This is a genomic window from Amycolatopsis sp. cmx-11-51 (genome assembly GCF_047608665.1).
Lineage (GTDB): Bacteria > Actinomycetota > Actinomycetes > Mycobacteriales > Pseudonocardiaceae > Amycolatopsis.
In genome coordinates, this window is record NZ_JADNQO010000004.1 from 286,417 (window position 1) to 340,327 (window position 53,911).

Here is a 53,911-nt window from a genome sequence, read left to right on the forward strand (position 1 = left end):
CTGAGGCCTTCATCGGGAGAATCGCCTCGAGGAGGATCATGGCAGTCCTGCCAGCACGGACGAGGTACCGCTACTCGCTCGGCTCGTTCGTCACCGGCCCGTTCGGCACGGTTCCCGGCCTGCTCCTCCTGAAGTACCTCACCGACACGATGGGCGTCGCGGCGGGCGTGGCAGGCCTGATCGTGTTCGTGCCCAAGGCCTGGGACGTGCTTTTCAACCCGATCGCGGGCAGGCTCTCGGACGCGGACCTGGTCCGGACCGGCAGCCGCCGCCGATTCCTGCTCTTCGGCGGCATTGGCGTCTCGGTCTTCTTCGCGGCGCTGTTCGCACACCCGGGCTTCGGCGGCCCGGTGCCCGACGCGATCTACGTAGTCGTCATGTTCCTGTTGGGTGCCACCGCGTACGCGTTCTTCCAGGTGCCGTTCAACGCGCTGCCCGCCGAGCTGACCGATTCGGCCGAAGAGCGCACGAAGCTGACCAGCGTCCGGATCGGCTTCCTCGCCGTCACCATCCTGATCGCCGGTGGCGGCGCGCCCGCGATCACCGAACTCGTCGGCGGCGTCTCGGGTTACCGCGTCATGGGCTTGTTCATCGCCGTAATCATCCTGCTCGCGACACTCGGTGTGTACTTCGGACTGAAGGACGCTCCCGTCGGCGCGCTGCGGCCGAACACGGTGAGCCCGCGCGAATTGTTCCGGACGCTCGCGCGGTGGCGGCCGTTCCGCTGGCTGCTCGGCATCTACTTCGTCCAGGCACTCGGCATCGGCACGGTGCTGGCCGCGATCCCGTTCTTCGCCGAGCGGATCCTCGGCAACTCCGCCTACTCGACAGTCCTGTTCGTCGGGTTCGTCGGCCCGGCGCTGCTGACCATGCCGCTGTGGCCGAAACTCGGGGCGAGCCTGGGGAAGCTGGCCGGTTTCCGCATCGCCACCGCCGCGTTCGGCGTCGGCCTGCTGGGACTTCTCGGTGCCCAGGTGTTCCCGTTCGCGATCACGATGGTGTTCGTCGCCTTCTGCGGTGTCGGGTACGCGGGGATCTCGGTGTTCCCGCTGGCGATCCTGCCCGACCTGATCAGCGACGAGGAGGAGCGGACCGGTGAGACCAGGGCCGGGGTCGCCGCCGGGGTCTGGACCGCGTCGGAGACGCTGGGACTCGCGCTCGGACCGGGGCTGTGGGGCCTCGTGCTGCAGTTCGGTGGTTACCAGTCCAGTCTCGGCGCCAACGCCGAGCAGCCCGACAGTGCGCTCACGGCGATCCTGCTTGGCACGTCCATCCTTCCGGCCGTACTGATCGTGCTGGGTATCCCGCTGCTGCGGAAGTCCGTGCTGGAGCGCCGGTCATGACCGCCGAAGACGTCCTCCGGGAGTTGCGCGAACTACGCGCGGGGGACCTGCCGACGCACGGGGGCCGGACACTCGCCTACGTCTACGACAGCGGTCTGTCCGAAGTGGACGAACTCGGCGCGGCGGCGCACGCGCTGGCGTCGTCGGCCAACGGCCTCGACCCGACCGCGTTCCCCAGCCTGCTGCGGATGGAGAACGACCTCGTCGGCACCGCCGCGCGGTTGCTCGGCGGCACGGCGGAGACGGTCGGTTCGGTGACCTCGGGCGGCACGGAGTCGTGCATGCTCGCCGTTCTGGCCGCCCGCGACGCGCATCCCGAAGTGACGTCGCCGAGCATCGTGCTGCCCACGACAGCGCACGCCGCGTTCCACAAGGCGGCGCATTTCTTCGGTGTCCGCGTAATTTCGGTACCGGTCGATCCGGTGACCTTCCGCGCGGTTCCCGAAGCGATGGCCGCGGCGGTCGATGACACCACGGTGCTCGTCGTCGCGAGCGCGCCGTCGTACGCGCACGGCGTCCTCGACCCGATCCCGGAGATCGCGGCGCTGCTGGACGGCGTCCGGTTCCATGTGGACGCCTGCATCGGCGGCTGGGTCCTGCCGTACCTGGATTTCGGTCCTTTCGGTTTCGACGTCCCCGGGGTCACCAGCGTTTCGGTGGACCTGCACAAGTACGCCTACTGCCCGAAAGGCGTGTCGGTTCTCTTGCACGCCAACGCAGGACTACGCCGCACGCACTACTTCGCCAGCGCCGACTGGCCCGGCTACACGATGCTGAACACCACGTTGCAGAGCACGCGGTCGGGTGGCCCGCTGGCGGCGGCGTGGGCGGTGGTGCGTCACGTCGGCGACGAGGGTTACGCGAAACTGGCTTCGGCCGCGCGTGAGGCGGCCGTGCAAATCCGCGCGGGAGTCGAGGCGCTGGACGGACTGCGTGTCCTCGGCGACCCGATCTCGACGCTGCTCGCCTTCACCGTGGACACCGGTGCGGGATTCGACCTGTTCACCGTCGCGGACGAGATGCGTGAGCGCGGCTGGTACGTCCAGCCCCAGTTCGCCCACGAGTCCTCGCCCGCGAACCTGCACCTGACCGTGACGGCCGCGAACCGGGGCAGTGAAACCGAATTTCTCGACAGCCTCGCCGCTTCGGTCGACGCCGCCCGTGAGTCCGGGCCGGTCGTCGTCGATCCGCAGGTGGCGGAGTTCGTGGCCGCGCTCGATCCCGCGACGCTGACCTCGGAGCAGTTCGCCGGGCTGCTGGCGGCCGCGGGTCTCGGCGGCGGCGCGGGCCTGCCGACCCGGATGGCCGAGATCAACGCACTGCTGGCCACCGCACCCGGCCCGCTGCGTGAACGTCTGCTGCTGGAGTTCCTCGGCGCGCTGTACTCGGCTTCCTGAGCCACCCTTGACGCAATCGTCTGGTTGCCATACAAAGATATGGCAACCGATTGATTGCTACTTGAGGAGGTCGTCGTGGGATTCCCCGACCGCATCGAACGCACCGTCGAGATCGCCCATCCGCCCGCGAAGGTCTGGGCCGCGTTGACCACGGCCGAGGGGCTGGGCACCTGGTTCGGGAACCAGGCGAGCATCGACCTGAGGCCCGGTGGTGACGCCGAGATGAAATGGGACGAGGGGCACAGGGCGAACATGCGCGTCGAGCGCGTCGAGGAGCCGGAGATCTTCGGCTTCACCTGGAACATCTACGGCCTGCCCGACGACGACCCGCGCCGCACCTATGTCGAGTTCACCCTCGAACCGGTCGGCGCGGGCACGCGGCTCACCGTCGTCGAGTCCGGCTTCTCCCAGCTTCCGGACGACACCCACAGCGTCGCGTTCGAAGGGAACACGAAGGGGTGGGCGGCCGAGTTGGGCGAACTGATCGAATACCTCGATGCCGTCTGACATCGAAGCGATCGCCGAACAGGTCTTCGTCGCACTGGCCGACCCGAGCAGGCGGAGCATCCTCGCCACCCTCGCCTCGGCAGGCCCCGCCACGGCGACCGATCTGGCCGAGCGGCTGCCCATCACCCGGCAGGCCATCGCCAAGCACCTCGCCGTGCTCACCGATGCCGGCCTGGTGACCCCGGAACAGGGGGAGCGGCGCCGCGTGCGCTATCGGCTGCACTCGGCCCCGATGCAGGTCGCCCAGCAGTTCCTCGCCGCGCTCGCCCGCGATTGGGACGGGCCGCTCGCGGCTCTGAAAGACCATCTGGAGGGATCATGAAGATCAACACGGTGTCCCCGGCCGAATGGGAAGAAGCGCGGCTCCGCCTGCTGGTCAAGGAAAAGGAGCTGACCCGCGCCCGTGACGCGCTCGCGGCCGAGCGGCGGCGGATGCCGTGGGCCGCGGTCGAGAAGCCGTACGAGTTCGAGGGACCGAACGGGGCGGTGAGCCTGCTGGATCTGTTCGAGGGGCGCCGTCAGCTGATCGTCTACCGGGCTTTCTTCGAACCCGGCGTGGAAGGCTTCCCCGACCATGCCTGCCAAGGCTGCTCGCTGGTCGCCGATCAGGTCGCGCACGTCGCCCATCTGAACGCCCGCGACACCACGCTGGCCTTCGCCTCACGCGGACCGCAGCCGGATCTCGCGCGGATGAAGGCGCGGATGGGCTGGACGATGCCCTGGTACACGATCACCGGTGACTTCGACGTCGACTTCGGGGTCGGCGAATGGCATGGCACCAACGCCTTCATCCGCGAAGGCGACCAGGTCTTCCGGACGTACTTCGTCCACGATCGCGGTGACGAGGCGATGGGGAGCACGTGGAGCTACCTCGACATCACCGCGTTGGGGCGGCAGGAGGAGTGGGAGGATTCGCCGGAGGGGTATCCGCAGACGCCGCCGTACGAATGGTGGAACTGGCATGACGCCTACGAGGGCGCCGCGCCCGCCGGTGGCTGCTGCTCTGGCTGACTACTGATCGACTTGCGACGACAGGAGATTCGGATGGGTTCGTTCGCTGTGCCGCTGGACGACGAACGCACACAGTTCGACGCGTTCATCGAGGAACATCGCGGCGCCATCGAGACGACTCTCGACGGTCTTACCGAGGAGCAGGCCCGCCGCCGGCTCGTCACGTCGGCGACGACGTTGCTCGGGCTGCTCAAGCACGTGACGTGGATGCAGCGGGTCTGGTTCGAGGAGTGCGTCGGCGGCGCGTCCCGCCGGGAGCTCGGCCTGGCCCGGGATCCGGACGAATCCTTCCGGCTCGCCGACGACGACACCGTCGCCTCGATCACGGCGGCCCATCGGGAAGCTTGCGCCACGGCCAGGGCGGCGGTCGCGGACCTGCCGCTGGACACGGTCGTGACCGGGCACCGGATGGGGCCGCGGACGCTTCGCTGGGTGTACCTGCAAGTGCTGCGGGAGCTGGCTCAGCACTGCGGACACGCCGACATCCTGCGTGAACAAGTACTCGCCGACTGACCGCAAGCAGTCCTCTAGTTGCGGTAGTTGCACACGCAACGACCGCAACTAGAGGACTACTTGCGGTGGGGTAGCGACCAGATTAGTGGACGTGCACGGCTTCCCACGCAGGAAAAGGATCCGCCCCACCGAACTCCACAGTGGACAAACAGCCCTCGAGCGAGTCCAGCAAAGCGTTCTTCGCCAGCCCCACCCCGATGAACACGAGTTCCTGTCGCGGCGTGTCCTCGACACCCTGCGGCTCGAACCGGGCGACCGACCCGGCCTGCGACCACAGCCCGGTCACCCCGGGCCGTGAAGCCAGCGAGAAGAACCCCTTCGAGCGCAGGACCGTCCCGAACTCGCCGGAATCGAGCCTGCCGACGAAGTCCCACAACCGTTCGGCGTCGAACGCCCGCCCGGCGCGGAAGACCACGCTGGAGATCCCGTACTCCTCGGTCTCGGGGACGTGATCGCCGTTGAGTTCCGCCACCCAGCCGGGTGCTTCCTGCGCCCGCTCGACGTCGTAGCGCCCGGTGCCGAGCAGCCGATCGAGTGGGACTCGGCCGTGCGTCGAGATGATCACCTCGGCGGCCGGGTTCAGCCGCCGCAGCACCGCCGTCAACCGTTCGAGCGAAGCGGACGGCACGAGATCCGCCTTGTTGAGCAGGAGGACGTCCGCGAATTCGATCTGGTCCATCAGCAGATCGCTGACCGTCCGCTCATCCCCGTCGTACTGGGCTAGCCCGCGTTCGGTCAGTGCGTCCCCGGTCGACAGTTCTCGCTCGAAGTTCACCGCGTCGACCACGGTCACCATGGTGTCCAGGCACGCGGAGTCCAGCAGAGTGGCGCCGTCTTCACGGGCGAAGGAGAACGTCGCCGCCACGGGCATCGGTTCGGAGATCCCGCTGGATTCGATGAGCAGGTAGTCGAACCGCCCGTCCGCGCACAGCCGCGACACCTCTTCCAGCAGGTCGTCGCGCAGGGTGCAGCAAATGCACCCGTTGGTCATCTCGACGAGCCGTTCCTCGGTGCGGGAGAGGCTGTTCCCGTCCCGCACCAGCGCGGCGTCGATGTTGACCTCGCTCATGTCGTTGACGATCACCGCCACCCGAAGCCCCTCGCGATTGGCGAGGACGTGGTTGAGCACGGTCGTCTTGCCCGCACCGAGGAAGCCGGACAGCACCGTGACCGGCGTCGTCACTCTCCACCCCGATAGAAGTGCTTCATGAGTTTGCGCGGCACCAGTTTCGTCTCACCGTTCACCTTGATCGGCACCAGATCGGGCACGGCCGCCTTCCACTGCGAGCGCCGGGACCGGGTGTTGCTGCGCGACATCTTCCGCTTCGGGACGGCCATTACTTCGCACCCCCGCGGCGCCCGTATCGGCGATGGAACTTCTCGACCTGTCCCGCACTGTCCATGATCCGCTGGGTGCCGGTCCAGAACGGATGCGACCACGAGCTGATCTCGACGTTCACCACCGGATAGGTGTTGCCGTCGCTCCACTCGATGGTCTGCTCGGACGTGGCGGTGGACCGCGTCAGGAAGGCGTCCCCGGTGGAGAGGTCCTTGAACACCACGGGGTGGTAGTCGGGGTGGATGCCGGGTTTCACTGCGTTTCGTCCTTTCGGTTCGACACATTCGCGTCGTGTTTCGCCGGATCGATTTCCGTGTCCTCACACGGCTCTTCGTGCCACTCGCCGAACGGATCCGGGTAGCGGAGCCATTCCCGCTCCCCGGCGGCGAGTTCCTCGTCGGTCAGCAGCGCCCCGTTCAGGGCGGCTTCGACCTCGTCGGGGGTGGCCTGATCGGTGACGACGACCAGTTCCTGCGCGCGGTCGCCGTACAGCGGGTCCCAGCGCAGGGACGCGAGCGTGCGGCGTTCGGGGGAGACGTCGGCCCAGTCCGGCCCGCCGGGGGCGGCGAGCCACGGCCCGGCGTGCCCGATACCGAGCCCGCCGCCCGCCGACTCGATCCACAGCGCCATGTCCGGCTGGCTCGCCACCCAGAGCCGCCCCCGGCTCCGGACGACGCCGTCGAGCAGGACGTCGATCGCGTCGTGGAGGCGCTCCGGATGGAACGGGCGCTGCGAGGTGAAGGTGAGCAGCCCGATCCCGCAGTCGGTGTGCAACGGCGGTTCACCGCGCAGCAGCGGTCCGTGCATGTCGGTGACCTCGCCGCGCCGGGCTCCGGCGGGGACGGCGTCGAGCACGGTCTTTCCGTCCACGGCGGACAGTTCGACGCGGGGGATCGACGGCGCGACCCGATCGAGCACCGCCGACGCCTTCGCCGCCGACCAGGCGTCGGTCGCGGCGCCGGCGAGGACGACCAGGTCGGCGAATTCGACCTGTGCCAGCGCGACCTGGGCGACGGTGCGCTCGTCCTCCGGGCTGGCCTGCAGGTTCCGCTCGGCGAGAATGTCGTCGCCGGTGGTGTCGGCCAGCCAGCCGGCGCACTCGACGACGGCGAGTACGGCCTCGAGATCGACGTCCTCGATCACCGGTCGCTCGCCGACGAGGACGTTGTGCAGCGCCCAGCTGACCGGTTCGGGTTCCATGGCTTCGTCGAGCCGGACCACTATCCGCCGGACCTGTGGCTGCTGCGAGAGCTTGCGCAGCAGCGGCAACAGGTCTTCGCGCAGGGTGCACGAGACGCAGCCGTGCGCCAGTTCGAGGACGGTCAGCTGGTCGCGGTCGCCGAGCTGGATCCGCCGTTCTACCACTCCGGAGTGAATCTGCCTCAGGTCGTGGTGCACGACGGCGGTACCGAGCTTGGCCAGGCGCAGCCGCTCGGCGAGGTCGGCGTTCGGTCCCGGTGCGAGGCCACTGATCAGGACGAGGGGCACGCGCGGGTTTTCGGTCACTGAAGCTCCGGGGCGTCGATTGCGGGCTGGTTCGACTGTGTACAGTAAATGAAAACGACAACCGATATCAACTTAGGAGGGTGTATGTCAGCCGTGTGCCAGGTCACCGGCCGCAAACCGGGCTACGGGAAGCAGGTGTCGCATTCGCATCGGCGCACGTCCCGGCGCTGGGAGCCGAACCTGCAAGCCAAGCGTTACTTCGTGCCGAGCGAAGGGCGCTGGGTCCGGCTGCGGGTCTCGGTGAAGGGCATGAAAACCATCGACAAGCGGGGAATCGAGGCCGTCGTGGCCGAACTCCGCGCGAAAGGGGTGAAGCTCTGATGGCCAAGAGCACCGACATCCGGCCGATCATCAAGCTCCGTTCGACCGCCGGCACCGGCTACACCTACGTCACGAAGAAGAACCGCCGGAACGACCCGGACCGCATGGTGCTGCGCAAGTACGACCCGGTCGCGCGCAAGCACGTCGAGTTCAAGGAGGAACGCTGATGGCCAAGAAGTCCAAGATCGCCAAGAACGAGCAGCGCAAGGTCATCGCCGCGCGCCACGTCCAGCGCCGTCGTGAGCTGAAGGCCACCATCGCTTCGCCGTCCGCGTCGCCAGAAGAGAAGGCGGTCGCGGTGTCGGCCCTGCAGGCGATGCCCCGGGACGCCAGCGCGACCCGGATCCGCAATCGCGACACCGCAGACGGCCGCCCGCGCGGCTACCTGCGGAAATTCGGGCTCTCACGGGTCCGGATGCGGCAGCTGGCGCACAACGGCGAACTGCCCGGCGTCACGAAGTCGAGCTGGTGAAGCCGAGCCGGGACCGCCCCGTCAAGCGGAAGACGAACCTGTTGCACGCCAACAAGATCACCGAGGTCGACTGGAAGGACGCCGACCTGCTGCGGAAGTTCGTCTCCGACCGCGGCAAGATCCGCGCCCGCCGGGTCACCGGCCTGACGCCGCGGCAGCAGAAACAGGTCGCCACGGCGATCAAGAACGCCCGTGAGATGGCCTTGCTGCCCTATCCGAACGCGTGAACCCGCCCGGCCGAAGGCCCCGCTATCGCGGTGGCAGGGCGCCCTATTCGCCCACCGTGACGTGATCTGCCAGGCAGCGCCCTGCCACCGCGATAGCGGTCGAGGGTTCACCGACAGACACTGAGCCCGCCGGTCCGGGCGGTGTGACACGCCGTCCGGACCGCGGTTCCTGTGGGAGAATCGGCCGCATGACGGAGAACTCCGGACAGGCCGAGGAATTCGATCCCGAACTGCTGGCGCTGTGGGCGAAGGTGTTCGCCTTCGCCAGGGCGGGCGCGACGGCCGATCTCGCCGCGTACGTCGACGCGGGCGTTTCGGCGAATCTGACCAACGACCGGGGCGACACGCTGGTCATGCTCGCCGCCTATCACGGCCACGCGGAGACGGTCGCGGCGTTGCTCCAGCGCGGAGCCGACCCGAACCGCGAGAACGACCGCGGTCAGAGCCCGCTCGCCGGCGCGGTCTTCAAGAACGAGCCCGCCGTCGTGAAGGCGCTCCTCGAAGGCGGCGCGGACCCGGCGGCGGGGGAGCCGTCGGCGATCGACGCGGCCAAGATGTTCGGCAACACCGAACTCCTGGCCCTGCTGGAGCGCTGAGGCGGTTCTCACTCGGATCGCGGTCCGGGCCGATGGATCCTTACACTGCCCCGCATGGATGACCCGCATTACCTCTCCGGCCTCGACCTGGCAGGCCGTCGTGTCGTGATGATCGGCGGCGGGACGGTCGCCCAGCGCCGTCTGCCCCGGTTGATCGGTGCCGGCGCGCGGGTCGAGCTGGTCTCGCCGCACACGACGCCGTCGGTGAGCGCCATGGCCGACGCCGGGGAGATCGTCTGGCACGAACGCCGCTACGCCGAGGGTGACCTCACCGACGCCTGGTACGCGTTGGCGTGCACCAACGACCCCGAGGTCAACGCCGCCGTGTGCGCCGAGGCCGAACGCGTACGGGTCTTCTGCGTTCGCGCCGACGACGGTGACCTCGGCAGCGCGGTCACCCCGGCCTCGGGCAGGCACGGCGGACTGCTGGTCGGGGTCCTCTCCGGTGGCGAGCCGCTGCGGTCGGCCACGGTCCGGGACAGCATCCTCGACGGCCTGCGTGCCGGTACCGTCGCCGACGGCCGCGTGCCGGACGCTCACGACGACCTTCCCGGCGTCGCACTGGTGGGCGGTGGCCCCGGCGATCCGGAACTGATCACCGTCCGCGGCCGCCGTCTCCTCGCCAGGGCCGACGTCGTCGTCGCCGACCGGCTGGCCCCGCGCGAACTGCTCGACGAACTTTCTCCCCACGTCGAGATCGTCGACGCCGCGAAAATCCCTTACGGTCGTGCCGCCAGCCAGGAAGTGATCAACTCCACCCTGATCGACCGGGCCAAGGCGGGCAAATTCGTCGTGCGGCTCAAGGGCGGCGATCCGTATCTGTTCGGCCGCGGCTTCGAGGAAGTCCTGGCCTGCGCCGAAGCGGGCATCCCGGTGACGATGGTTCCGGGCATCACCAGCGCGTTCTCCGTACCCGCCGCCGCGGACGTCCCGGTGACCCATCGCGGCGTCGCCCACGAGGTCGTGGTGGTGACCGGCCATGTCGCGCCGGACGACGAGAAGTCGCTGGTGGACTGGGATCTGCTGGCGAAGATGCGCGGGACGATCGTGCTGATGATGGGCGTCGAGCGCCTTCCGCTGTTCACGAAGGCGCTCCTGGAGGGGCGGCCGGGGGACACGCCGGTGGCGATCGTCGAGGACGGCACGATGCGTACGCAGCGGGTTCTTCGCTCCACTTTGGACAGTGTGGTCGAGGACGCGGCGGCGGCCGGGGTGCGGCCGCCAGCGGTGATCGTCTTCGGCCCGGTGGCGGGGCTGGCTCAGTCTTCCTGATCGTCTTGGGAGCAGTAAAACCAGTCGGCCCCGTCATCGCCGGGGGTGTCGAATTCGTCTGCCCGGAGCAGACCGGCCCGGAGCGCCACCCGCTGTGACGCGACGTTCTCCGGCCGGACGCGGGCGATCACGACGTCGTCCGGCCGGTGGGTGCGCGCCCAGTCCACTGCCGCGGTGGCTGCCTCACTCGCGTACCCGGCGCCCCAGGAGAACGGAAAGAACCGGTAGAAGAGGTTCAATACCGCGTGCCGCCGGAAGCCGACGATCTTCACCCCGCAGAACCCGAGCGGCTCCGGTGAGTCCTGCCGTCGGACCGTCCAGTACCCGAATCCGTACCGGTCCCACTGGTGCGACCAGCGGAGCAGCAGCAGTTCCGCTTCCTTGCGGGTCTCGATCAGGTCCGAAGGGTTGTGCTCGCAGGCCACCGGATCGGTGTGGAGAGCGAAGATCGCGTCGAGGTCTTCGGGCGCGGGACGGCACAGCAGCAGCCGTTCCGTCCGCAGTTCCTCCGCGCCCGAGTTCCGGGTCGGCGCCGGCTCAACGGTCATGACAGCGCGCGGAGAAGTCGACGATGGCTTCGGTCAGGCGGCTCGGGTCGAAGCGTAGTTCGACCGGGCTGCGGGCCTGGACGAACTCGGCGGCAGGCATGTCCGCGGCCAGTGTGTCCGCGTCACCGAAAGGATGGATCGGGTCGCGCTCGTGCCCGATGACCAGTGCTGGGGTCTCGATCTTCCGCCGGATCGACTTCGGCGGCGCGATCCGGCCGAAGAGCACGCCGTGCAGGAGCGCGGCCATCGGCGCGGGCTGCTGGGAAAGCGTGTCGGTGACCACGTCGACCCACTGGTTGCCGTGCGGGACGAGTTTCGCCGCCAGCGCCACCCCCTGCACGGTCACCGGCAGGAACCGGGCGGCCATCAGCAGTGGCGTGAACGTGATCAGCCCGGAGACGATCGCGTTGTCCAGCACGGGCATCTCGACGATCAGCCCGAGCGCGCGGTCCGGAGCGGCGACGCCCACCTCGAGGGCGACATTGGCGCCCAGCGACGTCCCGCCGATGACGGCGGCGTCGATGTCCAGGTGGTCGAGAAGCGCGACGGTCTGCTCCGCGAACGCGGGCATCGAGTACAGCCACGACTCGGTGGGCCGGTCCGAGTCACCGTGACCGAGCAGGTCGAGCGTCACGGCCCGGAAACCCGCTCGCGCCAGCTTGCGGGCGAGCGGGGCGTGCATCCGCCGGGTCAGCATGATGCCGTGGGTGAGGATGACGACCCGGTCGCCGGAGCCGAACTCGGTGTAGGTGAGCCGGTGACCCTCATGGGTGAAGGACCCCGACAGTTCGATCGGCCGGGAGGATCGTTCCCGTCGTCGTCCGGGGGTCGGTATGGGCAGGTCGGCGACCGCGGTGGCGCTGCTGGCCGGGCTCATATCTCACCGTCCTTCGTCGATCGTCGGTACTCGCCGGTATTTCCAGGAAAGCATCTCAGAGCGGCCGGGCACAGTGGCCATTGGCAGCCTGTCGATCACATGAGTCAAGATGACCTCATGACCGCTACAGCTGACAGTCTTCCCGATCTCGTTTCGCTCAAGGTGGACATCGACGGGCACGTCGCCGAAGTAACGCTGCTCGGTCCGTCCAAAGGCAACGCGATGGGCCCGGATTTCTGGCGTGAGCTGCCGATCGTCTTCGGCGCGCTCGACGCGGACCCGCAGGTCAGGGCGATCGTGCTGACCGGCGGCGGCAAGCACTTCTCCTACGGGCTCGACCTTCCCGCGATGATGCCCGGCTGGGGCGAAATGCTCGGCGGAGACGCGCTCGCGGGCCCGCGGTCGAAGTTCCTCGACGAGGTCAAGACCCTCCAGGCGAGCGTGTCCTCGGTCGCCGAATGTCGTAAACCGGTCATCGCGGCCATTTCCGGCTGGTGCATCGGCGGTGGTGTCGATGTGATCGCGGCCGCCGACATCCGCCTGGCGAGCGCGGACGCGAAGTTCAGCGTGCGCGAGGTCAAGGTCGCGATCGTGGCCGACCTCGGCAGTCTGCAGCGGCTCGCGCCGATCATCGGCGAGGGGCACCTGCGAGAGCTGGCCTACACCGGCAAGGACGTCGACGCCGCCCGCGCGGAGAAGATCGGCCTGGTCAACGACGTCTTCGCGGACCAGGAGACGCTGCTGGCCGAGGCCCGCAAGCTGGCCGGGGAGATCGCCACCAATCCGCCGCTGGTCGTGCAGGGCACCAAGAACGTCCTCTCGGTCAACACCGAACGCCAGGTCGCCGAAGGCCTGCGCTACGTGTCGGCCTGGAACGCCGCGTTCCTGCCAAGCAAGGACCTCGCCGAGGCCGTGCAGGCCTTCCTCGAGCGGCGCGCGCCCGAGTTCAAGGGAGAGTAGAAAGAACCGGCGGCCATCCAGCGGACCAGGGAGGACGATCGTGAGCGCTTCGGAGGCACATCGCACGTTCCGCGAGGCGCGGGACTATCTGCAGACCCATCGCGAGGACTACGAAACCGCGTATCGCGACTTCACCTGGCCCCGGCCCGCCGAGTTCAACTGGGCGCTGGACTGGTTCGACGTCGTCGCGGCCGATCCGGCCAATCAGGACCGGTACGCGCTGTGGATCGTCGAAGAGACCGGCATCGAGAACCGCTGGACCTACCCGGAGATGGCGCGCCGGTCCGATCAGGTCGCGAACTGGCTGCGCTCGCTCGGTGTGGCCAGGGGCGACCGGCTGATCCTGATGCTGGGCAACCAGGGCGAGCTGTGGCAGACCATCCTCGCGGCGATCAAACTGGGCGCGGTCATCATCCCGGCCTCGACCCTGCTCGGCCCGGCGGACCTCACCGACCGGGTCGAGCGGGGCGCGGCGAAACACGTCGTGATCCGCTCCGCCGACGCGCACAAGTTCGAGAACGTCGGCGGCGACTACACCCGGATCGCCGTCGGTGAACCGGTCGAGGGTTGGCAGTCCTTCGTGGACGCCTACGAGCAACCGGAGGACTTCACCCCTGACGGCCCGACGGCGGCGGACGACCCGCTCCTGTTGTACTTCACCTCCGGCACGACCGCGAAACCGAAACTGGTGCGGCACACCCAGGTCTCGTATCCGGTCGGCCATCTGTCCACAATGTACTGGATCGGTCTCGAACCTGGCGACGTCCACCTCAACATCTCCTCGCCAGGCTGGGCGAAACACGCGTGGAGCAACGTTTTCGCGCCATGGAACGCCGAGGCGACGGTGTTCCTCTACAACTACGCGCGCTTCGACGCGGTATCCCTGATGGCACAGATGGAACGCTGCGGCATCACCAGCTTCTGCGCCCCGCCGACGGTGTGGCGGATGCTCATCCAGGCGGACCTGACCGTGCTGAAGACCCCGCCGGGCAAGGTGGTCGGCGCGGGCGAACCGCTCAATCCCGAAGTGATCGACCAGGTCGAGAAGGCTTGGGGCGTCACGATTCGCGACGGCTTCGGGCAGACCGAGAGCAGCGTCCAGATCGCCAACACCCCCGGACAGGACGTCGTACCGGGATCGATGGGCCGCCCGCTGCCCGGCTTCACCGTCGCGCTCGTGGATCCCGTCACCGGCGAGCGTGCGCGGGAGGGCGAGATCTGCCTCGACCTCGCCAAGCGGCCGGTCGGGCTGATGACCGGATACGCGGACGACGACGAGCGCTCCGCCGCGGCCTTCGCGAACGGCTTCTACCACACCGGGGACGTCGGCTCGGTCGACGAACGCGGCTACATCACCTACGTGGGCCGGACGGACGACGTCTTCAAGGCGTCGGACTACCGGATCTCGCCGTTCGAACTGGAAAGCGTGCTGCTGGAACACGACGCGGTCGCCGAGGCGGCCGTGGTCCCCGCACCCGACCCGATCCGGCTCGCCGTGCCGAAGGCGTACGTCGTCCTCGCGAACGGGCACGAACCCACAGCCGAGACCGCGGTGTCCATCCTGGCCTTCTGCCGCGAGCATCTCGCGCCGTACAAGCGGATCCGGCGGCTGGAATTCGCGGAGCTGCCGAAGACGATCTCCGGCAAGATCCGGCGGGTCGAACTGCGAGGACGCGAGAACGACGCGGGTGAGCGGCCGGCGGGGGAGTTTCGCGAGGAGGACTTTCCGCAGCTGAAGGGCTGAGTGTCCGGCGGGTCTTGAGTGGTAAGGACGGTTCTAGCCGTTTTTGCCACTCACGAGACCCGTCCCGACGTCCATCGGCCCCTCTATGCGTGCGTGGGGTATGGGGATACTTCCGTGCGGTGGGTGAGGGGCTGGGTGGATTTTGGGACGTCAGATGCCCAAATCCACCCAGTCAGGAGCGAGGGTGCCGGTGATCGTTCGGGCGCTCCAGGCAGCGAAGGCTCCTTCCCCACTTTGAGAGTCAGGGACACCGGTTGCGAAGCTCGATCAGCAGAGTTTCAGAGACATGCCTCCCCGGCACACGCCCGAGCGGGGAAGATTTCGGACGTTCACCGTCCCAAATCCTCCCCACTCGACCCTTGCCGGCACCAGAAATGTCAAGCCCGGACTACCACCAGCAGCTCTGCGACTTGCCGGGACCCTGACCTCGACAGTAGGCAAGGAGGCCTACACGTACTGGGGAAGGGAGCCTTCCCGCGCCGCCGTTGTGGCTGGTATTGCAGCCGGGGCCAGGGTGGCGTTCCGGCGTGAATGAAGGGAACTTTGAGAGACCCAGGGTCCCTCGAGGAGTCCTTCACGGACCGAAGCCTCCGGGACCCGCCCAGCCGCTCCTGTGGGTCGAATGACCCACAGGACGCCACCCGGAACCGCGTTAGCATCCAAGCCAGTGAATCGTTGACAACCCGTGGGGGTCACGGGTCTCACCTTCCCTGCCCTGAAAGGTGTTCCTGTCATGCGCATTCGTCTTTTACTGCCGATGCTCGCCCTCGTGGCCGGGCTCGGTACCGCGGTGGCCGCTCCGGCCGGCGCCGACCCGGGCCCGGTGACGGCGGGAGATGTGGCCGCCGCCGACGCCTGCTATTCCTGGGGACGCACGCTGTCCGAGGGCGCGTCCGGTGAGGACGTCCGTCAGTTGCAGATCCGCGTGGCCGGTTATCCCGGTTTCGGCGGCGTGCTGGCGATCGACGGCCAGTTCGGCGCGGGCACCAAGGCCGCGGTGACCCGGTTCCAGCAGGCGTACGGGCTCGGCGCGGACGGTGTCGCCGGGCCGGCCACGTTCACGAAGATCTACGCACTGCAGGACGACGACTGCACGCCGGTCAACTTCACGTACGCCGAACTGAACCGGTGCAACTCGGACTGGTCCGGTGGCAACGTTTCCGCCGCGACGGCGAAGGCCAACGCGCTGGTGTCGATGTGGAAGCTGCAGGCGATGCGGCACGCCATGGGCGACCGGCCGATCGACGTCAACGGCGGCTTCCGCAGCGTCTCCTGCAACAACGCGGTCGGCGGGGCGGCCGCCAGCCGTCATCTGTACGGCGACGCGGTCGACCTCGGGGCGGGCGCGCAGGGTTTCTGCGGGCTGGCGCAGCAGGCCCGCAACCACGGGTTCAGTGAGATCCTCGGCCCGGGTTACCCCGGCCACAGCGATCACACGCACGTGGCGCACCGGTCCAGCCGGTTCTGGTCGGCGTCCTCCTGCGGGATCTGATCCGTCACTCCCAGCGCCACAACGAAGGCGGCCGTCCTCCCTTGGGGAGGGCGGCCGCGTGCTCGGTGGTCCGCCGCAACCCGGGGACCCGCTCCATGATCCGGCCCAGATTGGCCGGATAGGGGCGGTCCCCGGTCAGTGCTTCGGTCGCGTCCAGGGCTTGGGCCGTCGTGAAGGTCGATCCCAGCAGCCCAGCGGTGAAGGCGACGTCTCGCCACAGCCGCTCGGCCAGCAGCGGACGGCAATCCGCCACGATCCGGTCGTGGTCGAAAGCCAGCGGGGGGACCGCGTCCAGCGGCGCCCACACCACGTTTCCCGGATCGTCGAGCGCGGGGTCCGTGGTGGCCCACAAGGCGATGGAGAGGGTGGGCCCCCGGGGATCACGGTTCGGCTCGTCGAACGTGGTGAGCTGCCCCGTCGCCGAGAGCGCGTCCAGCGGCAGCCCGAGTTTGGTGACGGCCGCCCGGCTCGCCGCGTCCCGCAGCCGCTCCCCGAGCCCGAGCAGCACCCCTGGCAGGGCGAGTTCCCCTTCGAACGGCTCGGCGGCTCGCGCCGCGACTCCCAGCAGCACGGTCCTGGTACCGGGGGCGAACCTCACCACGAGCACGTCCACGGACACCGGCGTCGACTCGATCACGCGTTGATTGTCGACCTTGCCTCCGCGACCCGGTAACCGGCCCTGTCCGGGCCGTACCCGGCGACGGCCACCGGCAGCCGGGCGCCGAACCACGCCAGCGGGTCCGGCAGTTCGACGGCGGGGGAGCCGTCACCGGGCACGACCCGCAGGCCGGTCGCGTCGAGGTGGGTCACCGCGAGCGCGTCCACGCCGTCGCAGGCCGCGATGGCGTACTCCAGCAACGCCGCGTCGAGATGGCCCGCCCGCCACGCGCCCTGGAATTCACCGGTGTCGTTGTGCGCCTCGGGAAACCGGGCGAGCACGGAGGCGGACTCGGTGGGAAGCGGGCCGGCGCCGTGCCGGGTGAGGTAGGTCCGCGTGACACCCAGTACGGCGTGCGGGCGCCCGTCCAGCAGTGCGCGGGCGTTGTGCGGCGTGGTGGTGGACCAGGTCGTATGCGGGTGGAACCCGTGGTGCTGGTCGAGGAGAGCCCCCTGCGCTCCCTCGAAGACCAGCCGTCCGGAGTCCGCGAGGGCACCGTCGGTGATCCGCACCGCGTCCGCGAAATCGCGGTACAGCGCCACCAGCTCGTCCACGCTGTGCGGCGGGGTGGCGAGCGGGGCGTAGAACCGTGCGAGCGCGTCGAGCTTGCGCCGCAGCACCGACGGCCGGGCGCAGTCGGCGACCGTCGGCGCGTCATCCGGCGTCCCGAGCACCTCCTGGCTCTCCACCACATCGCCCGGCACGGCCCCGGGCAGAAGCGAGTACCAGACGGTCTCGCCGATCCCCTTTCCGCACGAGCCATGCCGTTTCGTGCCGCGCGCCTCCTCTCTCGTCCGGTTGGCGTGGATGTGGAACGGGGTCGTGAGCAGTGCCCGCCCGTCCACGCTCAGCAGTGAGAGCGGGTTCCGGACGCCGCCGGTTTCCAGTTGCCGGGCTTCGGCGGCCAGCGCGAACGGCTCGACCAGCACGAACCGCGACAAATGGGTGGGCACACCGGCGAACGTGCCCGCCCCGAACTGGCTGAAGGTGTGATGCCGCCCGTTCACGACGACGTTGTGCGCGGCCTGCGCGCCCCCGTTGAACCGGACGACAGCCGTGGTGGGCCGGTCGGCGCAGAGGGCGTCGACCACGGCTCCCTTGCCTTCGTCGCCGAAACCGAGCCCGACCACCACCACATGCCCGTCCAGGAGACTCATCGCAGCACCACGTCGTCCGGGCCGGTGAGCTCGGGCACCGCCGACGTGACGACGGTCCTGGTGCTCAAATTCGCCAGTGCCTTGCCGACCGCCGCGCTCTCGGCCGCCGAACCGACGTCCGCGAGGTCGGCGAGCGCCCGGTCGACGTCGACGACCTGTTCCTCCAGCCCGATCGTGGCCGCGATCAGTTCGCACACCGCGCCGGGATCGTCGAGTTTGAGGAAGTTCTGGCCGAGCAGACCGCTCCAGTGCTCGCCGATCTCCGGGTCGTTGTAGTACGACGACTGGTTCGGCAGCACGAAGTAGACGTGCCACTTGCGGGCCAGCTCGCGGTACACCGACGCGGGGTCGATGTCCTCCCGCACGTCGTCACCGATCACCCGGCGGATGTGGCGGGCCTCCAGCGCGGGCTTGTTCAGCTCGTCGCCGATGAGGAACAGATAGCCCTTGCGGCCGCGGTTCTGCCACGCGTCGGTGACCACGTGCCGGGCCATGAAATAGGCGGCCAGTTCGTAGGACTCGCTCTTCTGTCCGCCACCACCGCCTTCGAGGAAGATCGTGCGCAGCTGCTCGTCCATCCGGTTGTCCGACTCGAACTGCCCGATCTGCAACGGCACCCGGTCGCTGTCGGCGTCGCCGATCGCACCGAAGAGGACCTGCGGGTCGGCCAGGTAACCCCGGCGTTTCAGCAGGCCGTGCAGTTTGCCGAGCTTGCCCTGCATGATCCGGGGCACCCGGCGCATCGAGCCGGTGACGTCGAACAGCACCGCGATCGGCGTCGAATCGGCGTGGTCGGCCGAATCCCGGCACTCCCGGACGGCGTTAGCCGGGTTGAGCGCTGCCGCCGCCTTCCATGCGGAAGCGGGCTTCTTGCGGAGACCGGCGCTGTAGCCGAAGTCGTCCTCCCCCTTGGCCGCGCGGAAAGTCTTCGCGGCGGCGTAGGCGTTGTCGTCCCAGTGTCCGTGTCCCATGGTCAGGCTCCTGTCTCGGGGATGGTGAAGGATCGGAAGGTGCGGGGGCCGTACAGCTCGGCGAGCAGGTTGTCGTACTCGTCGAGCAGATCAGCGGCGTCGGGCCGCTGTCCCGGGGCTTCCTGGGTGCACCACGTTGCAAACTCGCGTTGACGGGTTTCCCGTGGTGCCAGCAGCGAAAGCATCAATCTGTGCAGCATGTGGACGTCGGTGGCCGCGGTCATCGGCAGTCCTTTGTGGACCTCCGGCGGGTAGTCGATGGACTTGTCCGCCGCCAGCGGGAGCACACCTTCCTCGACGGCGAAGGACCAGCCTGCCAGGACGATGCCGTGTCGCTCGGGGTGGACCAGCACGTTGTCCGCGGTGAGGTGGCCGTGGACGACACCCGCGCGGTGCGCGCCCGCCACGGCGCGCAGCAGGCGCCGGTGCATCCAGGCGTAGTCGCGGCCGTCGAGCCCGTCCGGGAAGGCTTTCGCGATGTCGGCGAGGGTGGTGAACCCGTCGACGAGCGGGTCGAGGACGCTGAACGCGCGGTCGCCCCGCGCCACCGGGCCCGAGGTGTCGATCAGGCGTGGATAGTACGGGCGCAGCCAGCGGTGCCGTTCGGTGAAGCCGTCGAGCGTGCGCAACGCCGCCCACTCGGCGTGGATCAGCGGGTTGAGCGCCGGATCGCGCACGATTTTGACCAGGTGAGGGCTGGTGGTGCGATAGGTCGTCGCGATGCTGCCCACCGCGTGCGGCCGGGTCAACGGATAAGCCGCCGTCGCGGTGGTGACGGTTTGGTGCCGGGATTGCTTCCAATCGGCATAGAAGCGATTGAGGGTGGCGGCCGCCTTATGGGCTCGAGGGTCGCCGGGATTCCGGTCGGGGTGGAGGACGGCCGCCAGATCGCGGTAGCGGTGGTGGGCGAACAGAGTGGCCGCGTCGACCGCGTCCTCGATCGTCGTCACGGCGTCGTCCCTGGTGAGCATGGTTTGAGTCTAGACGACTCTTACCTGGTTCGGCAAGGGGGTCCGTATGCCCGCCGACGACGGGCGAAGAAGCGAAATGGTTACGGAAACGGTCGTGTAGGTACAAATCCCGTGCCGTTCGACCGCTCCGGAGAATAGACTGAAGTGGCGGAACAAGGGGGTGGTGACCTTTCCGGAACAGTCGCGGAAAAGTCAAGGGGTGGCCGTTCTGCTCGCGATCGGAATCGTGCTGGGATCCATCGCGGCTTTCGCCGGGAGATGGACGGCCGAGGGGCTGGCCGGAAGGTACGATTTACGCGCGGTGGTCTCTGTGTCGGATTCCAAGACCACCGAAGGACAGAACGGCCCGCACACCACTTACGAGATCATGGCCGTCACGGAAAACGGCCGTGCGCTCGAGCTGCCGACGGCCGAGACGTTCGGCCTCGCGGAGCCGGTGATCGTGCGGCTTTCCTCGCTGACGGACCGGGTGCTGTCCGTCCGTGGCGCGGACGCCGTGGTGGAAGCCCACCATCCGGGGGAGAAGATCACGGCGATGTCGATCGGCGGAGCGCTCGTGGTGCTCGGGGTCGTCGTGGCGTTCCTCGTGGCGAGGCCGGTGACCGTGCGTAAGTCGCTGTCGTTCCTGGCCGGGTTCGCCTTCGCCGCCTATGTCGTGCTGGCACCGCTCGGTTTCGGCGGGACGGCGTACCGCGAGGCGGCCGATCCCGTTCCGAACCTGTGGGAGCATCGCCGCGAGGCCTGGGGGCCGCCACCGGTGATCGGCAAGGGACAGACCGCGGTGTCGGGGGAGTCGGCCGTGCGTGTACTCGACAGCCGACCGGAGCCGCCAGAAGGAGCCGAGGCGTGGCTGAGCGGGTTCCGGGTCCTCACCTTGCAAATGGAGGCGTCCAGGCTGGGCGACACGGCTTTGGAGCTGTCAGCCGACGAGCACGGTGCCCCGCAACGGGTCAAGGACTGCGCGGGCGCTCCGGATGCTTTCGACGGCACCGCGGGTCTCGTCTGTTTCGTGGTTCCGGCCGGGTATCAGCCGAAGTACCTTCTCGTCGGCAATCTCGACCGGGAAGTCCTGCTGGCGCTCCAGTGATTCGAGGAAAGGAATTCCGTGCCGGAGAAACCATCGAATTCCGGGGTTCTTTCGCAGGTTTTGCAGTTCGCGATCCCGTTCCTCGTTCTCTTCGGGTTCGTCTGGGGGTTCTTCGGCTCCGATGTCCGTGAACTGAGCACCGGCGAGGACGTCACGATCACCGAAATCTCGGGGTGCACCGCGGAGGGATCCGCGGTCGGCGGGCAGACGCCCTACTGTGCCGGGAAGTGGCGGTTCGACGACGGGCGTACGGGAGGCGGCAGGATCGAAGGCGGCAAGACCACTGAAGGCGACAAGGTCTTCGTCGGCGACGGATTCGCCTACAGTTCGAGGTCCTCACTGATCTGGAGCGTGTCGCTGAACGGTCTGCTGGGGCTGTTCCTGCTGGGCCTGGTGGTCGTCGGGGCCGTGCTCCACCGGCTGGACAAGGCCCGGCAGCGTCGCGAGGAGTGACGCCGCCGGGGTGCTCAGAGCCGGGTCGCTTCGATCTGCCGCTCGTCCTCCGTGGAGCAACTCGTCACCGGATCGTTCGGTCCGCTCCCGCACGTCCACGCGCCGATGACGACCGGCCCGGGGCCCTGCGGCGAAGCGGCTTCGGCGGGGGTCAGCTTGGCGAAGTAGTCCGTGAGCACCTGCGTCGCTTCGGCGCAGTCGGTCTTCCCGTGGGCGACGACCTTGTTCTTCGCGCTCTGAAACCCGGTGACCTCGCCACACGGTGTTCCAGTCGGGGCCTTTTCGGCAACGGGGGACGACGGCGCCGGCGCGGCCGACGGGGTGGGATCGGCGCCGCAGCCGCTCAGCACGACGACGGCCAGCAGGACAGGGAGTGCGGAGAAGCTCTTCATGGGCCCTTCTTCTCGGGGATGGTTCATTCGACGGGGACGACGGCGGCGAACACGTTCTGTTCGCCCTTGCCGCAACTGGTGCCGCCTTGCGCGGCGGGAGCGCCGGAGACGCACAGCCAGCCGTCGACGGTCTCGCTGACCGGCTCGTCCGAGCTCGCGGACTGGCGTCCGGCGATCGTCTTGTGGAACGAGCCGACGATCCCGGTCGCGTCCGCGCAGGAGACCCCGGGCCCGTTGAGTACCTGCAGGGTCAGCCCGCTCGCCGCGGTGACCGTGCCGCACGAACCCTGTACCGGTTCAGCCGGTTTGGGTTTGGGGGCGGATTTCGGGGCAGTGGACGGACTCGGCGCGGTCTGCGAGGGGATCGGCGGTACCGGCACGCTGGTCACGTTCGAAAGGGGTGCGGGCGGCGAGACCGACACGGAGGTGACAGGCGGTGGCGGATCTTCGCCCGAACAGGCGGCGAGTGTTCCGGCGGCCGCGCAGGCCGCGAACAGGCGCCGCCACGTTCCCGTGGTCGTCGAGACGGGCAAGGCGATCCTTTCGTCGGCCGTTGCTGGCCTGCCCATTCTGACCAGGGCGGGCCCGATGCCGTGGCATTGAGCCACGTTCGATGCGCGGGAGGCTATCGCGCCGAGGGCGCGGCGGTACGCGAGGACCGCCCAACCACTGTCCATTATGGACAATTAACATGCCGTCACAGCGTGACGACACCCTACTGTCGTCGCGAACCGATCGGACGAATCCGGCACCGGGTCGTTAACGCCCGGCTCTGTTCCGCCGAAAACAAAGGTAGCGCTCCGGCGTGTCCCAGTCCCCGTCACCGAAACCGTGAGAGCGATGAAGACCGACGAACAGAACGACCCCGCGTCATTCGAGGCCACCGCACCGGCGAGCACGGAGCTGCCACCCACGGCACCGTGCACCGTCGTCTGGTGCGGCGGCCGCCCGTACGTCCTGGAGAGTTCCTCCGGCCACACCCGCTGGATAGGTACCGACCATCGGGGCAGGCCCGTGGCGCTGACCAGCGCGGACCTGCAACGCCGCGGCTGGAGCCACACGCGGGCCAGCTGACGCGGGAGAACCCGCCGCCGCTGGATAGGCTGAGCGGGTGAGTACGCCCCCCGAACCGAGCGTGACCAGCGAAGAGCCTTCTTTGCTGCGGCAGGCCCTGAACGTTCCCAACATGCTTTCGATCCTCCGGCTCGCCGGGGTGCCGGTCTTCCTGTGGCTGCTCCTCGGCCCGAAAGAAGACGGCTGGGCGTTCGCGCTGCTCGTGTTCAGCGCGCTCACCGACTGGCTCGACGGCAAACTCGCCCGCTGGCTCAACCAGATGTCCCGGCTCGGTCAGCTGCTCGACCCCGCCGCCGACCGGCTCTACATCCTCGCGACGCTCGTCGCCTTCCTGATCCGCGACATCATCCCCTGGTGGCTGGTGGTCCCGCTGGTCGTCCGCGAGGCCGTGCTGGGCGTCTGCGTACTGCTGCTGCGCCACCGCGGGTTCGCTCCGCCGGAGGTCACCTACATCGGCAAGGGCGCCACCTTCGTGCTGATGTACGCGTTCCCGTTCCTGCTGCTCACCCAGGGCGGTTCCGACCTCGCCACGATCGCCCGCCCGATCGGCTACGCCTTCACGGCGTGGGGTGCGGTCCTGTACGTCTATTCGGGCGTGCTTTACGTCGTCCAGACGGCCCGGGCCCTGCGAACGGCCGATCCGGACTAGGCCGTCTCTCCCAGAGTGGGGTTGGCAGGTTGGGCGAGGACACGCGCGTGCTTTTTCGGCCGGAGGCCTCGGATTTGCGAAGGCCGGCCGCTGATACGGCTGGGTGAGGGACCAGCTGATGCCGCGGCCCGGCTGCGGAAATCCGAAACCACGCTTCGAGAGCCACAGTCCAGGCCGTGTCCTGGCTTGCGGGAGGCGCCGGGCGCCTGCCCCGGCGGGATGCGAAACTGCGCGCGTCGGTTTCGAGCGAGGGCGTCAGAAAGGGGAGCGGCGTTGTCCACTCCAGAAGAACTGCGTTACACCGAAGAGCACGAGTGGGTCTCCGTGCGCGACGGAGCGCTCGTGCGCGTGGGCATCACGGAGTACGCCCAGGACCAGCTCGGTGACGTGGTGTTCGTCGACCTGCCGGAGGTCGGCAAGCAGGTCGGCTCCGGCGACGCGTTCGGCGAGGTCGAATCGACCAAAAGCGTTTCCGAGCTGTTCGCCCCGCTCGACGGCGAGGTGGTCGCGGTCAACGACGCGGTGACCGAGTCGCCCGAGCTGATCAACAGCGACCCCTATGGTGAGGGCTGGCTGATCGAGCTCCGCCTCGACGACGCGAGTACGGTCGAATCCCTGCTCGAGGCCGAGGCGTACCAGGCCCTGATCAAGGAATAGCCGCTGGCCGCGGCCCTCCGGTCCGGGTAGGGGGAGCCGCGGACCGGAGATTCGATCAGACACGGTACGTTTGTCTTCTGCACGTTCTTGAGTAGTGGCAACACACATGCGTTAGGAGAGCTCAGGTGAGCACGAACGACGGGCCCGGCGTTCCCCCGGAGCAGTCTCCGGAGCGGACTTCTGTCTTCCGGGCCGACTTCCTGGCCGACGTCGAAGGCACTGAGGCTCCTCCGGCAGCCGAGGCGCCCGTCCAGGGTGTGGACGCGCTGCCCGCGGGTTCCGCGCTGCTGGTCGTGAAGCGGGGCCCGAACGCGGGTTCGCGCTTCCTGCTGGACCGCGAAACCACCAGTGCGGGACGGCACCCGGACAGCGACATCTTCCTCGACGACGTCACGGTTTCGCGGCGGCACGCCGAGTTCCGCCGTGAGGGTGGCGAGTTCGTCGTCATCGACGTGGGCAGCCTCAACGGCACCTACGTCAACCGCGAGCCGGTCGACCAGGCCGTCCTCGCCGGTGGCGACGAGGTGCAGATCGGCAAGTTCCGCCTGGTCTTCCTGACCGGTCCGGGTTCCGGGGGCCAGGGGGCACAGTGACGGCGGCCGGGCGGCCTGATCGGGATGCGTCGCAGCGCGATGGGTTGAGCATCGGGGCCGTGCTGGCACAACTGCGCGGTGACTTCCCCGATGTCACCATCTCCAAGATCCGGTTCCTCGAGGCGGAGGGTCTGGTCCAGCCGGGCCGGACCCCGTCGGGGTACCGGCAGTTCGCCCCGGCGGACGTGGAGCGGTTGCGATTCGTCCTGTCCGCCCAGCGGGATCACTACCTTCCACTGAAGGTCATCAAGGAACAGCTGGACGCGGCGGATCAGGGCGCCGCGCTCTCGGCGGAGGTGCCCAAGCCGCCGCGAAAACTCGTTTCGCTCGACGCCCCGGGGGAGAACGGCGGACTGCCGTCCCCCGGGGACTTCGAATGCGATCGCGAGATCAGGCTGACCGAGGAAGATCTGCTCCGCCAGGCCGGCATCGACGCCGCTACCCTGGCCGAGCTGCGGCAATACGGTCTGGTCCGCCCAGGCGTGGCGGGGTTCTTCGACCCCGACGCGGTCCTCGTGGCGAAGACCGTGAAAGCGATGACCGAATTCGGTATCGAGCCGAGACATCTGCGTGCCTTCCGGGCCGCGGCCGACCGCGAAGTCGGCCTGCTGGAGCAGATCGTGACCCCGGTGTATCGGCACCGTGACGAGGACGCCCAGGCGAGGGGCGACGAGGTCGTCCGCGAGCTCGCCGCACTGACCGTCGCGTTACATACGCTCTTGGTGAAGGCCGGAATACGGGCCGTCACGGGCGGCTGAGTGGTTACGGGGACCGGGAACCGTGGTGAGTCCACTTGTCAATGACTGAATGTTCGGCATCCAATGCCGTACCGTGAGAGTTGGTTTGCCACGAGCGAACCGGGAATGTCGGAGACAGCGAGCACAGCGCTCGGAAGACGGGTAGCGTCGGGATCGCCGTCGCTTGATCGTCGAGACAAGCGTTGCGGCCCGTGCGCACGAGAGGGAGGCGAAGCCCGATGAGCGAGATGCGCGTCGTCGGCGTGCGGGTGGAGCTGCCCGCGAATCAGCCGATCTTGTTGCTGCGGGAAACCGAGGGCGAGCGATACCTGCCGATCTGGATCGGCTCGGTCGAGGCCACCGCCATCGCGTTGGAGCAGCAGGGAGTCCGCCCGGCCCGTCCGCTGACACATGACCTGCTCAAGGAGGTCATCGGGGCGCTGGGCCGCGAGCTGGAACAGGTCGTCATCACCGACCTGAAGGAAGGCACGTTCTTCGCGGAACTGGTCTTCGACGGCGACATCCGGGTTTCGGCGCGGCCGAGTGACTCGGTGGCGCTGGCGTTGCGGGTGGGGGTTCCGATCCACGCCGTGGACGCGGTGCTGGAGGAAGCGGGTCTCATCATCCCCGACGAGCAGGAGGACGAGGTCGAGAAGTTCCGCGAGTTCCTCGACTCCGTCTCGCCGGAGGACTTCCGCGGCGCGGACACCTGACCCGTATCGCGAGATCTTGAACGAAGGGGCGGCGCCGGTAGCGCCGCCCCTTCTTCGTGCGTGCGGTGTTGAGCGCTGCCACGCCCCGGTCACGAGAGCTGAAGGGGACCATCCCCTCATCTCACGCGGTGAAGGGCGCTTTACCCGCATCGCATGCGGGGAAAGTCCCCTTCAGCTCCACGACCTCAGGCAGCGGTCGCCCGTGTGAACAGGTCCGCCAGTTCCCGCCCGTACCGTTCCAGGTCCAGCTTCGGGTCCGTCGCGAACTTCGCGGCGACGCCGTCGACGGCCTGAGCGATCGACAGGGCCATCACGTCCGGCGCGAAGTCGCCGAAAGCGCCTTCCTGCTGGCCTTGCCGCAGCTGACGCTCGAGCCGACCGGTGCGAAACTCCTCGACGATCGGCGCGGACATGAACCAGCCCTCGGTATCCGATCCGCTCGAAGCCATCTCGACCATGACCCGCACCAGTTCCGGGTACGACCCGAGGAACTCGATCTCCGCCTCGATGTAACCGCGCAGCAACCCGGCCCGGTCGGCCGTGCCCTGAATCCGCTCCTCGAGGAACTTGTCCTTCATCCCGGTCGCGGTGGTGACCACGGCCTGCATCAGGCCCGCCTTGTTGGTGAAGTGGTAGGAGATGATCCGGGTACTGGACAGCCCGGCGCGTTCCTTGATCTTCGCGAAGGTCGCCTTGTGGTAGCCGAGATCCGAGATCGTCGCGATGGTGGCGCCGACGATCTGGGCCCGTCTGGCGGCCTCGGTGACCGACAGTCCGAGCTCCGCCTGTACCGCGCTCGCGGCGCTTTCGGTGGAAGGAGTTACTTGCATGAGTAAAAAATAACACGGCTGAGTAAAAGTGGCAACGGTGCAGCCGAACGGGGGGCCACTCCCGGCAAGCCTCAAGAAGAGCTTGAGGTTGACCGCGCGTCGCGTTGACCGCTTTGCCGGACGCGCTTACCGTCAATGGAGGTAAGTCGCCAAGGTGTGATTCGGATGTCTGGGGCATCCGTCTTGACGGTTGACTCCGGTGCGGACTCACGTGGGTCCGCGCGGCTTTGTTCGCCGGCCGCCAGGTCGGGCGAGGGGAGGCATGGCGTGGTCGAGGCTGGTAGCCCTCAAGAGCCGCTCGTTCCGGTCGGAGACGGCGAGCAGGGTGAGCTGTTCCCCGACTCTTCCCTTCCGGACGAACTCGTCGGCTACCGCGGTCCCGCCGCCTGCCAGATCGCCGGGATCACCTACCGGCAGCTCGACTACTGGGCCCGTACGAAACTGGTCGCGCCGAGTATCCGCACGGCACACGGCTCCGGTTCGCAACGGCTGTACTCGTTCAAGGACATCCTCGTACTGAAGGTCGTCAAGCGCCTGCTGGACACCGGCGTCTCGCTGCAGAACATCCGGGTCGCCGTCGACCACCTGCGCCTGCGCGGTGTCCGTGACCTCGCCAGGGTCACCCTGTTCTCCGACGGAACCACCGTCTACGAGTGCACCTCACCCGAAGAGATCGTCGATTTACTGCAGGGCGGCCAGGGCGTTTTCGGCATCGCCGTCAGCGGCGCGATGCAGGAGATCAGCGGCACCATCCACGAGTTCCAGGCCGAACGGGCCGACGGCGGCGTGATCGAAACCGTCACACCGGACGAGCTCACGCAGCGCCGTAACGCACGTCGTACCGGCTGATCATGAAGCCGCGCGAGCGGCAGGGTAGGCTCACTTTCGCGGTCGACGAATCCGCGCGGGAGAGATCGAGCCGATAACAGCTCGGCGCCGAAGGAGCAAGTCCTCCCCGGAACCTCTCAGGCACCCTGGACCGCGCGGACTAGACGCCTCTGGAAAGTGAGTCGTCAGGTCACCACCTGGCGGCTCCGCCGACGGTGCAAGCCCGACTCAACCCACGGGCGAAACTCTCAGGCGCCCCCACGGGGGTACGGACAGAGTGGGGAGGGCCAGGACAATCCGTCCCGGCCCCACCCCGCGTCTTGGGAGGTCCCCGATGGAGCCTGTTTCACTGGCCGCTCTCGAATCCGGATCGCCCTTCGCGGACCGGCACATCGGCCCCGGTGCCGAAGAACTCACGCGCATCCTCGACATCGTCGGCGTTTCGTCGCTCGACGAACTGGCCGAGCGGGCCGTCCCAGCTTCGCTGCGGGAGTCCGCGACACCGCCGGACCTGCCGCCGCCCGCCACCGAGACCGGCGCGCTCGCCGAACTCCGCGCGCTGGCCGCGCGCAACCGGCCGATGGTCCAGATGATCGGCCTCGGCTACCACGACACCGTGACCCCGCCGGTGATCCGCCGCAACGTGCTGGAGAGCCCGGCCTGGTACACTGCCTACACGCCGTATCAGCCGGAGATCTCGCAGGGCCGTCTCGAAGCGCTGCTCAACTTCCAGACCATGGTCGCCGACCTGACCGGCCTGCCGATCGCCAACGCGTCCATGCTGGACGAGGCGACCGCGGCGGCGGAGGGGATGACCTTGGTCCGCCGCGCCGGAAAGTCGAAGTCGAACCGGTTCGTCGTCGACGAGGACACTCTGCCCCAGACGATCGAGGTCCTGCGCACCCGCGCCGAACCGCTCGGTATCGAGCTGGTGACCGCCGACCTGTCCCAGGGCATCACCGGACTCGGCCTCGGTGGCGACTTCTTCGGGGTGCTGCTGTCCTATCCCGGCGCGTCCGGCGTCGTCCGCGAATGGGACCACACCATCGCCGAGGCCAAGGCACTGGGCGCGGCCGTGGTGATGGCGGCGGATCCGCTGGCCTTGACCCTGCTGCGGTCGCCGGGTGAGCTCGGCGCCGATGTCACGGTCGGGTCGACGCAGCGGTTCGGTGTGCCGATGGGTTTCGGCGGCCCGCACGCCGCGTACCTCGCCGTGCGGCGAGGGCTCGAACGGCAGCTGCCCGGACGGCTCGTCGGGGTGTCGAAGGACGCCGACGGCACCCCCGCGTACCGGCTCGCGCTGCAGACCCGCGAGCAGCACATCCGCCGCGAGAAGGCCACGAGCAACATCTGCACCGCGCAGGTGCTCCTGGCGGTCATCGCGTCGATGTACGCGGTGTACCACGGTCCCGAAGGACTCCGTGCCATCGCGAACCGCGCGCACCGGATGGCCACCGTGCTCGCGGCCGGGCTCGCCGAGAGCGATGTGGACGTCGTGCACTGCGAGTTCTTCGACACCGTCATGGTCGCGGTTCCGGGCCGCGCCGCCGGAGTCGTCGCCACCGCACGGGACCTGGGCGTCAACCTCCGGCTCGCCGACGCGGACCACGTCGCCGTCGCCTGTGACGAGACGACAACTCGTGAGCACCTTTCCCTGGTGTGGAAGGCGTTCGGCGTTGCGGTGTCCGATGTGGACTCACTCGACGCGGACACCGCCGACGGTTTTCCGCCGGACCTGCGCCGTACCAGCGAATACCTGACGCATCCCGTCTTCCACGCATACCGCTCGGAAACCGCGTTGCTGCGGTATCTGCGGGCACTGTCGGACAAAGACGTCGCGCTCGATCGCAGCATGATTCCGCTCGGCTCCTGCACGATGAAACTCAACGCCACGGCCGAAATGGAGCCGATCACCTGGCCGGAGTTCGCCGGGCTGCACCCGTTCGCGCCCGCCGAGGACGCGGCAGGATCACTGTCCATCGTCAAGGATTTGGAGCACTGGCTGGCCGGGATCACCGGCTACGACGCGGTTTCCCTGCAGCCGAACGCCGGCAGTCAGGGCGAGTTCGCCGGTCTGCTGGCGATCCGTGCCTACCACCGCGAGCGCGGGAACGTGGCGCGCGACGTCTGCCTGATCCCGTCGAGCGCGCACGGGACGAACGCGGCCAGCGCGGTGATGGCCGGAATGCGCGTGGTCGTCGTGAACTGCGACGACGAGGGCAACATCGACGTCGGCCACCTCAAGTCCACAGTGGACGAGCACGCCGACGACCTGGCCGCGATCATGATCACTTACCCGTCGACACATGGGGTTTACGAGGACACCGTCCGTGAGGTCTGCGCGCTGGTGCACGACGCGGGTGGCCAGGTGTACGTCGACGGGGCGAACCTGAACGCGCTGATCGGTGTCGCGCAGTACGGCCGGTTCGGTGCCGACGTCTCGCATCTCAACCTGCACAAGACCTTCTGCATCCCGCACGGCGGCGGCGGTCCCGGCATCGGGCCGATCGGCGTCCGGGCGCACCTGGCACCGTACCTGCCGAACCACCCCCTGCAACCGGACGCCGGCCCGGCCACCGGTGTCGGTCCGATCAGCGCCGCGCCGTGGGGCAGCGCGTCGATCCTGCCGATCTCCTGGGCCTACATCCGGATGATGGGCGCCGAAGGCCTCAGGCGTGCGACCCTGACCGCGGTCGCGAACGCCAACTACGTCGCCAAGCGCCTCGCCGAGCACTATCCGGTGCTCTACTTCGGACACGAGGGACTCGTGGCGCACGAATGCATCCTCGATCTCCGCGCGCTCACCAAGCGGACCGGCGTGACCGTCGATGATGTCGCCAAGCGGCTCGCCGACTACGGGCTTCACGCGCCGACGATGTCCTTCCCGGTCGCGGGCACGCTGATGGTGGAGCCCACCGAGAGCGAGGATCTCGGTGAACTCGACCGGTTCTGCGACGCGATGATCGCGATCCGCGGCGAGATCGACCAGGTCGCCGCGGGGGAGTGGCCGGTGGCCGAAAGCCCGCTGCGCAACGCACCGCACACCGCGCGCTGCCTCGCCGGGGAGTGGGATCGCCCGTACAGCAGGGAGATCGCGGTCTTCCCCGCCGGTTTCACCGCCGCGAAGATCTGGCCACCGGTGCGGCGGATCGACGGGGCCGCGGGTGACCGCGACCTCGTCTGCTCCTGTCCGCCGCCGGAGGCCTTCGCCTGATCGTCAGCCGGGCATCTTGTCCAGAAAGCCCAGCACCTGCTTGATCCGGCCGTCCTCGACGGTGATGACGTCGAAGCCGATCGCCAGGGGCTCCTCCGCCCCCTCCGGGCCGAGGTGCCACTGGAACCGCGCGATGTCGTGGTGCGCGTCGGGGGTCGACGGCAGGCTGAACCTCAAACCCGCGAACTGGGCCTGCGCACCGGCGATGAACCCGTCGACGCCGTCGTGCCCGGTGACCGCGCCCAGCGGGTCGGTGTAGGCGGTGTCCTCGGTGAACACTTCGGCGATGAGCGCGCGGCGCTTGTCCTCGTCGGTCTCGTTCCACACGGCGATGTACTGCTCGGTGACGCGCTGGATCTCCGACATGGTGCCTTCTCTCGTTGGTGGGTAACCGATGTCGCAACTCTGACCGGTGCGGGTGGGGCACGTCGATTACGTGCGAGGTAATGGCGGCCCGGCACCCTTGGCCGTAGGTTCGTGATCGTGACGACCACCTTGACGGCGGGCCGCGCCGGCCGCCCTGTCGGCGAACTCCTGCGGGAATGGCGCGATCGCCGCCGGATCAGCCAGCTCGACCTCGCCATCTCCGCGGAGATCTCGACCAGGCACCTGAGCTTCGTGGAGACCGGGCGGTCCAAGCCCAGCCGCGACATGGTGCTGCGGCTGGGAGAACACCTGGAGGTCCCCTTGCGGGAACGTAACCGGCTGCTCCTGGCGGCGGGCTACGCGCCCGCCTACCCGGAGAGCGGTCTCGGCGACCCGGAACTGGTGGCGGTCCGCCAGGCGGTCCGGCAGCTGATGTCCAGTCACGAGCCCTACCCCGCGGTTGTCGTCGACCGGGGGTGGAACCTGGTCGACGCCAACGCGAGCGTGTCGATCATGACCGATCTGGTCTCGCCGACCTTGATGACACCGCCGGTCAACGTGCTCCGGCTGACCCTGCACCCGGAGGGGATGGCGCCGTACGTGCTGAATCTGGGGGAGTGGCGCGCACACCTGCTCGGCAGGCTGCGGCGCCAGGTGACCCAGACGGCCGATCCGGTCCTGACGGAGCTGCTGGAGGAACTGCTCACCTATCCGTGTGATGATCCCGTGCCCGAGGTGGAGGTCCCCGGCCCGGGTGACATCTTCGTCCCGCTGCGGCTACGGCACGACGGGGTGGATCTCACCTTCTTCGGCACGGTCTCCACCTTCGGGACGCCGCTGGACATCACGGTCGCCGAGCTCGTGATCGAGTCGTTCTTCCCAGCCGACACGGCCACGGCGGAGTATCTGCGCGCGTACGCCCGGCGCGGGGTGGAATGATGCGGGGCAGGAAACCCCGCCGCACACCCCAGTGAGGATTTTTCTTCCATGGCCGTGCCTTCCGTCGTCCTGAACAACGAGGTAGCCATCCCCCAACTCGGTTTCGGCGTCTGGCAGGTGCCCTCGGGCGACACGGCCAAGGTCGTCCGGACCGCGATCGAGGCCGGGTACCGCAGTATCGACACCGCCGCGTCGTACCGGAACGAAGCAGGCGTCGGTGCGGCGATCCGCTCCGCGGGTGTGCCTCGCGACGAACTGTTCATCACCACCAAACTGCCGAACCCCGGCCACGGCTACGACGCGGCGCTGCGCGCGTTCGACGCCAGCCTGGCCGAGCTGGGCCTGGACCGGGTCGACCTGTACCTGATCCACTGGCCGATGCCGACCCGCGGCAAGTACGTCGAAACCTGGCGGGCGCTGGAAAAGCTCTACGCCGACGGCCGGGTGCGGGCCATCGGGGTGTCGAACTTCCACCCCCCGCACCTCGAACGGCTGTTCGACGAGTCGGGGATCGTGCCCGCCGTCAACCAGATCGAGCTGCATCCCCGCCTGCAGCAGAAGGCGTTGCGGGAGTTCCACGCCGAGCACGGCATCGTCACCGAGGCGTGGAGCCCGCTCGCGCAGGGATCGCTGCTCTCGGATCCGACCCTGAACGCGCTCGCGGCCAAGTACGGCAAGAGCCCGGCGCAGCTGGTGTTGCGCTGGCACTTGCAGCTCGGCACGGTGGCCATCCCGAAATCCGTGACCCCGTCCCGGATCCGCGAGAACTTCGACGTCTTCGACTTCGAACTCGCCGAGGACGACCTCGCCGCGCTCGCCGAGTTCGACGACGGGACACGCACCGGCCCGGACCCGGACACCTTCGACCTCGTCTAGGAGCTGAAGGGGACTTTCCCCGCATCTCACGCGGCGAAGGGCGCTTTCCTCCCATGACATGCGGGGAAAGCGCCCTTCAGCTCACGCGAGGAAACGGTGGGGCTTAGGTGGCCTTGATGCCCGCGGCGGCGAAGTCGGCCTGCTGGGCTGGCTGCTGCAGGAACTGCCGGAACGTCTGCGAGGCGCGCATCTGGACCTCGTCGATGCTCTTGCCGGCGAGTCCGACGAGCGGGTAGTCGGCCGAACGCGCTGTCGCGACCGACTGGGCGGGCGAACCGACCAGTTCGGGCTTCGCGATGTTCAGTTCGGTCACCCAGTAGGAAGACTCGGGGATCCAGGCGGCGGGGAGACCGCCGATGGAGTCCAGGTTCGTCCGTCCGACGAGGCCGTCGAGCACGGAAGCGGAGGGCAGCGCGTCGATCTGGATGATCACGCAGTGGTCGCGGACCACGGTCGCGGCGTTGTTCCACCGGTCCGCGGCCGCCCGGAGCGGCTTCTCGATACTGGGGGTGACGATGATCCGCATCGGCGTGTCACCGGCACTGCAGGCCTTGGCCTGGGCTTCGGCGCGGGTGTTGAGCTCCCCGTCCGCCCAGTTCCAGCCGAACACGCCGATCGCGACCAGGACCACGAGGACCAGGCAGGCGATGGGCCACTTGGCGATCCGGCGCCGCGGGGCCTTCTTCCCGATGATCCGGTGCGAGCCGGTCGCCTCACCGCGACCCTGAGGCCGTTTCGGCGGGTCGAGGGGATGCGGCACCGGCTCCTCGGCCACGCTGTGTCGCCCCATCGTTGTCCTTTCGAAACGTGCGCGCTCGCGCTGCGTATGCAATCAAACCGTTATCACTCTAACAGGGGAGGATGTTACGGGGAATGCGACGACTCACAGTTGTTTTCCGCGGGTGGCGGGCATCCTCTTTAACTCGGTCAGAAGTCGTTTGCAATGCGCTATCAGGTGCTCACGCAGCGGCGCGGCCCGGCGGGCGAAACCGGCCTGGGTGCGGGCGTACTCGGCCCGGCCTTCCGGGCTCTCGATCCGCACGGGTGAGTACCCGAACGCCGCGAGGTCGTACGGGCTGGCGCGCATGTCCAGCTCACGAATGTCCGCAGCCAGCTCGAAGCAGTCCCCGACCAGCTCAGCGGGCACGAACGGGTCGAGTTTGTAGGCCCACTTGAAGAGATCCATGTTGGCGTGCAGGCAGCCCGGCTGCTCGAACTCGATCTGGTTCTCCCGCTCCGGCCGCAGCGTATTACGCGGCTTGGCGGGCTCGGTGAAGAACCGAAAAGCGTCGAAATGCCCGCATCGGATCTCCAGCGACTCGACGACGCCGTCCGTTCCGGCCGAGCCGAGCCGGAGCGGAAGCTGTGAGTGACGAACCTCATCCGCCGATTCCCGGTAAACCATTGCCCATTCGTGAAGCCCGAAACAACTGAGCCTCGGCGCGCGCGACGCGGTCGCGGAAAGCAGGCCGACGACGAATTCGGCGGTTTTGGCCCGGCCCTCGGTGAAGCCCGCCGGGTCCAGCATGACGCCGTCCGGTGTCTCGACGTAGCCCTTCCGCTCCAGGAACCGGTGCGCTGACCGGCCTTCGAGCGCGACGCCCGGCCCCGGCTGCCAGCGTTCGACGTGGCCGGGGCGGTGCGAGTAGTAGGTGAAGAGGAAGTCGAGGACCGGGTGCTTCTCGCCCCGCGAGCGGCGGCGCTGGTGCGGCGTCGTCCAACGCCGCATCCGCGTGACGTGGTCGTCTTCCCGAGCCCGCCAGGCAGGCTCGGAAAGAACGATCACGCCGGTCATGACATGACGTGGGTGCCGTCGCGGACAGTTCCCACGTATTCCTCGACGAGGTCCTCCAGCGCGACGACCCCGATGGCTTCACCCGCCGGGTTCAGCGCCCGCGCCAGGTGACTGCCTTCCTTGCGCATCGCCGACAGCGCCTCGTCCAGCCGGGCGTCGGCACGCAGTTCGGTCAGCGTGCGTGTCTTGCCCGACGGCACCGCGGTCGACGGCTCCTCGCCCACGAGGTCGAGGACGTCCTTCACGTGGATGTAGCCGGTCAGCGACCCGTCGTCGGCGCAGACCGGGAAGCGCGAGAAGCCGGTCGAGGACACCGCGCGCTCGACGTCGCCCAGCGTGGGCGAGCAGGGCAGTGTCGTCAGTTGCGCCGTCGGGACCAGGACATCGGCCACCGTTTTCTCCACCGACGACAGCGTCTTGCTCAGCCGCTGGTGCTCGGACTGCTCCAGCAGCCCTTCGCGCCGCGATTCACTGAGCAGTTCCGCGAGTTCGTCGGAGGTGTAGGCGGTTTCGAGTTCGTCCTTCGGCTCGACCTTGAACAGCCGCAGCAGCGAGTTCGCCACGAAGTTCAGCAGCCAGATGAACGGGTTGGCGATCTTCACCCAGGCGACGTGCACCGGGACCAGCCACAGCGCCAGCCGCTCCGGTTCGGCGATCGCGAGGTTCTTCGGCACCATCTCGCCGATGAGGACGTGCAGGATGGTGATGAACGCCAGCGCGATCGCGAACGAGATCGGGTGCAGCAGCACGTCCGGGATTCCGATCAGCTCGAAGAACCCGGCCAGCTGATGCGCGATGGCGGGCTCGCCAAGCCGTCCGAGCAGCAGTGAGCAGATCGTGATGCCGAGCTGCGCGCCCGCGAGCATGAGCGAGACGTTCTTGCTCGCGTTGATGACGATCTGCGCGCGCGTCTTTCCCTGCTCCAGCAAGGCTTCCAGCCTGTCGCGCCGCGACGAGATCAGGGTGAACTCGGCACCGACGAAGAAGGCGTTGGTCAGCAGCAGTACCACGACGAGGAAGATGTTGAACCAGTCGCTCATCGGGCGGGCTCCTGCTCGGCGGAGGTAGCGGTTTCGCTGACCCGGCGGACTTCGACCTCGGCGATGCGGAGACGGTCCATTTTGGTCACCGTGAGCCGCCAGGCATCGAGATCGGTGGCGTCTCCGGGGGAGGGGATCCGGCCGAGCCGCTCGAGGATCAGCCCGGCGATGGTCTCGTAGTCGCCGTCCGGCATGCGGAACCCGGTCTCGTCGGTGACTTCGTCGGCGCGAAGCTGCCCGGACACGAGCCAGTTTTCGGCGCCGACCTGTTGCGAGGAGGGCTCTTCCTGGTCGTCGTGCTCGTCACGGACATCGCCGATGATCTCCTCGACGACGTCTTCCAGTGTCACGAGGCCCGCTGTGCCGCCGTACTCGTCGACGACGATCGCGAGCTGGAACCGGGAATCACGCAGCCGGTTGAGGAGCGAGTCGCCCGGCAGCGATTCGGGCACGGTCGGGATCGGCCGCATGACCGAGCCGATCCGCACCGTGGCGCGCTGGCCCGCCGGGATGGTGAACGCCTGTTTGATGTGCACCGCGCCCTGCACGTCGTCGAGATCCTCGGTGTAGACCGGGAAACGCGAGAAGCCGGTGCGGCGGGAGATCTCGATGAGGTCGTTGATCGTGTCGTCCACGGTCAACGATTCGAGCTGGACGCGTGGCGTCATCAGCTCGTCGGCCGTCCGCTCGCCGAAGCGCAGCGACTTGTCCAGCAGTTCGGCTGTCGAAGTGTCGAGCGTGCCGCTTTCGGCGCTGGAACGCACGATCGAACCGAGCTCCTGGGGTGAACGGGCCGAACGCAGTTCCTCCTGCGGTTCGACACCGAACTTGCGGACCAGGAAGTTGGCGCTGTTGTTCATCAGGGTGATGAGCCAGCGGAACAGCGACGAGAACCGCGAGTGGTACCCCGCGACGGCGCGCGCGGTCTGCAGCGGCCGGGCGATCGCGAGGTTCTTCGGCATCATCTCGCCGAGGATCATCGACAGCGACGTCGCCAGGATCAGCGCGACCGCCAGTGAGACGCCGTTCGCGACACCTTCGGAGAAGCCGATGGCGGTGAACAGCGGGTGCAGCAGGTCGCCGATCACCGGCTCCGCGAGGTAACCGGTGATCAGGGTGGTGATGGTGATCGCCACCTGCGCGCCGGAGAGCTGGAACGAGAGGGTGCGGTGCGCCTTCTGCACGGTGTGCGCGCGACGGTCGCCGACCTGGCGGACGTTCGCGTCGACCGTGCTGCGCTCGAGCGCGGTGAGGGAGAACTCAGCGGCGACGGCGAGGCCGGTGCCGATGGTCAGCAGCAGGAACAGGAGGATGCCGAGAACGGCGAGCAGGATTTCCATCATTTCCTGCCGGCGGGGACGGAGTCGGCGGGAAGATCCGCGGAACAGCCGGGTGTGCCACCCGGCTCGATACTGTCACCAGGTGACTGCGCGTCGCGCACGAAAAGAGTCACTCCTCAATCGGATGAATCGACCAGAGACCGCCGCTGTACTGCGGCGATAGGACAATCTTAACGCGTTCCCCCGGCCGCGTGGGCGCGGTGCCGCCGCACACTCTCCTCGACCAGGTCGAGGACGGGACCGAGATCGTCGCCGGGCTGGCCCGTCGCGAGGTGGGAGACGAGTCCTTCGAGGACCAGTTCGAGGTACGCGGTCAGGACGTCGACATCGACGTCGTCGCGCAGGATCCCGGCGTCGCGCTGGCGCAGCAGACGGCGGCGGGTCGCGGTGGTCAACTGCTGCGACCGCTCGGCCCAGCGGGCGCGGAACTCCGGGTCGGTCCGCAGCCGCCGCGAGACCTCCAGCCGCGTGCCGAGCCAGTCGGCGGGGTGCTCGCTGCGATTCGTCAGCAGGTCGCGCATCACCTGGACGAGCCCTTGCTCGGCGACGACGTCGGCCATGCGGACCGCGTCGTCCTCGGCCAAGGCCAGGAAGAGGGACTCCTTGTCGCGGAAATGGTGGAAGATGGCGCCGCGGGAAAGGCCGGTGGCCTCCTCGAGCCGCCGGACCGTGGCACCCTCGTAGCCATAGCGTGCGAAGCACACACGGGAGCCGTCGAGGATCTGGCGCCGGCGTGCGTCGAGGTGATCCTGGCTGACCCGTGGCATCCTGGAATCCTGTCACCGAGAGCCCGGGTAATGCAATCCGTACGTACGTACTGTGATCAGTTCCCGGGATCTTCGCCCGACAGGGGAACCGGTCGGCCTCGACACGCGTCCGACTACTCGGCCGGATCGGCTGACACGTCGACCGCCACTTGGCTACGCTTTGTCCGTCACGGTGCGTGAATGCTGAGGGAAGGTGCGGGGCGTGGACATCATCGGCGATGCCGCCAGTGCGGTAAAGGCCGTCTGGGGGGACCTCTTCACGCCGCCGGAGCCGACCGTTTACGGCGGCGGAGGCGGTGGGGGCGGCAACTTCGAGATGAGCCCCGAGGAGCTGAAGACCGTCATCGGGCTGTGGGAAGACGAGCTGCAGAAGGTCGTCGACGACGGTGACAAGATCGATTTCATCCTCAGTGACCTGATGCCACCGGGGCAGGACGAAGCCAGCTCCAGCTATGTCAATTCCGGTGTTGACTCATTGCTCGCCCTGCAGAAGCAGAACGACTCGATGAAGGCTTACATCGAGGGCTACATCGCTAAACTTGAAGTTGCCCGTTCGAAGACTATGGCCACGGACGCGGCGAACACCCTGCGCACGACCTGAGGATGCCGAACGTGTTGAGGAATCGTGCCGCGGTGGCGGCGCTCGTGCTGGTTTCCGTCGCGGTCGCCGGTTGCACAGGAGAGACCCCGGGTACGCCGACGCCGACCCCGGGAACGTCGCCGTCATCGGCTTCGTCCGTCGCGCCGGAGGATCCGAATGTGCCGAAGGTGGCGAATCCGCTGGACGCCTCGGCGTTCGTCGGTGACGTCTGCAAGCTGCTCCCGGACGCCGCGGCAGCGGACCTGGGGTTCACCGCGCCAGGCGAACCGAAGGACGAGAGCAGCAATCCCGGTTGCAGCTGGGGGATTCGCGGCAAGGCCGACAGCCTGTTGATCATCCTCGGCAGCGGCAACCGCGAAAAGGGCATGGGTGGCCTGGCCGGCCTGCACAAGGCCAAGGAAGCCGGTCAACTGAGGTTCCTGGAGCCAGGTCCCGATGTCGACGGCTATCCGACCGTCTACTACGGAATCCAGGACCGGCGAGCGGGCGGCAACTGCGACCTCGCGGTCGGCGTCGCCGATGATCTGACGGTCAACACCCTCGCCGGGGGCTACGACAATGAGCAGGATTCCTGTGGAACCGCGCAGAAACTCGCGTCGGCCGTGATCAAGACACTCAAGGGGGCATGAGGGTGGACGGCAAGCAGATTTACGAGAACTTCACCGAGGGTGACACACGCAACCTGCGCAGCGCGGCCGATCGCATCTCGGACCTTTCGGACGCCTATGTCGATCGAGGCATGGCCATCAAGTCCCTGCAGTCGCGGATGACGTCGTCCTGGACGGGTTCCGCCGCAGACGCGGCGAACGCCGGCGCGGGCCCGCTCGAGCAGGCGTTCCGCGAGACCGCGGACCCGCTGTTCACCACGAAGGCCTCGGTCACCACGCAAGCGGACAGCTTCGACGACTCCGGGCAGACGGTCGTCCCCGTGCCGCCGAAGCCCGAAAAGCCCAACCCCTGGACCACCGGCCTCAAGGGCGCGATCCCGATCGCCGGTCCGTTCATGGTCAACAACGACATCAAGAACTACCAAGAGGGCGTCGCTAAGCACGAGGCGGCGAACCAGAACAACGTCCGCGTGATGGACCAGTACGACTCGGTCACCAGCAGCACGAGGTCGTCGTTGCCGACCGATTACGGCGTGCTCAAGAACGACGGTGCAAACGTCAGTGTCAAGGTCGGTGGCGGTCCGCCGCCGATCAAGCCGCCGCCCGTCATCCCGGTCAAGCCCGGTAAGCGGGGCGGCGGTGACGACAAGAACGACGAGAACGACGGCACCGACACGAGCGGCACGAACGACAACGACAACAATCAGCACCAGAATCAAAATCAGCACCAGAACCAGAACCAGAACAAGCCCGGTGTCGGCGAAGACCGGCCGGTGAACCCGAGGGACAAGCCTGGCGGCGACCCCAACGTCACGACGCCGACGAGGAAGCCGGGGCCCGGGGACACGACGCTCCCGTCCGGCGGCGGCAGGGGCAAGCCGGGACAGACCACCGAGATCCCGGGCCGGGACGTCGGGCGCGGTACTGGCGGCAACCCCGACGACGTGCTCGGCCTGACCAACGGTCTCAACCAGAACAACGGCCCCGGTGGCGGCGGGGCCAACCCGCCCGGAAGCACCGGCGGCGGACGCAACGTTGCCGGGCCCAACAGTGCCGCGGGCAGGCTTCTCGGCGGCGAGGGTGGTACCGGTGGCCGCGCGGGCGGTCCGGGTGGACCCGGTTCCGGTGGTCTCGGTGCGGGCAGGGGCTCCGGCATGGGTGGCCTCGGCGGTGGCATGGGTGGCGCCGACCACCTGGCGGGTGGCCGTGGAGGGGCAGGCCGCGGCGGAGGTCAGATGGGTCCGATGGGTGCGGGCGGCAGGCGTGCCGAGGGCGACGAGGACGACGAGCACCAGCGTCCCGACTACCTCATCGAAGCCGACCCCGACGCGATCTTCGGCACCGACCAGCGGACCAGCCCGCCGGTCATCGGCGAGTAGCGGATGACCCTGAGAACAGGCCGGGTGGACGTCCCGGTCGAAGCCTTGGCGGTGCTCGCCGAGCGCGAACGCGTCGGCGACCTGCACATCACGCTGCGTCCCGAACCGCGCTGGTTGTCCAGGACAGCCCGCGCGGAGGCGGACAAGCGAGTGGAAGCCGCTTTGGCGCAGGCCGGGCTGCTGGATTCGAGCGGCCGCGCGTCGGTCGACTTCCTGGACTGGCTGCCGGTGCTCACGAAACCGGCGATCGAGTACTACGGCTGGGTGAACGCGGGCGGTCAGACCTACGGCCTCCTCGCCGCGTCGCTGGGGTTGCAGGCGGTGCTGGCGGTGTCGTCCGGTGACTGGGTCGGGCTGCAGGAGATCGACCGGCGACGGTTGCCCGAGTCACTGATCGAGCAGTTGCCACCCGTTCCCGCGGGTGGCGGCAGGCTTCGCACCGTTCGGGCGTACGAGCTCGAAGAGGCGGCGCGGCGTGGGCCGGACACGCATTCGCTGCCGCCGGTGATCGCGGACATCGTCAGCCTCGTGCAGCGGCCGGTCGAAGGGAGCGGTGAGCTCTACGTCGGCAAGCGGGACGAAGTCGGCAGACACGTGGCGGTCGAGGATCCGCTGCACTTCGCCGACACCGACTGGGGCCGGTACCTCAGCTACACGACCGGGCAGGGCCACGACGCGGTGGTCCACATCGGCCCCGCGGGCCCGTCCGAGCTGGCAGACGCGCTCCGGCACGTTTCGGGGACGCTGGGCAGCTAGCGCAAGTCCTTGAAGGTCTCCTTCCCCCACCGTGAGGGTCAGGGTCCCTGCAAAGTCGAGGTTTTGCGGGTCAGGCGGTTATTCGTCGCGGGGTCACACCGGTTGCGGAGCTTGATCAACAGGGGTTCAGGGACCTGCCCTCCGGCCCTCCCCGCTCGGCCTTGCAGGCATTAGCGATGTCAAGTCCGGACTACCAACAGCAGGGCTGACCAGCAGCTCTGCGACTTCGCCGGGACGTTGACCTTCAGGGTAGGCAAGGAAGCCTTCACGTCGTTCTGGACCGAAACCTCGCACACCAAGCCACCCTCCCGGCTATTGTGACAGCGCTGTTGTATTCTTGCGGGTCTGGGAGGACGAGGAACGTGACACGGCTATACCCGGAAATCGAACCGTACGACCATGGGATGCTCGACGTCGGCGACGGGCACCTCGTGTACTGGGAGGTCTGCGGGAATCCCGACGGCAAACCCGCCGTCACACTGCACGGCGGCCCGGGGACCGGCTGCAGCGCCGGTCTGCGCCGCTACTTCGACCCGGCCAAGTACCGCGTCGTGCTGTTCGACCAGCGCGGGTGCGGCCGGAGCACGCCGCACGCGGGGGAGCCCGACGCCGACCTCTCCGCCAACACCACCGACCATCTGATCGCCGACATGGAGAAGCTTCGCGAGCATCTAGGCATCGAGAAGTGGCTGCTCTTCGGCGGTTCCTGGGGCTCGGTGCTCGCGCTGGTCTACGCCGAGCGGAACCCCGGCCGGGTCTCCGAGATGGTCCTGATGGGCCTCGCCACCGGACGTCGGAGCGAGACCGACCTGCTCACCCGCGGCCTCGGCGGCGTCTTCCCCGAAGCTTGGGCCAAGTTCCGTGACGGTGTTCCCGAGGCGGAGCGCGACGGCGATCTGGCGGCCGCGTACCTCAAGTTACTCCTGGATCCCGATCCCGCGGTGCACGAGAAGGCGGCCGCCGACTGGTGTGCCTGGGAGGACGCGATCATCCTGACTTCCCCGCCGTACAAGAGTTTCGAGACTCCGGAGTTCCGGCTCGCCTTCGCCAGGTTGGTCACGCACTACTGGAGCCAAGGGTCCTTTTTGGACGAAGGCGTGGTGCTGAGGGAAGCCAAGACGCTGGCCCACATCCCGGCCGTGCTCGCCGAGGGAAACCTCGACCTGAGCAACCTCATCGGCACCCCGTGGGAACTGGCGCACGCCTGGCCGGGCAGCGAACTGGTGGTCATCGCCGAGGTCGGCCACAGCACTCAGGACGAGCCGATGCGCGAAGTCCTCGTCGGCGCGACAGATCGCTTCGCTTCGTAAGCCCGATCCCGCGCGCAGGCCCCCTTCCCTCGGTCCAGCCGAGGGAAGGGGGCTGCACGCGCGAGACGTCAGGGAATGACCAGTGCGGGGGCGGCTTCATGGGCGGCGTCCGAACGGGTGATTTCGGCGAGCCGCAGGCCGGTGGTGCGCGGGGCGATCCGGTCGAGGTTCCACGAACTCAGCAGCAGCGCCACCTTCGTCCGCATCTCGGTCCGCAGCCGGAGGAACGAGTCGGCGGGGTCCGCGCCGACCTCGCCGAGCAGGAGCCACCACGCCCACGCGGCCGCGCCGGCGTTGGCGACGAAGTCCGGGATCACCGGGATGCCCCGGGCCGCGAGGACCGCTTCGGCGTCGGGTGTGGTCGCCGCGTTGGCCGCTTCGATGACGACCTTCGCCTTGACTACGCCCTGGTTCCCGGCGCGCAGCGCGTAGGAGATCGCCGCCGGGACGAGGATGTCGGCCTCCGTCGCCACGATCTCGTCACGGGGGAGCAGCCGGACGTCGGATGGCAGCCGGCCGCGGTCGATCTCGCCGTAGGCGTCACGCAGGTCCAGCAACGCCGGGATGTCGAGGCCTTCGGGCCGGTACAGCGTTCCGGCGGCGTCGGCGACCGCGACGATCTTCATCCCGGCTTCGTGCAGGTACCAGGCCGCGCCGCCACCCATGGTGCCGATGCCCTGCACGGCGACGGTCGTCTTCTCCACCGGCCATTCCCACGCGTCGGCGACACCGAGGCAGGCCTGCGCGACACCGTAGCCGCCGATGACGTCGCCGAGCAGGAGGCCGCCGGGGACCGGGGTGCCCGCCCCGGCCTGCACGCGGCGAAGGGTGTGCGCCGGATCAGCCGAACGGCGGATCGCGGCGTGGTACGACTGCTCGAGTCCCAGCTTCGCGAACACCTCGTCGATCAGGTGCTGAGGCACGCCGAGGTCCTCGGCGGTCACCCAGTGGTTGTCGATCCACGGCCGCAGGAACGCGCAGAACCGTTCCAGCACACCAAAAGCACGCTCGTCCTTGGGATCGAAGTCGATGCCGCCCTTCGCGCCGCCGACCGGCAGGCCGAAAGTCGCGGTCTTGTTCGCCATCCCCCTCGCCAGGTCTTCGACCTCGGACATCGTGCAGCCCGCGCGCATCCGGGTCCCCCCGGTCGCGATGCCGGAGACCAGGCTGTGCACAACGAGGTAGCCGGTGGCACTGGTGACGGCGTCGGTCCAGATGAGCCTCATCAGCGGTTCGGCGTTCCTCGCGGCCATGCGGCCACCTCCTTCGGGATCCGGGGTTCGTCCTGCGCCACTTCCGAGAGTGCGCCCCACCAGGCGCGGGCGTCTATTTACCGAATCTGAACGATGATGTGCAGAGAAACTGGTGTAACACGTCAACCGGCATCCGCGACCGCGCCCGATTACGTTGGTGACATGGAGCTTTCGTTGCACCGCCTGCGGATGCTCCGCGAGCTGAGCAGGCGCGGCACCGTCACGGCGGCCGCCGCGTCACTGCACTACACCGCTTCGGCGGTGTCGCAGCAGCTGGCCCAGCTGGAGCGGGACGTGGGCGCGAAACTGTTCGAACGATTCGGCAGACGGGTGCAGCTGACCGAACTGGGACTGCTGCTGACCGAGCACGCCGAGGAGATCCTGGGGTCGGTCGAGCGGGCGACACTGGCGTTGGAGGAGGCACAGGAGACGGTCTCGGTCCGGCTCATGGCCGGCGTGTGGGCGTCGGTCGCTTCGGGGCTTCTGCCACACGCACTGGCCGCGCTCGCAGGCGAACATCCGGGGATCCAGGTACGGACCCGTGAGCTGGCACCCGAAGACACCGCCGACGCCGTACGTGACGGCGAACTGGACCTGTCGTTCGTGATCGACTACTCCGACGCGCCGATGCCGTGGGACGCCGGGCTGGAGCGCGCGGTGATCGCGGTCGAACGGCTGCACGCCGCGGTGCCCGCCGGCGCCGTCCCCGCCGGGAGCGCGTCCCTGCTCGAACTGGCCGAGCATCCGTGGATCCTCGCCAGCCCGAAGAGCCACTTCGGTCGCGCGGTGCGCACCGCCTGCCACCGGCACGGGTTCGAACCCAAGATCAACCACGAGGTCGAAGAGCAGTCGACGGCGATGGCGATGGTCCGGGCGGGGCTCGGGGTGACCCTCGTTTCGGACCTCGGGCTCGGCCTCCGGCCGCCGGGCATCGACGTCGTCGCGTTGACCACACCGCTGCTCCGAACGGTTTCGATCGCCTACCGGACGACGTCGGCCCGGCGGCCCGCGCTGCAGCTGGTGATCCAGGCGGTGCGCAGCGCGGCCGCTGCGCTGGGCCTGGGCACCGAGCCCGCTTTGCCCTGATTCGTCCCGTCTGAAAGGTGGTCCGCCGATCCTGCCCGGCAAGAACGCACCTGAATTTGTCGGACCCCGCGTGTAGCGTCCGAAGTCAAGGTTCCTCCTTGATCGGACTACCGACTGGACGGTGGGAAGATGACAACTGTTCACGATTTCCCCGAGAAGTCTGGGAGCGCGTCGAACGCGACGGCGAAGGTCCTGTCGGACCGCGCCGAAGGTGAGGCGTATGTGGCTTCCGTGTGTTTCAAGCACGGGCCACCGAGACTCCTCGGCGTAGAGCTGGAATTCACCGTGCACTACGCCGACGAGCCCGCCCGGCCTCTCGATCCCGACGATCTCGCCACCGCGCTCGGCCCGCACACCCCGCGGACACTGCGCCCCGACAGCCCCTCCCTCCCGCTTCCGGCAGGTTCACCACTGAGCCTCGAGCCCGGATGTCAGGTGGAGATCTCCGCTCAACCACAGACCACGCTGCGCCACCTGGACGCCGTCGTCTCGGCCGATCTGGCCCACCTCGAAACCCTTCTCACCACCCGAGGCCTGTACCTGGGTGACACCGGGATAGACGGGCACCGGGCCCCTGACCGCAAATTGGGCACACCCCGCTACGCCGCGATGGAACGCCGCTTCGCCCCGATGGGTGACGGGGGCGCGACGATGATGTGCAGCACCGCGGGCCTGCAGGTCTGTGTGGACACCGGCGAGGCGGGAGAACTGGCCACCCGCTGGGCCGCCGTCCACGCGCTCGGCCCGCCACTGCTGGCCACCTTCGCCAACTCCCGGGTCCACGCCGGTCGCGACACCGGCCACGCGTCCGCGCGCTGGCTGGGTGTGATGGACACGGAGGAGGCCCGCACCCGGTCGGCGGCGCCGTCCCGGGATCCGGCGGGGGAATGGGCACGCAGGGTCCTGGACACCCCGCTGATGGTGCTGCCCGGTCATGGCTGGGACGCGCCCGATTCCCTGACCTTCGCCGACTGGATCGACGGGCGGGGCGAGGGCGCCGGACTCGGCAAGCCGACCGAGGACGACCTCGCTTATCACCTGACGACCTTCTTCACGCCGGTCCGTCCACAGGGGTACCTGGAGATCCGCTACCTGGACGCCCAGCCCGCCGCCAGGTGGCTGCACCCGGTGGCCCTGCTGGTCGCACTGCTCGCTCGCCCGTCCACAGTGGACAAGGTGCTCGAGCTGTGCGAACCGGTCATGGGCCGGTGGGAGTGCGCGGCCCGGTTCGGCCTGTCCGACCGGGCGATCGCGGGCGTCGCGAGCGAGGTGGTGGACCTCGGCTGTGCCGAACTCGGCATGACCGGTCTGCCGCCGGAGACCATCACGGAGATCAGCGAGGGTGTGCAGTCCCTCGTGCACGGTTCGAGGAGCCCCCAGTCATGAGCGTGGAAAGCACCGAGATCAACCCGCTTCGCGCGCTGAGCCCGCAAGACCTGCGGGCCCACGCGGCCGAGGCGCTCACCAGGGCCCGCGAACGCAGTGTCGTGCTGACCGACGCCGTCGACGACGAAGACCTGGTGCGCCAGCATTCGAAACTGATGTCGCCGCTGGTCTGGGACCTGGCACACATCGGCAGCCAGGAAGAACTCTGGCTGGTCCGTGACGTCGGCGGCCGCGAGGCGCTCCGGCCGGACATCGACCAGATCTACGACGCGTTCCAGCACGCCCGCGCGGATCGCTCGGAGCTGCCGCTGCTGGGCCCGGAGGAGACCCGCAAGTACGTCCGGGAGGTGCGGGAGAAGTCCTTCGACATCCTGGAAAACGTTCCGTTGCAAGGCAGGCGGCTCACCGAGGACGCCTTCGCCTTCGGCATGATCACCCAGCACGAGCAGCAGCACGGCGAGACGATGCTGGCCACCCACCAGCTCCGCAAGGGCGATCCGGTGCTGCACGCGCCCGCTCCGCCGCCGTCACGGTCCGGGTGGCTGCCCGCCGAGGTCTTCGTGCCCGGCGGTGCCTTCACCATGGGCACTTCGGCCGAGCCGTGGGCGCTGGACAACGAGCGCCCGGCGCACGAGGCCGCGGTGGAGGCGTTCTTCATCGACACCGCCCCGGTCACCTGCGGGGCGTACGCCGAGTTCCTCGACTCCGGCGGTTACGAAGACCCGAAGTGGTGGAGTGAGCGCGGCTGGGCGTACCGCGGTGAGCACGGCATCGACGCGCCGCGCTTCTGGAAGCGCGAACAGGACGGCTGGTGGCGGACGCGTTTCGGCGTCTACGAGAAGGTGACCCCCGCCGAGCCCGTGGTCCACGTTTCCTTCTACGAGGCCGAGGCGTACGCCGCTTGGGCCGGACGGCGCCTGCCGACGGAACCGGAGTGGGAGAAGGCAGCCCGGTTCGACCCGGCGACCGGCCGATCACGCCGGTTCCCTTGGGGAGACGAGGAACCCGGCCCCGAGCACGCCAACCTCGGGCAGCGGCACCTGCGGCCCGCGGAGGCGGGCGCGTACCCGGCGGGCGCATCGCCACTGGGGGTGCATCAGCTGATCGGCGACGTCTGGGAGTGGACCAGCAGCGGGTTCGAGACATATCCGGGATTCTCCGCGTTCCCGTACAAGGAGTACTCGGAAGTGTTCTTCGGCGGGGACTACCGGATCCTGCGTGGTGGCTCGTTCGGTACGGACGCGGCGGCCATCCGTGGCACGTTCCGCAACTGGGACCACCCGATCCGGCGACAGATCTTCTCGGGGTTCCGCTGTGCCCGAGACGCGCGACCGGGCGAGGTGGGCTGAGCGGCATGTGCCGTCATCTCGCGTATCTCGGCGAGCCACGTTCGCCCGCCGAGCTGCTCTTCCATGCCCCGCATTCGCTGCTCGTGCAGTCCTATGCCCCGGCCGACATGCGGGGCGGCGGCTCGGTCAACGCGGACGGGTACGGCCTCGGCTGGTACGCCGAAGGTCCCGATCCGCTGCGGCTGCGCCGGTGCGCTCCCTTGTGGACCGACGGAGACCTGCCCGCGCTGGCCGGGTCGGTGCGGGCGCACGCCTTCATGGCGGCGGTTCGCAACGGCACCACCGGGATGCCGGTGGTCGAGGCGGCCAACGCGCCGTTCACCGGCGGCGGCCATCTCTTCAGCCACAACGGGATGGTGAAGGGCTGGCCGGGTTCGATGGCCGACCTCGCCGCGAAACTGCCGATCACCCGCCTGCTGACACTGGAGGCGACCACGGATTCGGTGCTGCTGTGGGCTCTGCTGCGTGAACGGCTCGAGGCGGGCGAAGACCCGCTCTCGGCCGTCACGTGGTTGACCGGTGTGGTCGAGGAGGCGGGGCCGGGTTCGCGGCTCAACTTCCTGCTGACCGACGGCCGGACGCTCATCGGCACGGCGTGGACGCATTCCCTGTCCTATCGGGACACCGGTGACGGTGTCGTCGTCGCTTCGGAACCGTGCGACGACGGTCCCGGATGGACTCCCGTTCCCGAACACCACGCCGTGCGGGTCACCGGCACCGGCGTGGAAGTCCTTCCCCTCGAAGCCGATCGGAGCACTGAGGCAAGATGACCGAAGTGGACCTCGACGTACACCGCAGCGAGTCGGACATCACCGAGCAGCTGCGCGCGGACGTCCGCACCGGCCTGGAAGCGGACCAGAAGTGGTTGTCGCCCAAGTGGTTCTACGACGCGCGCGGCAGCGAACTGTTCGAGAAGATCACCACTCTTCCCGAGTACTACCCGACCCGCAGCGAACGGGAGGTGCTCGCCGCGCGCGGCGGTGAGATCGCGGAAACCTGCGGCGCGCACACCCTCGTCGAACTCGGTTCCGGATCGAGTGAGAAGACCCGGCTCCTGCTCGACGCGCTCACGAGCCATGGCACGCTGAAGGAGTTCGTACCGCTCGACGTCTCCGAAACCGCGCTCGCCGAAGCCGCCGAAGCCATCAAGGCCGACTACCCGTCCCTCGAAGTCCGCGGCGTGGTCGGGGACTTCACCCAGCATCTCGACCTGCTGCCGGGCGACCGGCCGAGGTTGGTGGTCTTCCTCGGCGGCACGATCGGCAACTTCCTTCCCGCCGAGCGCGCCTCGTTCCTGCACTCGGTTCGCGAAGTGCTCGACGAAGGGGAGTGGCTCCTTCTCGGGACGGACCTGGTGAAGGACCGGGAGACGCTGGAACGTGCCTATGACGACGCGGCGGGGGTCACCGCCGAGTTCAACCGCAACGTGCTCCACGTGATCAACAACGGCCTCGGCGCGAACTTCGATCCGGCCGCCTTCGAGCATGTCTCGTCTTGGGACGAAAAGAACGAATGGATCGAAATGCGCCTGCGTGCCCGCGAGGCGGTGACCGTCGACATCCCGGGCGCTGATCTGCTGGTGAAGTTCGCCGAGGGCGAGTACGTGCGCACCGAGATCTCCGCGAAGTTCCGGCGGGACGGAATCGCCGCGGAACTGGCCGAAGCCGGTTTCTCGGTGGAGAAATGGTGGACGGACTCGGAGTCGCGGTTCGGGGTGAGCCTGGCAAGATCTGTGCGTGGTTAACGCTCTTACGTCCCTCGCTCGCGCACTCGGCACGAAACCGTGGCTGATGGGGCTCGCGGGCGGGATCATCTGGGTGGACAAGAAACTCCACCGGCTGTTCAAGGGGAAGGTGAGCCTGGTCGCGCTGGCCGGCAAGGAGATCCCGGTCAAGGCCAGGGAACTCCTCGGCGACGAGTACGACGCGATGTGGAAGCTCCTGCTGGACTTCTGGCCGGGTTACTCCACGGAGGAGCGATCCGCTCGCCGCGTGTTACCGATCTTCGAGTTGAAGACCCCCGCTCGCTAGGTTCGTACCATCCTTTCGGCCGGTGACGGGGTTACCGGCCTGTGCGAGGCTCGCTGGGTGTTACGCGCCGTGACGTCGGCGGCGCGCCGAGCGACGTGTCGCGACACGTCGCCAGCCGAGGGAGGAGTCGTTTTGCCGAGATCCACAAGGAGGCCGGTGCGCGGTCTCGCACTGGTAGGGGCACTCGTGGCCGGCGCCGCGTTCACCGGGCTTTCCGCCGGTAGCGCGGTCGCGGCCGAGGGCGGCGGGCTCTCCGCCGCCCAGGTCGGTGCGACCCCGCCGGTGAACTGGGAGGCCTGCACGGCCGACCAGATCCGCGGTGTTCCCGCCGACCAGGTCAAGTCCTACAGCTGCGCGCGCTACCGCGTGCCGATCGACCACGACAACGCGGCGCTCGGCACCATCGACATCGCGATGCTCAAGCGAGCGGCGAAGACGCCCGGCACAAAGGTCGGCTCGCTGTTCCTCAACCCGGGTGGCCCGGGCGGTTCCGGGTTCCGGATGCCGATCGGTGCCACGAACTACTTCCAGCCGCAGGTGCTGGACCGGTTCGACCTGATCGGTTTCGACCCACGCGGGGTCGGCGCCAGCAACCCGCTCAAGTGTTTCACCACGCAGGAGGACGCGAACGACGTCTTCGCCGCGCAGATCCCCGTACCGTTGTCACGGCAAGAGATCTCCGGAACGCTGGCGTCGTACCGGGACTACGGCCAGTTCTGCAAGAACAACGCCGGTGCGCTGCTGAACCACATGTCCACCAAGGACGTCGTGCGTGACCTCGACAAGATGCGGGCGGCCGTCGGCGACCAGAAGCTGACCTTCGTCGGCTTCTCGTACGGGACCCTGATCGGGTCGACGTACACGGGCATGTTCCCGAAGCAGAGCCGTGCGATCGTCATCGACGGCAACGTCGACCCGGCGCTGCGCACCAGCGACGGCGTGCAGTACGACCGCGAGCGTGCTCGCGGTTTCGAGATCGCGCTGGACGCCTTCCTGCGCAAGTGCGGGCAGGTCGGGCCGAAGTGCTCGTTCAGTTCGGGCACGCCGCGGGCGAAGTTCGACGAGATCCGCGAGTACCTGCGCCGGCAGCCGATCAAGCTGCCGGACGGGAGCACCTACGACATCAACGCGTTCACCAGCACGGTGGCCGGGGTGCTGTACTCGCCGACGTCGTTCCCGCCGCTGGCCGACGACCTGCAGGCGCTGTACAACGTCGTCCACCCGCCGTCGGCGCAGACGCAGACGGCACAGGCCGTCGAGCTGAAGGTGCTGCGATCGGGCGCGAACGGGCGCGCGGACGCGGACCCGGACAGCCCGTATGTCGGGGACGACTCCTACTTCGCCGTGAACTGCTCGGACAAGAAGATCACGATCAAACAGGAGAAGGTTCCGGGGATCGCCGCGAAGTGGGAGAAGGAATCGCCCACTTTCGGCCGCTATCAGGCGTTCGCCGACATCGCGGGCTGCCCGGTGTGGCCCGCGAAGAAGCCGGACGTGTTCCGCGGCCCGTGGCGGGCCAAGACCGACACCCCGGTGCTGGTCGTCGGCAACTACTACGACCCGGCGACCCAGTACCTGTTCTCGAAGCGGATGGCCAACCAGCTGGGCAACGCCCGGCTGCTCTCGGTCGACGCCTTCGGGCACTGCATCCTGGGTGACTCGCTCGGTGTGGACAAGGTGACGGCCGATTACCTGATCGATCTGAAGGTTCCGGCCAACGGCCAGGTGTTCCAGCCGAACGTCCAACCGTTCGAAACAGCCTGATCTCAAGCGTGTGACCGCGAAGGCCACCTCTGAGGCGATCACCGTCTCGGAGGTGGCCTTCGCGGCGCCGCTGGCTCAGACGTCGATACTCGCGTAGGTGTCCAAGCCGTAGTTCGTGGCGTACGCGTTCTCGACGCCGACCAGCAGGTCGACGATCTCGAAGTACCGGTCCCAGAAGGGCGTTTCGCGTAGCGCCTCGACGAGCAGCTGGTACGAGTGGTGGTCGTCGGCCTCCCACACCCACACGTCGGTCACCCGCGCGGAGTAGAACTCGGTGTCGTAGAAACGGGAACGGACTCCCTTCACCTTGCTCTCGATTGCCGGGAGAACTTCGGTCTTGAAGGATTCCACGCGCTGTTCGACCGTCAAGCCGAGCCATTCGGGGGTGGTCTTCACCAGTATGAAGGCGGTTACCGCGGACATTGTGCTTCCTTTCAGGCGTACGTGCTACCGATTCCCGGGAGTGCGGGAAAGTCGTGACTGCAGGACGACGAGCGCACCGAGGACGAGCACGCTCACGCCGATCACCCGCAAGGCCGTGCTGGTGCTGGTGACGAACGCGGAGATCACCTCGGGCGCGCGGTCCGGCGCGACGGCGAGGGCCTGCGCCACGGTGTGCGGATCATGGTTCGCGCGGATGTCGGGCGGCAGCGCGGCGACGAACCGTCCGGTGAGGACGGTGCCGATGACCGCGACGCCGAGCGCGCTGCCGAACTCGCGCGTGGTGGCCTGCAGCCCGGCGCCGACACCGGCTTGAGCAGGGGGCAGCGAACCGGAGATGGCGGCGGACAGTGTCGGAAGGGCCAGCGTGACCCCGATGCCGGTGACCACGAGCCAGGCCGCGTAGACGATGTACGGCGTCGCGGCGTCGATTGTGGACAGTCCGATGAGGCCACAGCCGCCGAAGGCGAACGCCAGCGCGACGGTGGCGTCGACGCCGACGCGCTGGACGAGGCGGCCGACATGCCGTGCGCCGAGGATGATCGGGATGGTCATCGGGATGATCCCGAGCCCGGTCAGCAGGACGCTGAAACCCTTGCCGTACTGCAGGAACGAGGCGTTGACGTAGAACAGCGCGAACATCCCGAAGAAGATCGCGGTCATGCCGAGGCAGGCGCTGCGCAGCGCGGGGACGCGGAACAACCGGGGATCGAGCAGCGGGTGCTCGACCTTCAATTCCACGAACGTCCACAGGACGAACAGCACGAGGGCGCCGGCGAACCCGATCAGGACGATCGGGCTGGTACAGCCCGCTTCGGGTCCCTCGACGATGCCGAGCAGGAGGGCGACCGACGCGCCGACGAGCAGGAAGGCGCCGAGCAGGCTGAGCGGGCGGTCGTGTCGCGGGGACACCGGCGCGACGCGGGCGACGAACGCGGCGAGCAGTAGGGAGATCGGGACCGCGACCGCGAACAGCCAGCGCCACGACCCGCCGGAGAGCACCGCGCCACCGCCGACGTTCCCGACGATACCGCCGATCCCGGTCATCGAGGCCCAGGTCGCGATGGTCACGCCCTTGCGCTCGGCGGGCACGGCGTGGAGCAGGACGGCGAGCGTGTTGGGCAGGACCGCGGCGGCGCCGATTCCCGTGATCGCCCGGCCCGCCAGCAGGACGGGCACGTTCGGCGCGACCGTCGAGAGCAGCGCGCCGAGGCCGAACAGTGCCAGGCCGGCGAGGAGGACCCCCTTGCGGCCGAAGCGATCGCCCGCGGCGCCACCGAGGATCACCAGGCAGGCGAAGAAAATGACGTAAGTGTCGACGATCCAGACCAGCGCCGACGCGGACGGGCGCAGGTCGCTCGCGGCCAGCATCGGGACGGCGAGGTTGATCGCGGCGACCATCCCGACGACGAGCACGACGCACGCGCACATGACGGCCAGCAGGCCGCGTCGCGCGACCGGGCGGCTCGCGTCGGCTGCCGGATCGTCGCGGATGTGAAGTCGAAGTGGCATGTCTTTTACGCTATGGACCAGCAGCTACTTCGTGCCACGCAACTTTGGCAAGGACGAGTTGCGTACAATGCAACTATGGTCGACCAGTTGGACCTGAACCTTTTACGCGTGTTCGACGCGCTGCTGCGGGACGGCAGCGTCACCGCGGCCGCCGAGCGCCTGCACCTCTCGATCCCGGCGACGAGCCGGGCCCTCGGCAGACTG

Annotated in this window: 63 protein-coding genes and 1 riboswitch (2 of these 64 running past the window's edge); of the genes, 41 read left to right on the forward strand and 22 right to left on the reverse strand. The window is 68.4% G+C overall.

The features are described 5' to 3' along the window. From ACM6LU_RS17820 to ACM6LU_RS17850, 7 genes are all read left to right on the forward strand, one after another. On the forward strand, positions 1-4 hold the 3' portion of the coding sequence (locus tag ACM6LU_RS17820) for a sphingomyelin phosphodiesterase (RefSeq protein ID WP_414938829.1). It extends 956 nt beyond the left edge of the window; 4 of the gene's 960 nt are visible here — the last part of the coding sequence; its start codon lies beyond the left edge, outside the window; it ends in the stop codon at positions 2-4. A 34-nt stretch (positions 5-38) separates the two neighbouring features. Continuing rightward, the gene (locus tag ACM6LU_RS17825; protein WP_414938830.1) at positions 39-1,343 is read left to right on the forward strand and encodes an MFS transporter; all 1,305 of its coding nucleotides are present in this window, start codon (positions 39-41) and stop codon (positions 1,341-1,343) included. Next, positions 1,340-2,740, forward strand: a complete 1,401-nt coding sequence (locus tag ACM6LU_RS17830) for a pyridoxal phosphate-dependent decarboxylase family protein (RefSeq protein WP_414938831.1) — start codon at positions 1,340-1,342, stop codon at positions 2,738-2,740. Before ACM6LU_RS17825 ends, ACM6LU_RS17830 begins: the two co-directional genes overlap by 4 nt. 75 nt (positions 2,741-2,815) lie before the next feature. Continuing rightward, positions 2,816-3,247 (forward strand): SRPBCC domain-containing protein, encoded by a 432-nt coding sequence (locus ACM6LU_RS17835; RefSeq protein WP_414938832.1) that lies wholly within the window; start codon positions 2,816-2,818, stop codon positions 3,245-3,247. Then, the gene (locus ACM6LU_RS17840) at positions 3,237-3,569 is read left to right on the forward strand and encodes an ArsR/SmtB family transcription factor (RefSeq protein WP_414938833.1); all 333 of its coding nucleotides are present in this window, start codon (positions 3,237-3,239) and stop codon (positions 3,567-3,569) included. Before ACM6LU_RS17835 ends, ACM6LU_RS17840 begins: the two co-directional genes overlap by 11 nt. Then, a complete protein-coding gene (locus ACM6LU_RS17845; protein ID WP_414938834.1) occupies positions 3,566-4,258 on the forward strand; it encodes a DUF899 domain-containing protein in 693 nt (230 codons plus the stop codon). The genes ACM6LU_RS17840 and ACM6LU_RS17845 overlap by 4 nt, the downstream gene beginning before the upstream one ends. A 33-nt stretch (positions 4,259-4,291) precedes the next feature. Then, positions 4,292-4,771 carry a DinB family protein gene (locus ACM6LU_RS17850; protein WP_414938835.1) on the forward strand — a complete coding sequence of 160 codons (480 nt, stop codon included), beginning with the start codon at positions 4,292-4,294 and terminating at the stop codon, positions 4,769-4,771. An 82-nt stretch (positions 4,772-4,853) separates the two neighbouring features. Here the strand turns inward: ACM6LU_RS17850 and ACM6LU_RS17855 are convergent, their stop codons facing one another. Genes ACM6LU_RS17855 through mrf form a run of 4 tightly spaced genes read right to left on the reverse strand, consistent with a single transcriptional unit; the run spans position 4,854 to position 7,616 of the window. Further along, positions 4,854-5,954: a GTP-binding protein gene (locus ACM6LU_RS17855; protein WP_414938836.1), complete on the reverse strand. Its 1,101-nt coding sequence runs from the start codon at positions 5,952-5,954 to the stop codon at positions 4,854-4,856. Next, a complete protein-coding gene (gene rpmF, locus ACM6LU_RS17860) occupies positions 5,951-6,109 on the reverse strand; it encodes a 50S ribosomal protein L32 (protein WP_414938837.1) in 159 nt (52 codons plus the stop codon). The genes ACM6LU_RS17855 and rpmF overlap by 4 nt, the downstream gene beginning before the upstream one ends. Then, on the reverse strand, positions 6,109-6,366 hold the full coding sequence (locus ACM6LU_RS17865) for a type B 50S ribosomal protein L31 (protein ID WP_410657886.1): 258 nt from the start codon (positions 6,364-6,366) through the stop codon (positions 6,109-6,111). Before ACM6LU_RS17865 ends, rpmF begins: the two co-directional genes overlap by 1 nt. Further along, positions 6,363-7,616, reverse strand: a complete 1,254-nt coding sequence (gene mrf / locus ACM6LU_RS17870) for a ribosome hibernation factor-recruiting GTPase MRF (RefSeq protein WP_414938838.1) — start codon at positions 7,614-7,616, stop codon at positions 6,363-6,365. The genes ACM6LU_RS17865 and mrf overlap by 4 nt, the downstream gene beginning before the upstream one ends. An 84-nt stretch (positions 7,617-7,700) precedes the next feature. Between mrf and rpmB the strand changes: the two genes are divergently transcribed. From rpmB to cobA, 6 genes are all read left to right on the forward strand, one after another. After that, positions 7,701-7,937, forward strand: coding sequence for a 50S ribosomal protein L28 (gene rpmB, locus ACM6LU_RS17875; protein WP_005149951.1), 237 nt, complete (start codon positions 7,701-7,703; stop codon positions 7,935-7,937). Next, positions 7,937-8,104 (forward strand): 50S ribosomal protein L33, encoded by a 168-nt coding sequence (rpmG, locus tag ACM6LU_RS17880; protein ID WP_005149953.1) that lies wholly within the window; start codon positions 7,937-7,939, stop codon positions 8,102-8,104. Before rpmB ends, rpmG begins: the two co-directional genes overlap by 1 nt. After that, entirely contained in the window at positions 8,104-8,409 is a 306-nt protein-coding gene (rpsN, locus tag ACM6LU_RS17885; RefSeq protein ID WP_414938839.1) for a 30S ribosomal protein S14, read from the forward strand. The genes rpmG and rpsN overlap by 1 nt, the downstream gene beginning before the upstream one ends. Then, entirely contained in the window at positions 8,403-8,636 is a 234-nt protein-coding gene (gene rpsR, locus ACM6LU_RS17890) for a 30S ribosomal protein S18 (RefSeq protein WP_414939149.1), read from the forward strand. The genes rpsN and rpsR overlap by 7 nt, the downstream gene beginning before the upstream one ends. Before the next feature lie 188 nt (positions 8,637-8,824). Beyond that, positions 8,825-9,232 carry an ankyrin repeat domain-containing protein gene (locus ACM6LU_RS17895; RefSeq protein WP_414938840.1) on the forward strand — a complete coding sequence of 136 codons (408 nt, stop codon included), beginning with the start codon at positions 8,825-8,827 and terminating at the stop codon, positions 9,230-9,232. Between the two features lie 54 nt (positions 9,233-9,286). Further along, the gene (gene cobA, locus ACM6LU_RS17900) at positions 9,287-10,504 is read left to right on the forward strand and encodes a uroporphyrinogen-III C-methyltransferase (RefSeq protein ID WP_414938841.1); all 1,218 of its coding nucleotides are present in this window, start codon (positions 9,287-9,289) and stop codon (positions 10,502-10,504) included. Here the strand turns inward: cobA and ACM6LU_RS17905 are convergent. Continuing rightward, entirely contained in the window at positions 10,492-11,052 is a 561-nt protein-coding gene (locus ACM6LU_RS17905) for a GNAT family N-acetyltransferase (RefSeq protein WP_414938842.1), read from the reverse strand. The genes cobA and ACM6LU_RS17905 overlap by 13 nt on opposite strands. After that, the gene (locus ACM6LU_RS17910) at positions 11,042-11,929 is read right to left on the reverse strand and encodes an alpha/beta fold hydrolase (protein ID WP_414938843.1); all 888 of its coding nucleotides are present in this window, start codon (positions 11,927-11,929) and stop codon (positions 11,042-11,044) included. The genes ACM6LU_RS17905 and ACM6LU_RS17910 overlap by 11 nt, the downstream gene beginning before the upstream one ends. 117 nt (positions 11,930-12,046) lie before the next feature. Between ACM6LU_RS17910 and ACM6LU_RS17915 the strand changes: the two genes are divergently transcribed. From ACM6LU_RS17915 to ACM6LU_RS17925, 3 genes are all read left to right on the forward strand, one after another. Further along, on the forward strand, positions 12,047-12,889 hold the full coding sequence (locus tag ACM6LU_RS17915; protein ID WP_414938844.1) for a crotonase/enoyl-CoA hydratase family protein: 843 nt from the start codon (positions 12,047-12,049) through the stop codon (positions 12,887-12,889). 40 nt (positions 12,890-12,929) lie between these two features. Then, the gene (locus tag ACM6LU_RS17920; RefSeq protein WP_414938845.1) at positions 12,930-14,633 is read left to right on the forward strand and encodes an AMP-binding protein; all 1,704 of its coding nucleotides are present in this window, start codon (positions 12,930-12,932) and stop codon (positions 14,631-14,633) included. 733 nt (positions 14,634-15,366) lie between these two features. After that, positions 15,367-16,125, forward strand: coding sequence for a D-Ala-D-Ala carboxypeptidase family metallohydrolase (locus tag ACM6LU_RS17925; RefSeq protein ID WP_414938846.1), 759 nt, complete (start codon positions 15,367-15,369; stop codon positions 16,123-16,125). Between the two features lie 4 nt (positions 16,126-16,129). Here the strand turns inward: ACM6LU_RS17925 and ACM6LU_RS17930 are convergent, their stop codons facing one another. The 4 genes from ACM6LU_RS17930 to ACM6LU_RS17945 are packed head-to-tail and all read right to left on the reverse strand — an operon-like array spanning position 16,130 to position 19,882. Further along, entirely contained in the window at positions 16,130-16,762 is a 633-nt protein-coding gene (locus ACM6LU_RS17930) for an NUDIX hydrolase (protein ID WP_414938847.1), read from the reverse strand. After that, positions 16,759-17,940, reverse strand: a complete 1,182-nt coding sequence (locus ACM6LU_RS17935) for an adenylosuccinate synthetase (protein ID WP_414938848.1) — start codon at positions 17,938-17,940, stop codon at positions 16,759-16,761. Before ACM6LU_RS17935 ends, ACM6LU_RS17930 begins: the two co-directional genes overlap by 4 nt. Continuing rightward, positions 17,937-18,911, reverse strand: coding sequence for a hypothetical protein (locus ACM6LU_RS17940; RefSeq protein WP_414938849.1), 975 nt, complete (start codon positions 18,909-18,911; stop codon positions 17,937-17,939). The genes ACM6LU_RS17935 and ACM6LU_RS17940 overlap by 4 nt, the downstream gene beginning before the upstream one ends. A 2-nt stretch (positions 18,912-18,913) precedes the next feature. Continuing rightward, positions 18,914-19,882: an adenylate cyclase gene (locus ACM6LU_RS17945; RefSeq protein ID WP_414938850.1), complete on the reverse strand. Its 969-nt coding sequence runs from the start codon at positions 19,880-19,882 to the stop codon at positions 18,914-18,916. Between the two features lie 199 nt (positions 19,883-20,081). On the opposite strand from ACM6LU_RS17945, the gene ACM6LU_RS17950 reads away from it, so the two are divergent. Continuing rightward, positions 20,082-20,969 (forward strand): hypothetical protein, encoded by an 888-nt coding sequence (locus ACM6LU_RS17950; RefSeq protein WP_414938851.1) that lies wholly within the window; start codon positions 20,082-20,084, stop codon positions 20,967-20,969. Positions 20,970-20,987: 18 nt separating this feature from the next. Further along, entirely contained in the window at positions 20,988-21,422 is a 435-nt protein-coding gene (locus ACM6LU_RS17955) for a hypothetical protein (protein ID WP_414938852.1), read from the forward strand. Between the two features lie 14 nt (positions 21,423-21,436). On the opposite strand, the gene ACM6LU_RS17960 is transcribed toward ACM6LU_RS17955, so the two are convergent. Beyond that, positions 21,437-21,814 (reverse strand): hypothetical protein, encoded by a 378-nt coding sequence (locus ACM6LU_RS17960; RefSeq protein ID WP_414938853.1) that lies wholly within the window; start codon positions 21,812-21,814, stop codon positions 21,437-21,439. 23 nt (positions 21,815-21,837) lie between these two features. Continuing rightward, entirely contained in the window at positions 21,838-22,383 is a 546-nt protein-coding gene (locus tag ACM6LU_RS17965; protein ID WP_414938854.1) for a hypothetical protein, read from the reverse strand. A 271-nt stretch (positions 22,384-22,654) separates the two neighbouring features. On the opposite strand from ACM6LU_RS17965, the gene ACM6LU_RS17970 reads away from it, so the two are divergent. From ACM6LU_RS17970 to ACM6LU_RS17995, 6 genes are all read left to right on the forward strand, one after another. Continuing rightward, the gene (locus ACM6LU_RS17970; RefSeq protein WP_414938855.1) at positions 22,655-22,888 is read left to right on the forward strand and encodes a hypothetical protein; all 234 of its coding nucleotides are present in this window, start codon (positions 22,655-22,657) and stop codon (positions 22,886-22,888) included. A 37-nt stretch (positions 22,889-22,925) separates the two neighbouring features. Further along, positions 22,926-23,537 carry a CDP-alcohol phosphatidyltransferase family protein gene (locus tag ACM6LU_RS17975; protein WP_414938856.1) on the forward strand — a complete coding sequence of 204 codons (612 nt, stop codon included), beginning with the start codon at positions 22,926-22,928 and terminating at the stop codon, positions 23,535-23,537. A gap of 273 nt (positions 23,538-23,810) precedes the next feature. Next, positions 23,811-24,194 (forward strand): glycine cleavage system protein GcvH, encoded by a 384-nt coding sequence (gene gcvH, locus ACM6LU_RS17980; RefSeq protein ID WP_409491304.1) that lies wholly within the window; start codon positions 23,811-23,813, stop codon positions 24,192-24,194. 125 nt (positions 24,195-24,319) lie between these two features. Further along, a complete protein-coding gene (gene garA, locus ACM6LU_RS17985; protein ID WP_414938857.1) occupies positions 24,320-24,787 on the forward strand; it encodes a glycogen accumulation regulator GarA in 468 nt (155 codons plus the stop codon). Then, positions 24,784-25,545: a MerR family transcriptional regulator gene (locus ACM6LU_RS17990; protein WP_414938858.1), complete on the forward strand. Its 762-nt coding sequence runs from the start codon at positions 24,784-24,786 to the stop codon at positions 25,543-25,545. Before garA ends, ACM6LU_RS17990 begins: the two co-directional genes overlap by 4 nt. A gap of 218 nt (positions 25,546-25,763) precedes the next feature. Next, entirely contained in the window at positions 25,764-26,237 is a 474-nt protein-coding gene (locus ACM6LU_RS17995) for a bifunctional nuclease family protein (RefSeq protein WP_005150031.1), read from the forward strand. A gap of 185 nt (positions 26,238-26,422) precedes the next feature. Here the strand turns inward: ACM6LU_RS17995 and ACM6LU_RS18000 are convergent, their stop codons facing one another. Continuing rightward, a complete protein-coding gene (locus ACM6LU_RS18000; RefSeq protein WP_414938859.1) occupies positions 26,423-27,067 on the reverse strand; it encodes a TetR/AcrR family transcriptional regulator in 645 nt (214 codons plus the stop codon). A 267-nt stretch (positions 27,068-27,334) separates the two neighbouring features. Here ACM6LU_RS18000 and ACM6LU_RS18005 point away from each other — a divergent pair, with 267 nt between their 5' ends. Next, positions 27,335-27,916, forward strand: a complete 582-nt coding sequence (locus tag ACM6LU_RS18005; protein WP_414938860.1) for a MerR family transcriptional regulator — start codon at positions 27,335-27,337, stop codon at positions 27,914-27,916. Between the two features lie 46 nt (positions 27,917-27,962). Further along, positions 27,963-28,059: riboswitch (glycine riboswitch) on the forward strand. A 170-nt stretch (positions 28,060-28,229) separates the two neighbouring features. Further along, on the forward strand, positions 28,230-31,109 hold the full coding sequence (gene gcvP / locus ACM6LU_RS18010; RefSeq protein WP_414938861.1) for an aminomethyl-transferring glycine dehydrogenase: 2,880 nt from the start codon (positions 28,230-28,232) through the stop codon (positions 31,107-31,109). Positions 31,110-31,112: 3 nt separating this feature from the next. Here gcvP and ACM6LU_RS18015 read toward each other — a convergent pair whose 3' ends face one another. Continuing rightward, positions 31,113-31,475, reverse strand: a complete 363-nt coding sequence (locus ACM6LU_RS18015; RefSeq protein ID WP_414938862.1) for a nuclear transport factor 2 family protein — start codon at positions 31,473-31,475, stop codon at positions 31,113-31,115. Positions 31,476-31,586: 111 nt separating this feature from the next. On the opposite strand from ACM6LU_RS18015, the gene ACM6LU_RS18020 reads away from it, so the two are divergent. Together ACM6LU_RS18020 and ACM6LU_RS18025 are read left to right on the forward strand one after the other, a co-directional pair. Then, a complete protein-coding gene (locus ACM6LU_RS18020; protein ID WP_414938863.1) occupies positions 31,587-32,414 on the forward strand; it encodes a helix-turn-helix domain-containing protein in 828 nt (275 codons plus the stop codon). 48 nt (positions 32,415-32,462) lie between these two features. Further along, positions 32,463-33,290 carry an aldo/keto reductase gene (locus tag ACM6LU_RS18025; protein WP_414938864.1) on the forward strand — a complete coding sequence of 276 codons (828 nt, stop codon included), beginning with the start codon at positions 32,463-32,465 and terminating at the stop codon, positions 33,288-33,290. A 103-nt stretch (positions 33,291-33,393) separates the two neighbouring features. Here the strand turns inward: ACM6LU_RS18025 and ACM6LU_RS18030 are convergent, their stop codons facing one another. The 5 genes from ACM6LU_RS18030 to ACM6LU_RS18050 all read right to left on the reverse strand — a co-directional run bounded on the left by ACM6LU_RS18030 (position 33,394) and on the right by ACM6LU_RS18050 (position 38,232). Beyond that, on the reverse strand, positions 33,394-34,080 hold the full coding sequence (locus ACM6LU_RS18030; RefSeq protein ID WP_414938865.1) for a hypothetical protein: 687 nt from the start codon (positions 34,078-34,080) through the stop codon (positions 33,394-33,396). 93 nt (positions 34,081-34,173) lie between these two features. Beyond that, on the reverse strand, positions 34,174-35,085 hold the full coding sequence (locus ACM6LU_RS18035) for a 3-methyladenine DNA glycosylase (protein ID WP_414938866.1): 912 nt from the start codon (positions 35,083-35,085) through the stop codon (positions 34,174-34,176). Next, positions 35,082-36,125 carry a hemolysin family protein gene (locus ACM6LU_RS18040; protein ID WP_414938867.1) on the reverse strand — a complete coding sequence of 348 codons (1,044 nt, stop codon included), beginning with the start codon at positions 36,123-36,125 and terminating at the stop codon, positions 35,082-35,084. Before ACM6LU_RS18040 ends, ACM6LU_RS18035 begins: the two co-directional genes overlap by 4 nt. Then, a complete protein-coding gene (locus ACM6LU_RS18045; protein ID WP_414938868.1) occupies positions 36,122-37,468 on the reverse strand; it encodes a hemolysin family protein in 1,347 nt (448 codons plus the stop codon). Before ACM6LU_RS18045 ends, ACM6LU_RS18040 begins: the two co-directional genes overlap by 4 nt. Before the next feature lie 167 nt (positions 37,469-37,635). Beyond that, a complete protein-coding gene (locus ACM6LU_RS18050; RefSeq protein WP_414938869.1) occupies positions 37,636-38,232 on the reverse strand; it encodes a TetR/AcrR family transcriptional regulator in 597 nt (198 codons plus the stop codon). 202 nt (positions 38,233-38,434) lie between these two features. Between ACM6LU_RS18050 and ACM6LU_RS18055 the strand changes: the two genes are divergently transcribed. The 5 genes from ACM6LU_RS18055 (at position 38,435) to pip (ending at position 42,886) form a co-directional block, all read left to right on the forward strand. Continuing rightward, entirely contained in the window at positions 38,435-38,833 is a 399-nt protein-coding gene (locus tag ACM6LU_RS18055) for a hypothetical protein (RefSeq protein WP_414938870.1), read from the forward strand. A gap of 2 nt (positions 38,834-38,835) precedes the next feature. After that, a complete protein-coding gene (locus ACM6LU_RS18060; RefSeq protein WP_414938871.1) occupies positions 38,836-39,462 on the forward strand; it encodes a DUF3558 domain-containing protein in 627 nt (208 codons plus the stop codon). Next, on the forward strand, positions 39,459-40,820 hold the full coding sequence (locus tag ACM6LU_RS18065) for a WXG100 family type VII secretion target (protein ID WP_414938872.1): 1,362 nt from the start codon (positions 39,459-39,461) through the stop codon (positions 40,818-40,820). The genes ACM6LU_RS18060 and ACM6LU_RS18065 overlap by 4 nt, the downstream gene beginning before the upstream one ends. Positions 40,821-40,844: 24 nt before the next feature. Then, a complete protein-coding gene (locus tag ACM6LU_RS18070; RefSeq protein ID WP_414939150.1) occupies positions 40,845-41,576 on the forward strand; it encodes an ESX secretion-associated protein EspG in 732 nt (243 codons plus the stop codon). 362 nt (positions 41,577-41,938) lie between these two features. After that, positions 41,939-42,886: a prolyl aminopeptidase gene (gene pip, locus ACM6LU_RS18075; protein ID WP_414938873.1), complete on the forward strand. Its 948-nt coding sequence runs from the start codon at positions 41,939-41,941 to the stop codon at positions 42,884-42,886. A 68-nt stretch (positions 42,887-42,954) separates the two neighbouring features. On the opposite strand, the gene ACM6LU_RS18080 is transcribed toward pip, so the two are convergent. Further along, entirely contained in the window at positions 42,955-44,139 is a 1,185-nt protein-coding gene (locus tag ACM6LU_RS18080) for a Glu/Leu/Phe/Val family dehydrogenase (RefSeq protein ID WP_414938874.1), read from the reverse strand. Positions 44,140-44,301: 162 nt separating this feature from the next. On the opposite strand from ACM6LU_RS18080, the gene ACM6LU_RS18085 reads away from it, so the two are divergent. The 7 genes from ACM6LU_RS18085 (at position 44,302) to ACM6LU_RS18115 (ending at position 51,754) form a co-directional block, all read left to right on the forward strand. Further along, a complete protein-coding gene (locus tag ACM6LU_RS18085) occupies positions 44,302-45,225 on the forward strand; it encodes a LysR family transcriptional regulator (protein ID WP_414938875.1) in 924 nt (307 codons plus the stop codon). A gap of 129 nt (positions 45,226-45,354) precedes the next feature. Next, on the forward strand, positions 45,355-46,611 hold the full coding sequence (locus ACM6LU_RS18090; RefSeq protein WP_414938876.1) for a glutamate-cysteine ligase family protein: 1,257 nt from the start codon (positions 45,355-45,357) through the stop codon (positions 46,609-46,611). Continuing rightward, complete coding sequence (egtB, locus tag ACM6LU_RS18095; RefSeq protein ID WP_414938877.1) at positions 46,608-47,960, forward strand: ergothioneine biosynthesis protein EgtB; 1,353 nt, start codon at positions 46,608-46,610, stop codon at positions 47,958-47,960. The genes ACM6LU_RS18090 and egtB overlap by 4 nt, the downstream gene beginning before the upstream one ends. A gap of 5 nt (positions 47,961-47,965) precedes the next feature. Then, complete coding sequence (egtC, locus tag ACM6LU_RS18100) at positions 47,966-48,730, forward strand: ergothioneine biosynthesis protein EgtC (RefSeq protein ID WP_414938878.1); 765 nt, start codon at positions 47,966-47,968, stop codon at positions 48,728-48,730. Continuing rightward, complete coding sequence (egtD, locus tag ACM6LU_RS18105; RefSeq protein ID WP_414938879.1) at positions 48,727-49,704, forward strand: L-histidine N(alpha)-methyltransferase; 978 nt, start codon at positions 48,727-48,729, stop codon at positions 49,702-49,704. Before egtC ends, egtD begins: the two co-directional genes overlap by 4 nt. 46 nt (positions 49,705-49,750) lie before the next feature. Beyond that, a complete protein-coding gene (locus ACM6LU_RS18110) occupies positions 49,751-49,990 on the forward strand; it encodes a hypothetical protein (RefSeq protein WP_414939151.1) in 240 nt (79 codons plus the stop codon). A 156-nt stretch (positions 49,991-50,146) separates the two neighbouring features. Next, positions 50,147-51,754, forward strand: a complete 1,608-nt coding sequence (locus tag ACM6LU_RS18115) for an alpha/beta hydrolase (RefSeq protein WP_414938880.1) — start codon at positions 50,147-50,149, stop codon at positions 51,752-51,754. A 75-nt stretch (positions 51,755-51,829) separates the two neighbouring features. Here the strand turns inward: ACM6LU_RS18115 and ACM6LU_RS18120 are convergent, their stop codons facing one another. Both ACM6LU_RS18120 and ACM6LU_RS18125 read right to left on the reverse strand, forming a co-directional pair. Then, complete coding sequence (locus tag ACM6LU_RS18120) at positions 51,830-52,177, reverse strand: darcynin family protein (RefSeq protein WP_414938881.1); 348 nt, start codon at positions 52,175-52,177, stop codon at positions 51,830-51,832. A gap of 24 nt (positions 52,178-52,201) precedes the next feature. Further along, positions 52,202-53,626 carry an MFS transporter gene (locus tag ACM6LU_RS18125; RefSeq protein ID WP_414939152.1) on the reverse strand — a complete coding sequence of 475 codons (1,425 nt, stop codon included), beginning with the start codon at positions 53,624-53,626 and terminating at the stop codon, positions 52,202-52,204. A gap of 156 nt (positions 53,627-53,782) precedes the next feature. Between ACM6LU_RS18125 and ACM6LU_RS18130 the strand changes: the two genes are divergently transcribed. Next, a protein-coding gene (locus ACM6LU_RS18130) for a LysR family transcriptional regulator (RefSeq protein WP_414938882.1) crosses the window boundary here: on the forward strand, positions 53,783-53,911 show its 5' portion. The gene runs 777 nt beyond the window's last position; only the first 129 of its 906 coding nucleotides appear in the window; its start codon is at positions 53,783-53,785; the stop codon falls past the right edge of the window.

What these genes read in the sequence shown, in the direction of transcription:
- ACM6LU_RS17825 (WP_414938830.1), top strand. Translation starts at nt 39, where the DNA reads ATGGCAGTCCTGCCAGCACGGACGAGGTACCGCTACTCGCTCGGCTCG.
- ACM6LU_RS17830 (WP_414938831.1), top strand. Translation starts at nt 1,340, where the DNA reads ATGACCGCCGAAGACGTCCTCCGGGAGTTGCGCGAACTACGCGCGGGG.
- ACM6LU_RS17840 (WP_414938833.1), top strand. Translation starts at nt 3,237, where the DNA reads ATGCCGTCTGACATCGAAGCGATCGCCGAACAGGTCTTCGTCGCACTG.
- ACM6LU_RS17845 (WP_414938834.1), top strand. Translation starts at nt 3,566, where the DNA reads ATGAAGATCAACACGGTGTCCCCGGCCGAATGGGAAGAAGCGCGGCTC.
- ACM6LU_RS17850 (WP_414938835.1), top strand. Translation starts at nt 4,292, where the DNA reads ATGGGTTCGTTCGCTGTGCCGCTGGACGACGAACGCACACAGTTCGAC.
- rpmF (WP_414938837.1), bottom strand. Translation starts at nt 6,109, where the DNA reads ATGGCCGTCCCGAAGCGGAAGATGTCGCGCAGCAACACCCGGTCCCGG.
- rpmB (WP_005149951.1), top strand. Translation starts at nt 7,701, where the DNA reads ATGTCAGCCGTGTGCCAGGTCACCGGCCGCAAACCGGGCTACGGGAAG.
- rpmG (WP_005149953.1), top strand. Translation starts at nt 7,937, where the DNA reads ATGGCCAAGAGCACCGACATCCGGCCGATCATCAAGCTCCGTTCGACC.
- rpsN (WP_414938839.1), top strand. Translation starts at nt 8,104, where the DNA reads ATGGCCAAGAAGTCCAAGATCGCCAAGAACGAGCAGCGCAAGGTCATC.
- ACM6LU_RS17895 (WP_414938840.1), top strand. Translation starts at nt 8,825, where the DNA reads ATGACGGAGAACTCCGGACAGGCCGAGGAATTCGATCCCGAACTGCTG.
- cobA (WP_414938841.1), top strand. Translation starts at nt 9,287, where the DNA reads ATGGATGACCCGCATTACCTCTCCGGCCTCGACCTGGCAGGCCGTCGT.
- ACM6LU_RS17905 (WP_414938842.1), bottom strand. Translation starts at nt 11,052, where the DNA reads ATGACCGTTGAGCCGGCGCCGACCCGGAACTCGGGCGCGGAGGAACTG.
- ACM6LU_RS17910 (WP_414938843.1), bottom strand. Translation starts at nt 11,929, where the DNA reads ATGAGCCCGGCCAGCAGCGCCACCGCGGTCGCCGACCTGCCCATACCG.
- ACM6LU_RS17915 (WP_414938844.1), top strand. Translation starts at nt 12,047, where the DNA reads ATGACCGCTACAGCTGACAGTCTTCCCGATCTCGTTTCGCTCAAGGTG.
- ACM6LU_RS17925 (WP_414938846.1), top strand. Translation starts at nt 15,367, where the DNA reads ATGCGCATTCGTCTTTTACTGCCGATGCTCGCCCTCGTGGCCGGGCTC.
- ACM6LU_RS17935 (WP_414938848.1), bottom strand. Translation starts at nt 17,940, where the DNA reads ATGAGTCTCCTGGACGGGCATGTGGTGGTGGTCGGGCTCGGTTTCGGC.
- ACM6LU_RS17940 (WP_414938849.1), bottom strand. Translation starts at nt 18,911, where the DNA reads ATGGGACACGGACACTGGGACGACAACGCCTACGCCGCCGCGAAGACT.
- ACM6LU_RS17945 (WP_414938850.1), bottom strand. Translation starts at nt 19,882, where the DNA reads ATGCTCACCAGGGACGACGCCGTGACGACGATCGAGGACGCGGTCGAC.
- ACM6LU_RS17960 (WP_414938853.1), bottom strand. Translation starts at nt 21,814, where the DNA reads ATGAAGAGCTTCTCCGCACTCCCTGTCCTGCTGGCCGTCGTCGTGCTG.
- ACM6LU_RS17965 (WP_414938854.1), bottom strand. Translation starts at nt 22,383, where the DNA reads ATGGGCAGGCCAGCAACGGCCGACGAAAGGATCGCCTTGCCCGTCTCG.
- ACM6LU_RS17970 (WP_414938855.1), top strand. Translation starts at nt 22,655, where the DNA reads ATGAAGACCGACGAACAGAACGACCCCGCGTCATTCGAGGCCACCGCA.
- ACM6LU_RS17995 (WP_005150031.1), top strand. Translation starts at nt 25,764, where the DNA reads ATGAGCGAGATGCGCGTCGTCGGCGTGCGGGTGGAGCTGCCCGCGAAT.
- ACM6LU_RS18000 (WP_414938859.1), bottom strand. Translation starts at nt 27,067, where the DNA reads ATGCAAGTAACTCCTTCCACCGAAAGCGCCGCGAGCGCGGTACAGGCG.
- gcvP (WP_414938861.1), top strand. Translation starts at nt 28,230, where the DNA reads ATGGAGCCTGTTTCACTGGCCGCTCTCGAATCCGGATCGCCCTTCGCG.
- ACM6LU_RS18015 (WP_414938862.1), bottom strand. Translation starts at nt 31,475, where the DNA reads ATGTCGGAGATCCAGCGCGTCACCGAGCAGTACATCGCCGTGTGGAAC.
- ACM6LU_RS18025 (WP_414938864.1), top strand. Translation starts at nt 32,463, where the DNA reads ATGGCCGTGCCTTCCGTCGTCCTGAACAACGAGGTAGCCATCCCCCAA.
- ACM6LU_RS18030 (WP_414938865.1), bottom strand. Translation starts at nt 34,080, where the DNA reads ATGGGGCGACACAGCGTGGCCGAGGAGCCGGTGCCGCATCCCCTCGAC.
- ACM6LU_RS18035 (WP_414938866.1), bottom strand. Translation starts at nt 35,085, where the DNA reads ATGACCGGCGTGATCGTTCTTTCCGAGCCTGCCTGGCGGGCTCGGGAA.
- ACM6LU_RS18040 (WP_414938867.1), bottom strand. Translation starts at nt 36,125, where the DNA reads ATGAGCGACTGGTTCAACATCTTCCTCGTCGTGGTACTGCTGCTGACC.
- ACM6LU_RS18045 (WP_414938868.1), bottom strand. Translation starts at nt 37,468, where the DNA reads ATGATGGAAATCCTGCTCGCCGTTCTCGGCATCCTCCTGTTCCTGCTG.
- ACM6LU_RS18050 (WP_414938869.1), bottom strand. Translation starts at nt 38,232, where the DNA reads ATGCCACGGGTCAGCCAGGATCACCTCGACGCACGCCGGCGCCAGATC.
- ACM6LU_RS18060 (WP_414938871.1), top strand. Translation starts at nt 38,836, where the DNA reads ATGCCGAACGTGTTGAGGAATCGTGCCGCGGTGGCGGCGCTCGTGCTG.
- ACM6LU_RS18065 (WP_414938872.1), top strand. Translation starts at nt 39,459, where the DNA reads ATGAGGGTGGACGGCAAGCAGATTTACGAGAACTTCACCGAGGGTGAC.
- ACM6LU_RS18080 (WP_414938874.1), bottom strand. Translation starts at nt 44,139, where the DNA reads ATGGCCGCGAGGAACGCCGAACCGCTGATGAGGCTCATCTGGACCGAC.
- ACM6LU_RS18085 (WP_414938875.1), top strand. Translation starts at nt 44,302, where the DNA reads ATGGAGCTTTCGTTGCACCGCCTGCGGATGCTCCGCGAGCTGAGCAGG.
- ACM6LU_RS18090 (WP_414938876.1), top strand. Translation starts at nt 45,355, where the DNA reads ATGACAACTGTTCACGATTTCCCCGAGAAGTCTGGGAGCGCGTCGAAC.
- egtB (WP_414938877.1), top strand. Translation starts at nt 46,608, where the DNA reads ATGAGCGTGGAAAGCACCGAGATCAACCCGCTTCGCGCGCTGAGCCCG.
- egtC (WP_414938878.1), top strand. Translation starts at nt 47,966, where the DNA reads ATGTGCCGTCATCTCGCGTATCTCGGCGAGCCACGTTCGCCCGCCGAG.
- egtD (WP_414938879.1), top strand. Translation starts at nt 48,727, where the DNA reads ATGACCGAAGTGGACCTCGACGTACACCGCAGCGAGTCGGACATCACC.
- ACM6LU_RS18110 (WP_414939151.1), top strand. Translation starts at nt 49,751, where the DNA reads ATGGGGCTCGCGGGCGGGATCATCTGGGTGGACAAGAAACTCCACCGG.
- ACM6LU_RS18120 (WP_414938881.1), bottom strand. Translation starts at nt 52,177, where the DNA reads ATGTCCGCGGTAACCGCCTTCATACTGGTGAAGACCACCCCCGAATGG.
- ACM6LU_RS18125 (WP_414939152.1), bottom strand. Translation starts at nt 53,626, where the DNA reads ATGTGCGCGTGCGTCGTGCTCGTCGTCGGGATGGTCGCCGCGATCAAC.